General features: G+C 69.3%; 54 protein-coding genes and 2 pseudogenes (2 of these 56 running past the window's edge). 19 read left to right on the forward strand and 37 right to left on the reverse strand.

Going from position 1 to position 56572, the window contains the following annotated elements; genetic code table 11:
* The 3 genes from AB0D66_RS21935 to AB0D66_RS21945 all read right to left on the reverse strand — a co-directional run.
* Positions 1-1182: the 5' portion of a cytochrome P450 gene (locus tag AB0D66_RS21935; RefSeq protein WP_362305908.1), read on the reverse strand. Its footprint begins 51 nt before the window's first position; 1182 of the gene's 1233 nt are visible here — the first part of the coding sequence; it begins with the start codon at positions 1180-1182; the stop codon falls past the left edge of the window.
* 151 nt (positions 1183-1333) lie between these two features.
* Positions 1334-2086 carry a hypothetical protein gene (locus tag AB0D66_RS21940; RefSeq protein ID WP_362305911.1) on the reverse strand — a complete coding sequence of 251 codons (753 nt, stop codon included), beginning with the start codon at positions 2084-2086 and terminating at the stop codon, positions 1334-1336.
* The gene (locus tag AB0D66_RS21945) at positions 2083-3312 is read right to left on the reverse strand and encodes an ATP-binding protein (RefSeq protein ID WP_362305914.1); all 1230 of its coding nucleotides are present in this window, start codon (positions 3310-3312) and stop codon (positions 2083-2085) included. The genes AB0D66_RS21940 and AB0D66_RS21945 overlap by 4 nt, the downstream gene beginning before the upstream one ends.
* 777 nt (positions 3313-4089) lie before the next feature.
* On the opposite strand from AB0D66_RS21945, the gene AB0D66_RS21950 reads away from it, so the two are divergent.
* From AB0D66_RS21950 to AB0D66_RS21960, 3 genes and pseudogenes are all read left to right on the forward strand, one after another.
* Positions 4090-4569, forward strand: coding sequence for an ATP-binding protein (locus AB0D66_RS21950; RefSeq protein ID WP_362305917.1), 480 nt, complete (start codon positions 4090-4092; stop codon positions 4567-4569).
* A pseudogene (locus tag AB0D66_RS21955) lies at positions 4569-4877 on the forward strand (aldo/keto reductase); the annotation flags it as partial. The gene AB0D66_RS21950 and the pseudogene AB0D66_RS21955, both read left to right, overlap by 1 nt.
* 124 nt (positions 4878-5001) lie before the next feature.
* The gene (locus AB0D66_RS21960) at positions 5002-5637 is read left to right on the forward strand and encodes an aldo/keto reductase (protein WP_362305921.1); all 636 of its coding nucleotides are present in this window, start codon (positions 5002-5004) and stop codon (positions 5635-5637) included.
* Between the two features lie 98 nt (positions 5638-5735).
* Here the strand turns inward: AB0D66_RS21960 and AB0D66_RS21965 are convergent, their stop codons facing one another.
* Both AB0D66_RS21965 and AB0D66_RS21970 read right to left on the reverse strand, forming a co-directional pair.
* On the reverse strand, positions 5736-6464 hold the full coding sequence (locus tag AB0D66_RS21965; protein ID WP_362305925.1) for a 2'-5' RNA ligase family protein: 729 nt from the start codon (positions 6462-6464) through the stop codon (positions 5736-5738).
* A 14-nt stretch (positions 6465-6478) separates the two neighbouring features.
* The gene (locus AB0D66_RS21970) at positions 6479-7834 is read right to left on the reverse strand and encodes a hypothetical protein (protein ID WP_362305927.1); all 1356 of its coding nucleotides are present in this window, start codon (positions 7832-7834) and stop codon (positions 6479-6481) included.
* Positions 7835-8353: 519 nt separating this feature from the next.
* On the opposite strand from AB0D66_RS21970, the gene AB0D66_RS21975 reads away from it, so the two are divergent.
* Together AB0D66_RS21975 and AB0D66_RS21980 are read left to right on the forward strand one after the other, a co-directional pair.
* Positions 8354-9259, forward strand: coding sequence for a helix-turn-helix transcriptional regulator (locus AB0D66_RS21975; protein WP_362305931.1), 906 nt, complete (start codon positions 8354-8356; stop codon positions 9257-9259).
* Positions 9256-9492 (forward strand): DUF397 domain-containing protein, encoded by a 237-nt coding sequence (locus AB0D66_RS21980; protein ID WP_362305933.1) that lies wholly within the window; start codon positions 9256-9258, stop codon positions 9490-9492. Before AB0D66_RS21975 ends, AB0D66_RS21980 begins: the two co-directional genes overlap by 4 nt.
* 306 nt (positions 9493-9798) lie before the next feature.
* Here AB0D66_RS21980 and AB0D66_RS21985 read toward each other — a convergent pair whose 3' ends face one another.
* The 4 genes from AB0D66_RS21985 to AB0D66_RS22000 all read right to left on the reverse strand — a co-directional run bounded on the left by AB0D66_RS21985 (position 9799) and on the right by AB0D66_RS22000 (position 12306).
* Positions 9799-10140 carry a hypothetical protein gene (locus AB0D66_RS21985; RefSeq protein ID WP_362305936.1) on the reverse strand — a complete coding sequence of 114 codons (342 nt, stop codon included), beginning with the start codon at positions 10138-10140 and terminating at the stop codon, positions 9799-9801.
* 404 nt (positions 10141-10544) lie between these two features.
* On the reverse strand, positions 10545-11105 hold the full coding sequence (locus tag AB0D66_RS21990; RefSeq protein ID WP_362305939.1) for a hypothetical protein: 561 nt from the start codon (positions 11103-11105) through the stop codon (positions 10545-10547).
* Positions 11106-11143: 38 nt separating this feature from the next.
* The gene (locus AB0D66_RS21995; RefSeq protein ID WP_362305941.1) at positions 11144-12010 is read right to left on the reverse strand and encodes a hypothetical protein; all 867 of its coding nucleotides are present in this window, start codon (positions 12008-12010) and stop codon (positions 11144-11146) included.
* A 131-nt stretch (positions 12011-12141) separates the two neighbouring features.
* Entirely contained in the window at positions 12142-12306 is a 165-nt protein-coding gene (locus AB0D66_RS22000) for a hypothetical protein (RefSeq protein WP_362305944.1), read from the reverse strand.
* A gap of 1870 nt (positions 12307-14176) precedes the next feature.
* Between AB0D66_RS22000 and AB0D66_RS22005 the strand changes: the two genes are divergently transcribed.
* From AB0D66_RS22005 to AB0D66_RS22015, 3 genes are all read left to right on the forward strand, one after another.
* The gene (locus AB0D66_RS22005) at positions 14177-14548 is read left to right on the forward strand and encodes a hypothetical protein (RefSeq protein ID WP_362305946.1); all 372 of its coding nucleotides are present in this window, start codon (positions 14177-14179) and stop codon (positions 14546-14548) included.
* A 140-nt stretch (positions 14549-14688) separates the two neighbouring features.
* Complete coding sequence (locus AB0D66_RS22010) at positions 14689-15654, forward strand: hypothetical protein (RefSeq protein WP_362305949.1); 966 nt, start codon at positions 14689-14691, stop codon at positions 15652-15654.
* Positions 15655-15858: 204 nt separating this feature from the next.
* Complete coding sequence (locus AB0D66_RS22015; RefSeq protein ID WP_362305952.1) at positions 15859-16692, forward strand: hypothetical protein; 834 nt, start codon at positions 15859-15861, stop codon at positions 16690-16692.
* A 30-nt stretch (positions 16693-16722) separates the two neighbouring features.
* On the opposite strand, the gene AB0D66_RS22020 is transcribed toward AB0D66_RS22015, so the two are convergent.
* The 10 genes and pseudogenes from AB0D66_RS22020 to AB0D66_RS22065 all read right to left on the reverse strand — a co-directional run bounded on the left by AB0D66_RS22020 (position 16723) and on the right by AB0D66_RS22065 (position 27014).
* Positions 16723-17502 carry a hypothetical protein gene (locus AB0D66_RS22020; protein WP_362305955.1) on the reverse strand — a complete coding sequence of 260 codons (780 nt, stop codon included), beginning with the start codon at positions 17500-17502 and terminating at the stop codon, positions 16723-16725.
* A 169-nt stretch (positions 17503-17671) separates the two neighbouring features.
* Positions 17672-17794 (reverse strand): hypothetical protein, encoded by a 123-nt coding sequence (locus AB0D66_RS22025; protein ID WP_362305958.1) that lies wholly within the window; start codon positions 17792-17794, stop codon positions 17672-17674.
* Positions 17795-18073: 279 nt separating this feature from the next.
* A complete protein-coding gene (locus AB0D66_RS22030) occupies positions 18074-18274 on the reverse strand; it encodes a hypothetical protein (protein ID WP_362305961.1) in 201 nt (66 codons plus the stop codon).
* 60 nt (positions 18275-18334) lie between these two features.
* Positions 18335-18547, reverse strand: coding sequence for a hypothetical protein (locus tag AB0D66_RS22035; RefSeq protein ID WP_362305963.1), 213 nt, complete (start codon positions 18545-18547; stop codon positions 18335-18337).
* 555 nt (positions 18548-19102) lie between these two features.
* The gene (locus AB0D66_RS22040) at positions 19103-19270 is read right to left on the reverse strand and encodes a hypothetical protein (protein ID WP_362305966.1); all 168 of its coding nucleotides are present in this window, start codon (positions 19268-19270) and stop codon (positions 19103-19105) included.
* Positions 19271-20216: 946 nt separating this feature from the next.
* Positions 20217-23261, reverse strand: a pseudogene (locus AB0D66_RS22045) (Tn3 family transposase); the annotation flags it as partial.
* Between the two features lie 200 nt (positions 23262-23461).
* A complete protein-coding gene (locus AB0D66_RS22050; RefSeq protein ID WP_362305969.1) occupies positions 23462-23971 on the reverse strand; it encodes a hypothetical protein in 510 nt (169 codons plus the stop codon).
* Between the two features lie 43 nt (positions 23972-24014).
* Entirely contained in the window at positions 24015-25508 is a 1494-nt protein-coding gene (locus AB0D66_RS22055) for a hypothetical protein (RefSeq protein WP_362305972.1), read from the reverse strand.
* A gap of 103 nt (positions 25509-25611) precedes the next feature.
* Positions 25612-25941, reverse strand: coding sequence for a helix-turn-helix transcriptional regulator (locus AB0D66_RS22060; RefSeq protein WP_362305975.1), 330 nt, complete (start codon positions 25939-25941; stop codon positions 25612-25614).
* Positions 25938-27014 (reverse strand): site-specific integrase, encoded by a 1077-nt coding sequence (locus AB0D66_RS22065; protein ID WP_362305978.1) that lies wholly within the window; start codon positions 27012-27014, stop codon positions 25938-25940. The genes AB0D66_RS22060 and AB0D66_RS22065 overlap by 4 nt, the downstream gene beginning before the upstream one ends.
* 571 nt (positions 27015-27585) lie before the next feature.
* Between AB0D66_RS22065 and AB0D66_RS22070 the strand changes: the two genes are divergently transcribed.
* From AB0D66_RS22070 to AB0D66_RS22095, 6 genes are all read left to right on the forward strand, one after another.
* Positions 27586-28107: a hypothetical protein gene (locus AB0D66_RS22070; protein ID WP_362305981.1), complete on the forward strand. Its 522-nt coding sequence runs from the start codon at positions 27586-27588 to the stop codon at positions 28105-28107.
* 32 nt (positions 28108-28139) lie between these two features.
* Positions 28140-28835: a GNAT family N-acetyltransferase gene (locus AB0D66_RS22075; RefSeq protein ID WP_362305984.1), complete on the forward strand. Its 696-nt coding sequence runs from the start codon at positions 28140-28142 to the stop codon at positions 28833-28835.
* A gap of 54 nt (positions 28836-28889) precedes the next feature.
* A complete protein-coding gene (locus AB0D66_RS22080) occupies positions 28890-29057 on the forward strand; it encodes a hypothetical protein (RefSeq protein WP_362305987.1) in 168 nt (55 codons plus the stop codon).
* Positions 29058-29639: 582 nt separating this feature from the next.
* Positions 29640-32132 (forward strand): helix-turn-helix transcriptional regulator, encoded by a 2493-nt coding sequence (locus AB0D66_RS22085; RefSeq protein WP_362305989.1) that lies wholly within the window; start codon positions 29640-29642, stop codon positions 32130-32132.
* The gene (locus AB0D66_RS22090; protein WP_362305992.1) at positions 32129-32713 is read left to right on the forward strand and encodes a terminal protein TpgA1; all 585 of its coding nucleotides are present in this window, start codon (positions 32129-32131) and stop codon (positions 32711-32713) included. The genes AB0D66_RS22085 and AB0D66_RS22090 overlap by 4 nt, the downstream gene beginning before the upstream one ends.
* Positions 32714-32754: 41 nt before the next feature.
* Positions 32755-35115: a Helicase associated domain protein gene (locus tag AB0D66_RS22095; protein ID WP_362305995.1), complete on the forward strand. Its 2361-nt coding sequence runs from the start codon at positions 32755-32757 to the stop codon at positions 35113-35115.
* 424 nt (positions 35116-35539) lie between these two features.
* On the opposite strand, the gene AB0D66_RS22100 is transcribed toward AB0D66_RS22095, so the two are convergent.
* Together AB0D66_RS22100 and AB0D66_RS22105 are read right to left on the reverse strand one after the other, a co-directional pair.
* A complete protein-coding gene (locus AB0D66_RS22100) occupies positions 35540-36370 on the reverse strand; it encodes a sugar nucleotide-binding protein (protein WP_362305998.1) in 831 nt (276 codons plus the stop codon).
* A 20-nt stretch (positions 36371-36390) separates the two neighbouring features.
* On the reverse strand, positions 36391-37200 hold the full coding sequence (locus AB0D66_RS22105) for a class I SAM-dependent methyltransferase (RefSeq protein ID WP_362306001.1): 810 nt from the start codon (positions 37198-37200) through the stop codon (positions 36391-36393).
* A 261-nt stretch (positions 37201-37461) separates the two neighbouring features.
* Between AB0D66_RS22105 and AB0D66_RS22110 the strand changes: the two genes are divergently transcribed.
* The 3 genes from AB0D66_RS22110 (at position 37462) to AB0D66_RS22120 (ending at position 38899) form a co-directional block, all read left to right on the forward strand.
* On the forward strand, positions 37462-37818 hold the full coding sequence (locus AB0D66_RS22110) for a helix-turn-helix domain-containing protein (protein ID WP_362306004.1): 357 nt from the start codon (positions 37462-37464) through the stop codon (positions 37816-37818).
* Between the two features lie 106 nt (positions 37819-37924).
* Positions 37925-38380, forward strand: coding sequence for a hypothetical protein (locus AB0D66_RS22115; protein ID WP_362306007.1), 456 nt, complete (start codon positions 37925-37927; stop codon positions 38378-38380).
* A 342-nt stretch (positions 38381-38722) separates the two neighbouring features.
* Positions 38723-38899, forward strand: coding sequence for a hypothetical protein (locus AB0D66_RS22120; RefSeq protein ID WP_362306010.1), 177 nt, complete (start codon positions 38723-38725; stop codon positions 38897-38899).
* Between the two features lie 744 nt (positions 38900-39643).
* Here the strand turns inward: AB0D66_RS22120 and AB0D66_RS22125 are convergent.
* The 12 genes from AB0D66_RS22125 to AB0D66_RS22180 form a co-directional block, all read right to left on the reverse strand.
* The gene (locus AB0D66_RS22125) at positions 39644-43267 is read right to left on the reverse strand and encodes a LysM peptidoglycan-binding domain-containing protein (RefSeq protein ID WP_362306013.1); all 3624 of its coding nucleotides are present in this window, start codon (positions 43265-43267) and stop codon (positions 39644-39646) included.
* A 5-nt stretch (positions 43268-43272) separates the two neighbouring features.
* Positions 43273-43701 carry a pilus assembly protein TadG-related protein gene (locus tag AB0D66_RS22130; RefSeq protein ID WP_362306016.1) on the reverse strand — a complete coding sequence of 143 codons (429 nt, stop codon included), beginning with the start codon at positions 43699-43701 and terminating at the stop codon, positions 43273-43275.
* Positions 43702-43714: 13 nt separating this feature from the next.
* Positions 43715-44164 (reverse strand): TadE/TadG family type IV pilus assembly protein, encoded by a 450-nt coding sequence (locus AB0D66_RS22135; protein ID WP_362306020.1) that lies wholly within the window; start codon positions 44162-44164, stop codon positions 43715-43717.
* On the reverse strand, positions 44161-44508 hold the full coding sequence (locus AB0D66_RS22140; RefSeq protein WP_362306023.1) for a TadE/TadG family type IV pilus assembly protein: 348 nt from the start codon (positions 44506-44508) through the stop codon (positions 44161-44163). The genes AB0D66_RS22135 and AB0D66_RS22140 overlap by 4 nt, the downstream gene beginning before the upstream one ends.
* A 71-nt stretch (positions 44509-44579) precedes the next feature.
* Complete coding sequence (locus AB0D66_RS22145) at positions 44580-44777, reverse strand: hypothetical protein (protein WP_362306026.1); 198 nt, start codon at positions 44775-44777, stop codon at positions 44580-44582.
* A gap of 27 nt (positions 44778-44804) precedes the next feature.
* Entirely contained in the window at positions 44805-45704 is a 900-nt protein-coding gene (locus AB0D66_RS22150; RefSeq protein ID WP_362306029.1) for a type II secretion system F family protein, read from the reverse strand.
* A complete protein-coding gene (locus tag AB0D66_RS22155) occupies positions 45704-46636 on the reverse strand; it encodes a type II secretion system F family protein (protein ID WP_362306032.1) in 933 nt (310 codons plus the stop codon). The genes AB0D66_RS22150 and AB0D66_RS22155 overlap by 1 nt, the downstream gene beginning before the upstream one ends.
* Positions 46633-48201 (reverse strand): CpaF/VirB11 family protein, encoded by a 1569-nt coding sequence (locus AB0D66_RS22160; protein WP_362306035.1) that lies wholly within the window; start codon positions 48199-48201, stop codon positions 46633-46635. The genes AB0D66_RS22155 and AB0D66_RS22160 overlap by 4 nt, the downstream gene beginning before the upstream one ends.
* Positions 48198-49022, reverse strand: a complete 825-nt coding sequence (locus AB0D66_RS22165; RefSeq protein ID WP_362306038.1) for a hypothetical protein — start codon at positions 49020-49022, stop codon at positions 48198-48200. The genes AB0D66_RS22160 and AB0D66_RS22165 overlap by 4 nt, the downstream gene beginning before the upstream one ends.
* Complete coding sequence (locus AB0D66_RS22170) at positions 49022-49714, reverse strand: SAF domain-containing protein (RefSeq protein ID WP_362306041.1); 693 nt, start codon at positions 49712-49714, stop codon at positions 49022-49024. Before AB0D66_RS22170 ends, AB0D66_RS22165 begins: the two co-directional genes overlap by 1 nt.
* Before the next feature lie 19 nt (positions 49715-49733).
* Entirely contained in the window at positions 49734-50042 is a 309-nt protein-coding gene (locus AB0D66_RS22175; protein ID WP_362306044.1) for a hypothetical protein, read from the reverse strand.
* Positions 50043-50662: 620 nt separating this feature from the next.
* A complete protein-coding gene (locus AB0D66_RS22180) occupies positions 50663-51235 on the reverse strand; it encodes a hypothetical protein (protein WP_362306047.1) in 573 nt (190 codons plus the stop codon).
* A gap of 505 nt (positions 51236-51740) precedes the next feature.
* Between AB0D66_RS22180 and AB0D66_RS22185 the strand changes: the two genes are divergently transcribed.
* Together AB0D66_RS22185 and AB0D66_RS22190 are read left to right on the forward strand one after the other, a co-directional pair.
* A complete protein-coding gene (locus AB0D66_RS22185) occupies positions 51741-52253 on the forward strand; it encodes a hypothetical protein (protein ID WP_362306050.1) in 513 nt (170 codons plus the stop codon).
* 72 nt (positions 52254-52325) lie between these two features.
* A complete protein-coding gene (locus AB0D66_RS22190) occupies positions 52326-53054 on the forward strand; it encodes a hypothetical protein (RefSeq protein ID WP_362306053.1) in 729 nt (242 codons plus the stop codon).
* A gap of 514 nt (positions 53055-53568) precedes the next feature.
* On the opposite strand, the gene AB0D66_RS22195 is transcribed toward AB0D66_RS22190, so the two are convergent.
* The 4 genes from AB0D66_RS22195 to AB0D66_RS22210 form a co-directional block, all read right to left on the reverse strand.
* Positions 53569-53937: a hypothetical protein gene (locus AB0D66_RS22195; protein WP_362306056.1), complete on the reverse strand. Its 369-nt coding sequence runs from the start codon at positions 53935-53937 to the stop codon at positions 53569-53571.
* Positions 53934-54563: a hypothetical protein gene (locus tag AB0D66_RS22200; RefSeq protein WP_362306059.1), complete on the reverse strand. Its 630-nt coding sequence runs from the start codon at positions 54561-54563 to the stop codon at positions 53934-53936. Before AB0D66_RS22200 ends, AB0D66_RS22195 begins: the two co-directional genes overlap by 4 nt.
* A 127-nt stretch (positions 54564-54690) precedes the next feature.
* Positions 54691-55158: a hypothetical protein gene (locus tag AB0D66_RS22205; RefSeq protein ID WP_362306062.1), complete on the reverse strand. Its 468-nt coding sequence runs from the start codon at positions 55156-55158 to the stop codon at positions 54691-54693.
* An 834-nt stretch (positions 55159-55992) separates the two neighbouring features.
* Positions 55993-56572 carry the 3' portion of an N-6 DNA methylase gene (locus AB0D66_RS22210; protein ID WP_362306065.1) on the reverse strand. The gene runs 86 nt beyond the window's last position, so the window shows 580 of its 666 coding nt (coding positions 87-666); the start codon falls outside the window, past its right edge; its stop codon occupies positions 55993-55995.

The following is a 56572-nucleotide window of genomic DNA, read 5'->3' on the forward strand; positions in this document are numbered from 1 at the left end:
GCGCCGTCCGGCGGTGCTGACGCTGATGGGCGCTGCCGTGTGGCCGCGGAGGACGTGGGTCTGGGCGCGGACGGGGGCACTGGCGGGCGACAGCGTGGTGCAGCGCTCGGCGAGCGCTCGCAGTAGAGCGCGGGCCTGCATGAGGGCGAGGTGGCTGCCCGGGCATGCGTGCGGCCCGGCCCCGAGGGAGAGGTGCTTGTCGGCGCCGGCCCGCCGCAGGTTGTAATCGTCGGCCGCCAGACCCCACTTGCGGGGGTCGCGGCCGGCGGAGCCGAGCAGCAGCCACACCCCCTCGCCGGCCTCCAGCCGAATGCCGCCCAGGTCGACCGGCTCCGTAACGAGTCGGCCGAGCCCCTGTATCGGAGCGTCAAGCCGCACGGCCTCGTGGAAGGCCGCTTCGGCACGGGCCGGGTCTTCACGGAGCTGGAACCACTGCTCCGGGTCATGGGCGAGCTGGGTGATCGTCCCGGCGAGACCGAGGATCGTCGAGTCGATGCCGACCACTGCATATGCAGAGCCGAGCGGTACGGCCTCGTCCTCGTCGATCTTCCCGGCGTCGACGGCCTGGAAGATCGCTTCCGTCCAGGAGCCCCTTCGCACGCTGCCGCGGGTGACGTTCTCGTGGAGGAAAACCAGCATGGCCGCCCCCGCGGCGGGCAGTCCCGTAGGGCCGCAGGCGTTCTCCGGGCCGAAGGCGTCGAACGGCATCAGCCCGAGCCCGTCCAGCACGGGCACGCTGCTGCTCTCCGTCAGGCCCATCAGCTCCATCACCGTGCCGACGGCCATCGCCCGGGCCAGCTCCACCGCATCGAACCCCGCCCCGACCGTGTGCTCCGCAACTAGCCGCCGCGCCCGCTCCTGTATCTGTCTTTGCCGGCGGGCGACCGCTGTAGGGGCGAGCCGACGCGACAGGACTCGGCGCAGCCGCGCGTGCTGCTCGCCGTTGGACGCCAGGATCGTCCCGGCCAGCTCGGTGAGGGCCCTGCCGCCCTCGGCCCGGAACAGGTCGGAGGCGTCCAGGATGGAGCGGACCTCGTCGTAGCCGGGGACCGCCCACACGCCGTGGCGCTCCAGCCGGATGGCCGGCCCCATGAGGCGCATCGCCTCGTAGACCGGATACGGGTCCCCGAGGACGCGCTCATCCAGGAGGTCGAGCGAAGAAGTGGGCGCAGTCGCGTGCATCGGTATCTCCGGTGGTGTCGGTCGAGTGGCGTACCAGTGGGGGCGAGAGCGGCCTGCGTAACCGGATCCTCGGTCCGGTCCGCAGCGGCGCGCTTGCGGTCTCGGCATGGGCGCACGTTGGCTTCATGCGGGGTCGGTCCGTGCGGCGGTGTCAGGTCCGCCGTACGGACCGGCGGCTGTAGGTGGTGTGCGATGGCAGCGTGACCTGGTCGGCGCACAGCAGCCTTGCTCGGTGCCGGTACAGCCACGCTGTGATCGCTTCGATCGACTGCATCTGGTCATCTGGGCGGGTGTCGGCGGGCGCGAGGTCGGCGGTGGAGCGGACCACGAGCAGCTGCACCCGCCCTTCTTCGATGTCGCTGAGGAGCCGCGAGAAGCCGGGCCGCTGGTCGAGTGGCCATCCACGCGTGGCCACGTCGTGTTGGCGCACGGAGACGTGCCGGCAGTGCGGCCCGCTCACTGCTTCCAGCCGCTCGTGCTCGTCCCACAGCGATTGCTCCGTGTCCAGGTGGACATACGTCGCTGCCACGGTGTGCCGGGCCAGGAAATCCTGCGTGATCTGCACGGTGTTCTCCAGCGCCCTCACGAAGGCGGGTGCCGGGCGGGTGGGGTTGGCCGGGGTGATCTCCTCCTGCCACGCCCGCGCCTCGGCGACCGCGTGCCCCAGCTCCTGCGGGAGGGGCGCCGCTTCGAGGAAATACAGGACCGACTCCAGCTGTCGGCGAAGCTCCTCGACGCGCCAGACCCGGACATGCGCCTCACCGTCTGCTGCGCCGCCCGTGTGTTGTTGATGAGCTGGGCGGGCGGCCGTTCCTGCCCCGCACCCGGCGGGAGCGACTTGCCGCAGGGCGTCCGCGTGCCGCCCCCGGAACCTGCGCGTCTCCCGCCCGTGCGCCCCGCTCACTGCTGGCCCCAGCCGTGGTGCTCCACGAACCTTCCGCCGCCGTGATCAGTCCCAGCCGCGCCCTGAACAGCAGCGGTGCTGGGGACTTGGCCGTGACCGGCGGAGCGGACCGCCTGGCTGAACTTGGCCATCCGCTGCCCTGCGCCTGCCCTGGCCGCGTTGACGTCCGTCTCGTCCACCGTCGGGCTGTGGTGCAGTGGCTCGTCGAGGACTGGCGGCTGGACGAGGAGCTGCCCGGGGAGGTGGAGGATGGCACGGACACCGCGGCGGTGATGTGGGTCCAGCCACACCTGGAATCCGTGTTGGCGAGCGAGGGCGCCAACCGCGGGGAATCCCAGCCGCGTGCCTAGTGTGGCAAGCGGAAGCCGGTACTGCCCGGGCAACACCGCGGCCGCCCGCTCGTATCCGTCCGGGCTCAACATGGGGCCGATGCTGTCGACGATCAGGTTGAGGCCGCTCGGCGCTTCCATGAACCACACGGAGACGGGACTGCCAGGACTCGAATGTCGGGTGCCGTTCTCCATGAGCTCGGCCAGGGCGATGGCGATCGGCTCGGCCACCCGCCCCCGGACGAAGGTGTCTCGCCTGTTGGTGATCGCCACACGCTGGTAGTCCTGGACTCGAGACGTCGCGCCGCTCAGCACATCCATGAGGGGTAGGTCTGGACGCGGGCTGCTCACTTCATCGCCCAGCAGGACGCCGATGATGTGCATCCGCTGGGCCAGCAGGGTTGCCCCGTGGTCGACCGCGAAGGCATGCGCGAGAACCTCCTCGTCCGCGACCTGCGCGAGCAGCCGGACCGTCGCGCTCTGTTGTCGGGCCGCCAGCGCAAGCAACGGCTGCAGGAGCACTCGGACTTGAGCTTGCACTGACTTCTCGGTCCGGGTTTCGACATCACGAACGAAGCCAGAGGCCTGGCGTAATACCGCCTGCGAGGCCCTGCCGAACTGAGTGGAGGAAAGCTGCGGATGCAGGAGAGGCCCGGCCTGTGTCAGGTCGCCCGAGCCGGGGATCGCCATGAGGGCGGGCAGACGAACGGCGGTCAGGTGCGCGACCTCCTGATCGCGGAACTCGATCTCCTCCCCTAGGGCGGCGTTCTGCTCCCGGCTCTCCTCGAGCGTGGCGTTGGCCCGGATGGCGGCCCGCCGGAAGTACCAGGTGGCTGCGGAAGCAGCAGCCAAACCGGTCGGTGCCACAGCCAGCACCACGTCGTGCAGGACCGCCATGTCAGTTCCTCACGGACAAAGGAGTGGAAGTACGAAGGACGAGGCATCGAATCGCGCCCAGGCGGCAGGCAGGACCGGGAGTGATCACGAGACTGCTCCTGGGTGGATGGGCGTGGACCGACTACCGCGGAGTGCATCTGGGTTTCGCGGCAGCCGGGACGGCGCGGCGCATACCGGCGCGCTGCGTCTCGCTGACGGTTCCGGGACCGGTCGGCGGCGGCACCCGCACACGGTCCCCCAGAGATCGGAAGTCGCAACCCACGGGCGAGGCCCTACGACACACGGTGAAGGGGAGGGCCGTGTGACGTTGGGCTCGGGTCCAGGTGAAGCCGTGCGCAGGCCTGAGACGTCGAGCGTGGTGCGGCGGACCGGCGCGGGAGCCTGGAACGAGGGAAGCGAGGTGCCTGACATCTGTTTCTCTCTACGAGTGGACTGAACCATCGGACATAGCGCGTGCGCCGTGCCCAGGCCGGCGGCCGATAGAAGGGGCCGAGACGCTCGGCACCGACTGCTTCCACGGTGACGGTGATCCTTCGGCACCGATACGTCGAACAGCCGCCACTTAGTGGCCACTTCGGCAAACAGACACGTCGACGAGCTTGGGCTGTTCGCCGGTTCTGTCCGGATTCCCCTCTGCCCCGTGCGAGCTCCGGCTTTGGGAAGTGGCGAAGAAGTGGCACGGGCCCCGCGTATCGGTGCCACGCGCCTTCCGGCACCGTTACACCAGGGCCGACCGCGGCCCACGCCGCAGGGCGTCAGGAGTGCGAGGAGACGAGAGTGCCCCCGACAACCGCCGACCTGCTCCGTGACCAACGCCTCGGAGAGCTGGTCAACCACCGCGACATCAACCTCATTGGCTACGAAGCCCCGCAGCAGTTGGCCCGCTCCGAGGTACGCACGGCTCTGACGGGCCGAGCCAGCCAGGAACAGGTCGATGAGGCGATCCTGGTAGCAAATGAGCTCGTTGGTAATGCCATCGAGCACACCGCCGGCCCGCTCGCGCTGACCCTCGACATCTTCGAGAACGGCGCCGCGGTAGGTGTTGTGGACTGCGGCACGGACGTCGGCGCAGTGCCCGCTGCTCCGCCCACCCTGACCATCTGCCACACGGACGGACCAGTAGACCCCGAGACGCTGCCGTTGGGCGGTCGCGGCATGTTCCTCGTGACCCTCTACTCGAGCGCCCTCTCAGTGGAGAAGACCGCCGGCGGCAAGCTGGTCTTGGCGCTCTTCATCCTGTCCCGCGGTGACCGTTGATGCTGTCGCAGGCCCTGACGCCCAGGCATCTGAGCCGAGACGTGTTCGTCCACCCACTCGGCGTGAACTGCCATGTCACAAGACTCGATGCGGATGGACGCTCGTCTGGCTCGGACGAACAGAACCTGGCCGACGAGCGTTTCCTAGACGGACTGCGACGCGCCGTGGAGTGCGGCGCCACGCTCCTGGACACGGCCGATTCCTACGGCCAGGGCCACTCGGAGCGGCTGATCGGCCAGCTCCTGCGCGAATATCCCAACGCGTTGCTACACCTCAGCAGCAAGGTCGGCCGGCTGCGGGGCTCAGCGCCCCACCCCTACGCCGGCCGCCACATTCACCACCAGCTCCAGCAGACCCTGGAGAACTGCTACGCCCGAGGAGCTCGCGCTCTACTCCCTCGATTCGTTCGACTTCGGTCCCCACGACCGCTACTTGGGTACGGCCATCGAGCAGATGCATACGCTCCGCCAGATCGGCGCGATCAAGGCGATCGGAATGCGCGGACCGCACCCGCGCTACGGCGCGTCGCCAGCGGAGCAAGCGGCGCATGCCGAGCGCTTCCTGTACCTGTTCCGGTTGATCAACCCTGATGTGCTCTGGACCCCGTTCAACGCGCTCACCCCGGCCATCCAGCTTGAAGGGGAGAATCTGTTCTCCTTCACCGCGCGGCGCGGTGTCGGGTTGATCCTGGCGGCACCACTCGCCCACGGACTCCTGACGGGCAACCGCGCGAGGCCCGGGCAGCAGGACTGGTGTACGACCAGTGAGGCCTTCACGCCGCGGTCCCTGGAGGCGGTAGCCTCCGGACTCCAGGTCCTGCGCGAACACTTCGGCAGCGCGCCTGGGACCCTGACACGGCTGGCCCTCCGCTCAGCCCTCCAGCGTGCCGACCACTGCATCGTCGTCGCCGGCCTCACGGACGAACGGCAGGCAAACGAGAACTTCGGCTGCCTGGGAGATGCCCTCACCGACGCCGAACTCACACTGATCGGCGACGTCTACGCTCGGATTCGCGCAGGCTTCGAGGAAGCAAGCGCTCAGGGCGCGGCTCAGGGAGTTCGCGTATGAGACCAGGCCGAGCCTGGCAACCCTTTCATCGGCGCTGGAAACCCGGAACCGGCCCGTGGCCAGAGACCACGCAGTCGTGCTGCCCCGTCGAAATCGATCTACAGGGCGGCTGCCCCGGACACGCGGAGCGGAATCTGCTCCACGAGGTCCCACCGATAGGACGTGGCCTCACGTCGGAGCTCGACGAGATCCACCGAGGTGATGTCGAGCAGCACCGGAGACAGCACGCGTAGCCGTTCGACCCGCTCGATCACAGGTCCGGCTGGGCGTTCGCAATTGTTGTACTGAACACCCAAATGAGGTCGGAAGGCTGAAGTGGGCTTGCCGCCTGGCACACCAGCCTTGCTGCCGATCGCGCCAAGTGCGGCATGCAGCCCCACCAACTGACGCCAGGGCGAGAGCGTGAACCGCAAGGCGCCTCGTGATCCAGCGAGGGGATGTGCGGCCAGTTGGAAACTGTCGAACGCCAGATGTTCCGCCAGGCCGACGAGATGCTGAATCTGGGCCGGCGGGACCTGGGCTACGTCCCCAACCCTGTTCATGGTGACGTGCAGTCCATCCTCAGGCACTGCATCCATGCTCAGCTGCGCCAGCTCGTCCTGGCAGTGCCGAGCCCGGCTGATCAGGGCCGGGCAGCTGGAGAAGGTGAGCATCCAGTAGTACGCGCGCCGTCCGGCGGACCATCCCGGCCGGGACCAGTGATCGGCCATCCGGTCAACGGCAGCGAAGGCGTTCCAATCGTGTTCGACGATCCCCCGGGCGTCGTCAAGGTCCGGAGGAGGCGTAGGAGGGAACGCCCGCGGGTCGACATCCAGCTCGGGCGTCACAGATCTCCTTAGTGCTACGGTGCGGAAGTCAGGCGTGAACCGACGACGATCAGTTCGGCCTGCGGCCGCGATCGCCACGTACGCAGCTCCTCGGCATAGTCCCCTACGTCGGGCTCGTCATGCCAGCGAACAGCCTGTTCGTACAGTTCGTTCGCCCGCTGCCACACGGATTTGATGGGCGCGGTGGTTCCTGCCCGCAGGGCGTTGCGGCCGAGAGCCATGGCGTGTTCGACCTCGGGAGACTCCCGCTGGAGAAGCGCAGTCGCTACGTCCAGGCCCACCAGTGCGCGGCTCCATTCGGAGTCGGAGTGTGCGATCAGGTCGTCGATTTGGCTGGCGTACGTCAGGACCTCGGCCGTGTCACCGAGCGAGAGCCGGGCGGTGACGGCGTTCGCGAGGGAGCGGGCAACGGAGTAAGGCGCGAAGCTGATGCACGAGGTCAGGCCATCGGCGAGCGACGGCTGTCGCTCCGACAAGTGCATCGCTTGCCCGATGGCCAGTTCGGCGCCACGACGTTCTCCCAGTCGCGCGAGGGCCCTCGCGCGACCATTGACGAGTAGCCGGATTGCCTGGCCGCTCTCGGGATCCAGCGCGATTCCAGCGAGGGCTGCCTCGTCGGCCTCCGGGTACCGCTTCTGGTAGTAGAGACCGAGGGATCGAGTGCCGTGGACCCACATCTCCAAGTCGCTGTCACCGATCTCGCGAGCCAGGCTCCCGGCCTCCGTGCAATAGGCGTCTACGACCTCGAAGGCGGCGCCGGCGTTGACCGCCATGTAGGCAAGGAGTCCGGCCGCGCGGGCAGCCAGACCGAACAGCTCCGCTCGGACCCGGGGCGGCTGCCGACCGTCCAGGACGGTGTGCACGAGCTTCCTCAGGAGCCGTGTCTCACCCGAAAGTTGCTGAGGCCCGAGCATCTCGTAGCGGTCGACGATGCTCTCGATCGACGTGGCGACCATCAAGAGAAGCGGAGGCTCCGCATTCGTCCCCGTGAGTGTTCGAGCCTGGGTGACGATCTCTACGGGGTCGTCGAAGCCGAGTTGCTGAACAGTCGGCACGGACACCACAGTGGTCGGGGGAGCCATTCTCAGGGTGCGCGCGCCTACCGGCTCGAAGAGACGCTCGACCGACATGTGGAACATGTGGCGTAATACCAGGTAGAACTCCCGGCGCGGGGTCCCCTTGATCCCTTCGCCCTTGCGTCCAGTCCAACGGTCAAAGCTGCTTCGTGACACCTCGACGCGGGCAAGCTGAGGGTCGTTCTCCTTCTTTGCGGCGCGCTCGGCGGCCTTGGCGAAGTGGATGCAGAACTTCTCGTACGAGGACCAGCCGTTCTCCTGGAGCAGCAGTACGAACCGCGTGGTGCTGGCCATCGGTCATCCCCCTCGTAGTTGGTCGCGAACGCCGCCTCGCGCATCGAGAACATCTGGAGCCGTGCTGAACAGATCAGAGCAGGGGAGGCCAAGAAGACGCTCCAGCACTCGTGCGGCGTCTGGCCAGGGTTGCCCGTACCAGACTCCCGACATCCAGCGATCGAACGTGCGTCTGGCCACCGTGAGGCTGGCCAAATGAGAAGAGCCGGCCTCCTTGGCGAGCTCGAGCGCCGCCACCTCGAAGTGGGGGCAGAACACGCCCCAGCTGTCCCAACTGCGCTCCTCGAGGAGAACGCGGAACAATGTGGGGCGGGGCATCGTGGCAGCCCTCCTCGGACGAAGGTTGGACGAGCGGTGACCGGCGCAACCAGCGGCATACGCCACAAGAAGCGACGGAGCCCGTACGCTTCGTGACCCTGGCTAGGATGCTCTTCGCGGTGTGTTCGGCGCAACACAAGCGAGCAATTTGCTCGATAGTTTTGGTTGTCGGGATCGCGGCGAACCGTCACACTGACGACCATGTCGGACGCTAATGAGGCACCGTGGTCACTGACGCTCAGTGAAGTCGGGAAGCGCCTTGAGTCGCTGCGCGAGAACAGGGACCTGACGCAGGTCACAGTTGTGCGGCTGCTTGGTGAGCGGGGCATCAAGACGGACTCCAGCGCGCTGAGCCGGATCGAGAGCGGGAAGCGGCGCACGGTTCCACGCGAGCTGGTCGAGGCACTGATGGACTGCTATCAGGCCGATGTTCGATCCCGGGAGCAGATCCTCGATCTGCTGAGCGTCGATGCGACTCCGGCGGGCCGCCGACGCCGGCCCGCGCTGTGGCGGCGCCACGCGGCGCTCCTCGGGCCGATGAACTTTGAGGGCTACCTGGAGCAGGAGCCGCGCGCTTCGCTTCTCCGCAACTACGAGCCGGAACTTGTGCCGGGCCCTCTCCAAGGGGAGCGCTACGCCCTGCACGCAATCGCCCGGATGCGCCCCGAGCTCAAGCCGGCCGCGGTCCAGGGCCTCGTTGACGTCCGTATGGACAGGCAGAGGAAGATTGCTGACGGGGCACTCCGCGAGTTCCACGCGCTGATCGAGGAAGGCGCCCTGCGCCGTATCGTTGGCGATCAGAGCGTCATGCGCGACCAGTTGGAGCACCTGGTGCGCGCTGAAGAGGACCCTCAGAACTCCATCCGCATCCTTCCGACCAGCGTCGGCTGCCATCCGGGGCTGGCAGGCGCGTTCATGCTCATGAGCTTCCCTGAGGCCAATCGCGACGTCGTGTGGGTCGAGACCATGAATCGTTCGGTGTACTTCGAAGAGGAGGAGGACGTGGATCGCTACACCGAGGTTTTCATCGATCTGTGGGGACGGGCGCTCGATTCCGCCACCACGCGCGTCCGCCTCAAGGAAATGATCAAGGAGCTCTCACAGTGACAGCGCGCAAGCCGGACCCGTCCTCATTCGACCTGACGGCGATCGAATGGACGGTGTCCAAGTACAGCGGGGGCGGCGGAAACTGCGTTCGCGTCGGCGTCCAGGACGGCTGGGTTCTGGTCGGAGATTCCCAGAATCCCGACCGGCCGCCCCAGGTATTCAGCCCCGCTGAGGGCAAAGCGTGGCTGCTCGGCGCCAAGGACACTGATTTCGACTTCCTCCTCAACCTCTGACGCTGAGCCGAGGCAAGTGGAGGTCACTGAGCTGACCCTTGCGGACACCGACGCCGGCGTTTTGGCGCGGCTGATCCTCGCGGGGCGGTCGAGGGAATTTGACACCCCGCCGCCCACCGCGCGTCGCGGCTGCTGGCCCTTGCCCTGACGGTTGCGCCAAAGGCCGGGGGACTACTCCGCGAACGGTCAGTTCCGCGGCTCCACAGTGATCTCCTGTAGGGCAGTTGTCGGCCGTGCCGTAGCTCTGCTGGTGGGGCTGCTGCCCCTGGTCCGCGACCAGGGGCAGCAGCGGGCGGCTATCGCTTCTCAGTGGAAGACGGGCAGGCCCTCGCGCAGTGTGTGGGCGATGCGGCCCAGTCCGGCGGGGACGAGACCGAGGCCCACCGTGCTCTGGTCGCGTTGCGCGGTGGAGACGACCCGGGGCTGTTCACCGCGGCGGCGGCAGACGAGGAACTCCTCCTGGTTGATGTCCACGCAGTAGACGAAGCGGGACTCGATCCGGTCCGGGGCGAGGTGATTGACCCGCAGGCCCTGCGCGTTGGCCTGTTGTTCCGCCTCGGTCGGTTCCCGGTCTGCGGGTCGGCCCCAGCCTTCGGACATCATGGCGATCCCCGCGACGGGGGCGTCGGCGTACGGGCGCCGCTCCACTGCGGGCGGGACGGGGGGCAGGTTCTGGGCCAGGCGGGTGATCGCGTCGGCGGGTTCCCGCTCGGGGGCGAGCCATGTCCAGGCGGGGACCAGGCGTAGTTCGATCGCCCGGGGTGTCGAGGTCGATGAGGTGGATGGTGAACAGGCGGGCGGGCTTGTCCCATCCGCGTCGTTCTCCCTCGCGTTGTTCGATGGCGGCCAGTGCGGTGGCCATGGCGTCGGCCATCTTGTCCTCGCACAGGTTGAGGGGTGTGCCCGGCATGAGCACACGTCGCTTCTCCCACATCTCCATGAGGCGCTCTTTCGTTGGAGCCCGGGTTCGGGCGTTGGCGGCCCGTGCGCTGCGTAGGCGCGGCGCACGGGCCGGGGGCGGGATGGCCGACCGGCTACGGCCGGCGTGTGGTTCAGGGCTGGTCGCGGTACCAGGTGAGGAACTGCTGGGCGCGGGCCTGGTCGAGGTGGACGGTCAGTCCGCCGTGGTCGTCCCGGCTCTGGAGAACCCCGGCGGGCGGGCCTTCCGAGGTGTTGGAGCCGGGCCAGCTGGCGATCAGGGCGTACAGGATTGCGGTGGCCGGTCCTTCGGCGACGAACTTGAGGACGATCGTCAGGGCTTCGTCGTCGATGTCGAGGGAGACGAGGCACGAGGTTTCGGCGCGGAGCCGGTCGAGGAGGCTTCGCTGGTCGGGCACGGCGGCGCTGAAGGCGGCGGAGTTGGCCTGGGCCTGCGCGGTACGGGCGTAGAAGGTGTCGATCAGCTCCTGTGCGCTGGCGCGCAGACCTGTCTCGGTGATCTGGTCGAGTGCGGAGACGGTGCGTTCGCTGGTCCCGGGAGGCGTGCTGGAGTGGAATCCGATCTGGCGCTGGGTGTTGTCGGCGTCCAGGAGGGTCAGGATGGTCAGGTTGAGGATGGGGTGGAGGAGGATCGTCCACTGGTCGGGCAGCGGCTTGGGGTACGACGTGGCCATGGAGTGCTCCGGGGCGGTGTGCGAGTGGTGGAGGCTCTTCAGAGAGCGGCGTGCAGGACCTGGTGCAACGCGGTGCGGGTCGCGGCGCGCTGGTCGGCGGTGATGTGGTCGGCGAAGGCGAGGTGGAGGCGGACCACGGTGGTGCCGTCCTCCTGGCGGGCGACGGCTACGGGGTCAGGAACGAGGTGTGCGCCCGCCATGCCGACAGCCCAGCGGGCGAGGTCGGGGGCGGCGTCGAGCAGTTCCCGGATCGCGCGGTAGGCCGTACTGCTCTCGTCACCGAGGGACTGCCAGGTGCGGGGAGCTGCCGTGCCGACGGTGTGGGGGATCAGATGGTCGCCGATCCCTTCCCCGACGCCGGACTCCGCGTCCAGGCACAGGAGCAGCATCTGGTGGATGCTGGCGGCGGCGGTACGCAGATCCGCGGCGGAGTACGGTGCAGCAGGAGACGGCGGCTCCGTGGCGGCGGCCCGAAGCGCGGCCGGCAGAGCAGCAGGACCGGGATTGCCCGCGCCTTCGTCCTCACCTGCGGTCTCGACGGCGTAGGCTCGGGTGGCGCAGTTGTCACACCGGCCGTCCCTGCTGTCTCCGTCAGCGGTGGCCTTCTCGCAGTCTTCTGCTGAGCAGAACAACTCCTCATAGGTCTGCTGGGGGATGAACCGCATCTCGGCTGCGGCGCTGTCGAGGGTGAGGATGCCGTGTTCGCCGATTCGGGCAGAGGCGGTATAGCGCGGGGCTCGCCGGATGGCGTGCCAGACGTCGATTCCGTGAAGGACGCGGTGCTCGGCGGCTTCGGGCCGGATCCAGACCGCGCGGTCGCGGACCTGGATGACGTACTCGGACTGGAAGTCGATCGCGGCCCGAAGGTCGGCGGCAGTCACGGGGGTGACGGCGGTGTTGGGCATGGCGAGGCAGCTCTCTGAAGATCGGCGGGCCGGGCGGGTGGTGTGGGCGCCACCGGGGCGCGTGGGACCGCGCGCCCCGGTGGCGGGTCAGATCCGGTCGATGCGGTCGCCGTCAGCGGTGAGCGTGAGCATCAGCCGCTGGTGGCGTGCTGGGCGTCCCAGGCGACGCCCAGCTGGCGCAGCTGCGGGTGCGGGTTCCAGTGGGTGACGGTCCCGGTGGCTCCGGTGGGGAGCGGGTCGTGCTCATCGGTGCACTGGCGAACTCGGATCCGGTCTCCCGGGGTGAACTCGGGCATCACGTCGACTCCTACGTGAAGGGCTGGTTCTGGTGGTCGCGGAGCAGGCCACCGACCATGGCGGTGAGGTTGGGCGCCGTACTCAGCGGTGCTCGGTCTCGCCCTGGTTGTCGACTTCGACAAGCAGCAGACGGGGATGGTCGGCTTCGTGCTCGATGTGCACGTAGGGCACCAGGTGCTGGCCGCTGCACCAGGACGCTGACTCCGTGGACCCGCAGCTCGTAGGTGTCGCTGGGCATGCTGCTCTTGGGGTCCGGGTCGGCATCGGTGACGGTGAGCAGGGCTTGTCGCAGCGTGCGCTCCGCACTCGGGCGGCGGCCCGGCATGGTCGCGGTGAATACGCCGAGTCCTGTTATGGAGATGGTGGGCCGCCAAGGCGAGGTCCGCCACGTTGTGGGGCTGGTAGAGAAAGGCGCTGCTGAGGGCCAGGGCTGCGCCGGGCAGTCCGTAGAGGGCGCTCCAGCGCCACCACCTGGAGGATTCCGGCCGGACTGCGGGCGCGGGGCGGGGCGAGAGTTTGAGCACGGGGGTCTCCAGGGTGGGCAGGCCGGAAAGTCCGGTGGGCGGGGGATGATGCGGTGTGGGGTCGGCCTCGCGCTTTCGCCGCTCAGGCATATTCCGAAAGTATACAGAGTCATGGAATTAAGCAAGTGTTTTCTGTTCTGCGGGTGAGTTCGCCATGGGCGGCCGGTCTGCCGCGCGGACCCGCTCTGGCGTGAGCTGGGCGGCTGGCCCCGGCCCAGCCGGTCGCAGGCTCCCGGCCACCCCTTGTCCGCCGGCCGTGGGGGTGGAGTGCCCAGCGAATCCCGCGGACCCTCTCGGGATCGGGGTGGCGAGGCTGCGGTAGCGCCACGTGTCGAGTGTGCCGCCTTCGCGGTGGTCTCGTCGGCGATGCAGGCGGGCGGCGATGATCCGGCTGATGGGCCGCCGGCTTCCTCGCGGGCGCTGGGGAGTTCGGGGAGGGGGTGGGGTCGCCTGCGGTCGGCTTCGGGCTCGCCTTGCCGTGGCGCGCCCTGCGCGAGCTGGGCCGGCCACGCCGCTGAAGCTGCGCCGGGGATGGGGTGGCCGCGCTCATGCCCAGTCGTCCGTTCCGTTGTGGTGGTCGTCCACGTCGCCCGGTGGCGCAAAGGAACGCGGCCCATTGCCTAAATCTATGAATCTGATTATTGTCGGAGTGTGGCCCGGGGGAGTGCCCGCCCGCCCCCACCCTCATGGGGCGCAGCACGCCCACACACCCGCCCTCGACGTCCGAGGCACCCACAAACCCTCGGCCGGGAACACGCCCCGGCGTCGGCCCATCTAGTCAGGAGCAATGGACATGACGGTAACTGGATCTTTCGCCCGACGGCTACGGCCAGCGGGCGGACGGCCGAAGGAATGGAGTTCGCGCCCACCTGGCTGTGCCGGGGTGGGCATTGCAACAGCGGGTGAGGGACCGGGCGGGGAGGGTGTACTACGACGGGGTCTCACAGATTCCCGGTGGACAGCCGGTCCAAGAGTTCCCGGACGCGGATGGCTCGGCATTGCTGCTGGTCTGGCGGCGACGGAAGTCGGAGCCAGTCCCGGAAGCAACGGATACACCGGACGAACTGTGGCGACTCTCGGACGCGGGCCGGGTGGGAGCGCGAACCATTGACGGGTCCCCTTTGAGAACGGCCATTTCCTGCTCGGGCCTACCCCTGGCGAGCACCCACCGACGTGCTTCCTGAACCTCCCCACTCCGTTGGGACCGGTGCGACTGAGGCACGGAGGAGGGCTGGTCGCTACCAAGAATTCCCTCAACATGGCGCGTCACCGTGCGCCCACCACCCCTCAACTCCCCATGCCGGACCCGACTACAGGCGGGTCCGGCAGCCTCGGAAGGAACACGATGTCTCGCACTCTCTCCGTCACGGAGTACCGGACGCTGCTGCACGATGCGCTGTCCGCGATCCTGGACACCGACGCCCTCACCATGCCCGCCGCGCTGATGTACACCCCCAGCGCCCACCGCCCGGCCCTGTACGCGGACAGCTGTGTCGTACGCGGAGGCCCGGGCGAGGGGAAGACGTTCTGGGTCCGTGCCCTGACCGATCCTCGGATGCGGGCGGTCGCCGCACGCGAGTACCTCATGCCGAGGCTGGAGCGGACCGAGGCGGTTGTTGGCTACGGCGTCCAGCCGGAAACGGCGCAGCCGACCGCCGGGGAGCTGCGCGCCTTCACGGCGTTGAGCCGAGCGCCCTGTGGAGCGCCGTCGCCCTGACCGCCCTCGGTGTCCCGGACCTCGTCAGCCGGGCTACCTGGACCGAGCGTGTCGACTGGCTGATCCGCAACCCCGGCGCGACCGCACGGTCACTCGCCGAGTTCGAAGCCGCCGCGCGCACCGACGACACCACCCGGCTCGTGCTCTTCGACGCGCTGGACCATCTCCACCCCGACCGCGGCCGGGCCGAGCACCTCGCCTCCGGCGTGCTCAACCTCGCCGTCACGCTGTCGCGGCAGACCACGCGGCTGCGACGCGCGAAGGTGTTCGTCCACCCGGACATGCTGGACGGAGCCCTCTCCGGCGTCCCCCGCGCCGATCGCGGCACCCTGAACGTCCACGCCGCCGACCTCTCCTGGGGCAGGGCCGACTACCTCGGCCGCCGGGAGCGCAGCGACCTGTACGGGCTGTTCTTCCAGCTTCTCGGAAACCGCGACAGCGCCGAGGCCGCAGCTTTCCGCGCGGCCTGGCCGACCTGGGAGCGGACCGAAGACGGACGCTTCCTCGCGCCCGCCGAACTGCGCCACGACCCGGCGGTCCAGGAAGGGGCGTTCACCGCTCTCGCGGGCCGGTTCATGGGCGTCAACGCCCGCAACGGCTACACCTACACCTACCTCTCTTGCTACCTCCAGGACGCCCGCGGGACCGTCACTCCGCGCCCGTTCCTCGCGGCCTTGGCCAGCGCCCTCCTTCACACCGAGGGCAGCCACCCGGACCACGACCGCCCGCTGCACCACGAAGGCCTCCGGCACGGCGCGCACTGGGGGGCGCGGCCCGAGGAACTCGACCGGGCGATGCCGTGGGTCCGCCTCACCCTGGAACCGCTGGCAGGCATGCAGCTCCCCATCGAGGAGGACGACGTCCTCGCCCTGTGGGAGAAGGCCGGGCTGACCGCCCGCCTCCTGGAGGCTGCACGGGCGGCCGAGAACGACGCCCGCGCCTTGCGGACCGGGCCGCGCGCCATTTCCAGTCACCCGCAGTTGGTGGAGGAGATGATCAGCGCCGGGGTGATGAGCCGTCGCACCGGCGGACAGCTCGACTCGTACCGGCTCGCCCACCGCATGGGTCGCCGTGGTGGAGTCAGGCGAGCCGCCCCGGCCGTGTAGCCCGTCCCGATACTCCCGCAGCCCAGGTGCGACCGGCCTCCCGCCGTTGCACGGGGGCTGAGCCGTATCCCGGCCCGGCCGCGCTCCAACCAGGGGGCCCGGGGCACCGGCCGGGAGGCCAACCTCCTGCGCAAGGTACGCCCCAAGCCTTCACCCGCCGTTGGTGGGTGTCTCGCCGGCTCTGGACGCATGTAGGCTGACTGGATGGGGGACACGATGAGCTGGCTGGTTCGGATGGCCGGGATGGCTGGACTTGCCGCGCTGCTCGGAGCAGTTTTCGTCGCCTGGGCACGCCGGGAATTTGGCCGTGCGATCACTCTGCTGGTCTTCGCCTTCGCTGGCTCGGTCGCCATGTACGCGGGCCCGGACCTGGCGGCGGCCATTGCGGGTGACCCGGCCCGGTCCGAGGGCGGCACCGTTGGTGAGGGTGATGCCAGCGGGTTCCCGTTCTGGGTCCTTTGGGCGGTACTCGGTGTGGCTGCCACGGCCGGCGTCGTTGGCACGGTAGCTGGATTCCTGGTCCGTCGGCGCCGCCGCAGGGCGGACAGCCGTGGACGGGCTGCCGCCGACCTTGCTCGGCGCCATGCCCTTGAGACCGATCACGACAAAGTCCGCGAGGCGTACGGGGAGTACGCCTCCGATGTGCTCGAATTCCTGGACCGGCCGGCCCTCGCCAATGTCACCGACTCCCGCACCGTCGCGTTTCTGCACGCGATGGACGCCGCGGCGGACGCCCGACGCGGTGTTGACCTCGATGCCTACCGGCAGGCCGTCAGTTCTTTGAAAACCGCGTGGCAGGCCGCCGACGAACACGCCCGCAAGTCGGGCACCCGCCACTTGCCCGAGGCGGAGCGGGCTGCCATCGCCAAGGCCCGCGCGCTCCTCGAACTCGCGCTGGACGGCCGCGGCGGCGACTACGAACGGCAGGCCGCTTACGCCAAGGCGCGCGCCCTGCTCGACGGAGTGGTGACCATCCCCCGGCAGGCCGTCGCGCACCTCGAAGCACGCCACCGTCTCACCCTCCCCGCGAAGCGGTGAAGAGCGCCGGACACCAGGATCCCGCGCGCATTATCGGCCCGCTCTCCTCATACCCGGCGTGGTGGTGCGCTGGCGTCTCCATGGCCAGCCTCGTCGGCGAATCGGCCGCACCCTGAACAGTCCGGCCGGCAGACCGCCCGGCACGCCGCCGCGGAGAGACGACCGGTGGCGTAAGCGGAGCCCGGCCGCGCCTGATGGCCCGGCGGGGGCGGTCACATCACACTGATCAGCACCGGGTGGCCTGAGGGAAGACGCCCCGTGGCCGTCGATCCCGAAGGGGACGCCGGGGCAGGTGCGCAGGGCGCGCACGCCGGTGGACGCCATCTCGAGCGCAGCCGTCGGGTCGCCGGCGCTGTCAACGAGCAGCTGGACGTACACGCGCTGGGAGTCGTCACGCACCTCGAGTCCGCTCAGGTCCACCGGCAGGGCGGCAAGAGTGCTGGCCCACGGCAGGAGACCGCGCAGGAGGGCAGCGGTGTCCGGCGTGGAGGTGGTCCGGTCGGCCGGGGCGCGGTTGCCCATCGTGGGGTGGGTGCTGGCGACGAGCAGGAAACCTCCGGGCAGGTCGGCGGTCAGGGTGTAGGTGTAGGAGTCGGCGCGGAGGGCGGAGAAGACCGGGGCGGCGCCGGTCGCGGCCGCGAGGCGGTCCACGCTGGTGCGCTGATCGGCCATGGTGACGCCCTCGGCGAAGGTGCCCTGGGCGTCTCGACCAGCGAGCGTGAGCTGCAGGGGCTCCAGGGGGCCGGCGCTGTCCAGGACGGGCGGCGACTCCGCGCAGCAGATCGGGAAGGGCAGGGCGCATGCCGTCATTGTTCCCGCACCGATAAGAGTGCCGCTACACGATCGAGAAGGCCCGTACCGGGATCCGGCCGTACAGGCGCGGCCGGATCCCGCCGGCGAAGCCAGGCAGATGGGCAAGGTCGAGGTGGGCGCGGCACGCGAGGGCTGCCCGGCCAGGGACTCGCCTGCAGGTGACCGGCTATCGGCGGGCGTCCTGGACTGTGTGTTCGGGGACGCCGAGGTAGCGGGCGAGGGAGGCCGGGGTGTGGGCCGTGAACGTGCGGGTGCTGCGGTACAGCGAGATGTCGTCCGGGCCGGTCATCTCGAATCCGTCGGCGGACAGGTCGATGCCGACGGCGCCGGCGTCGATCGCCGCGAGCAGGGCGGCAGCGAGTACCTGCTCACCGGTCCGGTCGGTGGCCTCGGCCTGGCTCTGCCACGGTGCGGGCTGAACGTCATCGGTTGTCTCCCAGGTCGATGTAGGGCAGGTAGGCGTATCGGTCGTCTGTGTCCAGGTCGCGGAGCTCTTCGGGAAGGGAACCGAAGACGACTCCGGCTTCCGCCAGCTCCTGGACGATGTGAAAGAGCGCGATCCCGCTCGTCAGATGATGATGATGACGTCGTCGAACGTCCGTAGTGTGCTCCCGTCAGCGGAGATGGCGCGCCTGAGGACGACTGAGTCGTCGTCGGTGAGGTCCAGAACGATGTGCGCGGCTTCGGGGAACAGCCGACGCAGCAGCGCGGTGAACGCGATCTCCGCAGCGGCCGACTCCTCGTTCAGCCGTTCATGTGCGGCGGGCATCCGGGCGTATGCGGATACCTGCTGGCCGACGATGCCGTCGGTGATGTCGGACTGGTCCGGTTATTCGTCGCCTTCGCCTTCCTGCACTATCAGGATGCGGGCTCGCTCGGCCAGTTCGCGTTGCCGATCGGAGAGGTCGGCCCGGTTGCCGTACAGGGCATCGACGGCGGTGCGCACCAGGCCCTCCACCTCGATCGGGGTGAAGCAGGCGCTGATCCCGACGAGTTCGACGCAGTCGGGGGTGTGGGATTGGAAGGCAGGGGGATGGGACATTTCTGGCTCCGGTTGCGGTTTGGCTGTGGTTCGCTGGCGGAGGGCCCCAGGTATCCTGGACGGTCAGAAGCGCTGGCGCGCGTCCTTAGGACTTGCTGATGGAGTCCAGCGCCAGGTGAGCAGGGAGCCGGTCATGGCGGTGTGGTCCATCCGCCGCCAGTGGGTGGTCATAGCAGTACTCCAGGGGGGATTGGTGGTTCGGGTCACAGGCGGGTGTAGGCGGCGAGGACGATGCCGAGGACACCGTCTGCGTTGGCGTCGGGGTCGGTGACCTCGTTGTCGTCGAAGAAGGCGGCGGGCAGCAGCGCTCCGTCGGCCTGATATTGGTAGCCCTCACGTTCGGTGTCGAGTGCGAAGTCGAAGGTGAAGTTCCACGTGCCGTGCTCGTGGACCGGGGCGGTGGCGAGGTCGATGCCCTCGCCGGGCCGTCTCCCAGCTCGTCCAGTCGGATGTGAAGGCGGGCCGGGCGAGTCGGGCGATCAGCAGGCGGGCTCTCGTCAGGGAGTGGAGCTGGGTTAGGCGGGTCGCCGGGGTGGGCGGCGTGCCGTCGGTGGTCTAGTAGACGTCGTACATCGGGTGTTCGGGGTACCGGTGGGAGCCGTGGACGACGAAGGTGCGCCCGTGGTCGGTGATCTGCCAGCGCAGTCGCTCGGCGGGGGCGCCGGTCGGTTCCGTGAGCTGGACGGCATTCTGTTCCTGGTCCCAGGCAAGCGGGATCGGCAAGAAGGTGTCCTTCACATGGTGAGGAGCGGGCGGCCGTCGGGCGCCCTTGACGAGGCCGTACGACCGGCACCGGCGGTACAGCCGTATCGGCTGGCTCTCTGGGGCCGGCAAGAGGAGGCAGGCACCCCACAGCCGCTCGATTCCTTAAATCTAGGACGGCCTCGGGGAATCGGTACAGCGGTTATCGGTGAGAACGATCTTGTTCAGGGTGTGAGGGTGCTGACCCTGTTCTCGTACTCGCGGCGGGCCTTGCGCTGGGCCGGGACCGCGGGGAGGCCCTGACCGCCGTCGAGCGGCTGGCAGCGGGCGAGGAGCCCTCGGTGCACGGCGGAGACGGCGTTGACGCGCAGGGTGTAGCCCTGGCCGCGCCGTACGGTCGTCCCCTGGTCGAGCGCGGCACGCTCGGCGGGCTCCAGCTCGGTGGTGCGGAGGTAGTCGGCGACCTTGCCCGGCATGTCGAGGGTGACCGGCAGCTCCGGGGCGGGCACGTCCTCCTCGCTGGCGGTGTGGTCGGGCAGGAGGTCGGCGACGGCCGTGCGGATGGCGCCGCGGCTGCCCCGGTGCTCGCGGGCGAGGGCGGCGATGGAGCGCCCTTCCAGGTACGCGGTGCGTACGTCGTCGGTCTTCGCGGCCGCCACGGCGGGGCGGCGCCCGCCTTGCTGCCCTTGGCCTCGGCGGCGCGCAGTCCGTCGTAGGTCAGCTCGCGCTGGAGTTCGCCGGCGGCGGCGAGGGTCTGGACCATGAACTTCACGGTGGACAACAGCTCGCCGGTGCGCGGGTGGCGGGCGGTCAGGTCCATCGCGGAGAACGCGCCGTCGTGGATGCGCAGTGCGAGACGGTCACGGTGGAGGACGTCGAGCACGTCGAGGATGTGCTGGTTGCCTCGCACGAGGCGGAACATCTCGGAGATGTGCACCGTGTCGCCCGGCCGCGCGTACGTGACTGAGGCGGTGAAGCTGTAGCGGCCGAGCAGGTTGAGGTTGCGGTGCTTGAGCGGAGACAGGAGGGCGATGTCCTCGTCCCACAGTTCGTGGCCCTCGGCGCGGAGCTGAGTGACGGCGGCGTCGATGTACTTCGTGGTCCAGAGCACGATGGCGTTGAGGACCAAGCCGAGCGCGCCGAGCTGGTCCTCCATGCCGTCGCGGTACGCCTGGTGGATGGTGCCGCGCTTGCCGTGGCACACGTCCCTCGCCAGCTTGTGGCGGGACTCCTGCACGGTGAGCTGCCGGTTCATCTGCTGCCGGTAGGTGTCGTCCACCGGATCGACCACCCGCAGCAGGTGCTCGGTCTTCGCGATCCGCCCGTACTCCGCGAACGCCGCCCCCAGCGGCGTCGGGCGCCCGTCGCGGCCGAACACCCGCAGCAGGTCGTAGGCGCGGACCTGGTTGGTGACCAGGGAGCCAGCGACCTTCAGCATGTCGGGCCAGTGCGTGATCACCTTGTTCAGGTTGACCCGGTTGCGGGCCAGGTCCTCCACCGCGCCGTAGTGCCCGGTCTGGACGCCGGGCAGGGTGGCCCGCCAGAACCGCTGGTCGTCCAGGTCGCGGAACCGCGGGCTGAAGTTGTAGCCGAGGATCTTGAACAGGCCGAACACCATGTCGGAGTACGAGGCGTTGTCGGTCGCCACCATCTCCGGCTTCACCCCGCCGTCGAGGTTCAGCAGGGCGTCCAGGATGTGCAGGGAGTCGCGCGGGGTGCCGGGCACGACCATCTGCCCGATGCCCGCGACCTGGTCGTTTACGGCGTTGAGCCAGGTGATGCCGCGCTTGAAGCCGAAGTACTTCGGCGAGGGGGCGGCGTTGATGGTGCGCACCGGTACCTGGAAGCGCAGCCCGTCCACGGAGGCGAGCAGCCCGTCGCCCCAGTAGCGCACGATCGGGATGCCGGTCTGGGCGGCGATGAGCCGCGCGTTTGCCGCGGCGATGGTGTCGGCGCGCAGGTAGTACTGGTCGACGTGCACGAGCCGGGCCCGGGTCAGGGCCTCGTAGCCGGGGTTCACCACCGGGGTCAGGCCGATGTTGCACGCCTCGGACACCAGCAGCGCGACCACCGAGGTGGGCAGGTCCTTGATCCGGGTGGTGCCGTCGCCGAGGTGTACGAAGGCGTCGAGGAACCCGGTCCAGGCGTTCACTTCGAACAGCAGGTCCGGCAGGTCGATCTTCGGGAGCGTCTGCTCGACCCGCTTGCGCAGCCAGGTCAGGGACTTCGGTTCGCCGAGAGCACCGAGCTTGTCGACGTTCAGCTTCACCCGCCCGTCGTCCTGCACTTCGATGGACACCTTCGCCGCCGGCCCCGCCTCCTCCAGACGTTCGGCGAGCTGCTTCCACCCGGCGTCCAGGCCCCGCACCAGCTCCGCCAGGTGCTCGGTGACGGGCATATCCAGGCTCAGGGCCGCCAGGACGTCCTCCTTGACCGCGTCCCAGTCGGGCCCGTCCAGCAGGCGGGCGCGCGGATTGGACCAGCGGTGCGAGGGCGCGGCGAAGACGTCGCGGTTGTTCAGGGCCCGGTACAGCTGTTCCAGCACGCACACCACGTAGGCGTCCCGGTCCACCGCGCCCTGGGGCAGATCCGGGTTGGCGTACACCGCCTTGCGCCACGCGGGCGGCACGAGCTTGTCCTCCACCTCGCGCGGCAGCAGCGGCTTGACGCCCACCTTCCGCCTGGCCAGCGCCGGCCGACCGCGCACCCCGGCCAGGACCCGCTTCCCGGCACTCGCCGCGTCCAGAGCCTTCGACTCGCCCAGCAACGCGAGGAACGGACGGACCGTGGCGTACCGGTTCGTGAGCGCGGCCCGCATGGCGACCTCGGCCGAGTTCTCGTCCTCGGGCACCAGCGAGACCACGGTGGCCGCCGCGGTCATCACGGCGGCGCGCGGGGCGACTTCCTCTACGGCCGCCCAGAGCGTGGCCAGGTCCAGGTCCGTCTCCTACTCCTCGACCAGCTCCAGTTCCTCGAACAGCACCTTCGCCGCCCGCGCGAGCACCCGTGACGTTTTCTCCAACTGCGGCAGCGTGGACAGCCGCTCCTTCTCCGTCTTGCGCTTCGCCGTGTTCTGCAGCCGGGTAGCCATGAGGACTTGGAACAGGTCCAGGGCCTCGTCGATCGCCTTCGCTTCCAGGTGCCGCATCACCGCGGTGAGCATCGCCGTGCGCTTGGGCTCCGCCGCCCGCTCGAGCAGCGGCGCCTTCGAGCCCAGCGCGTACCGGGCCAGCGCCGCCATCCGGTTCGGCGGGATCTGCGACAGCCTCAGCCGCCCGAGCCGGTACGCGCCGATCTCGTCCACCCGCTCCAGCGCGCGGGCGAACGCCGTGCCCGTCGTCCGCGTCGGCGGCCGGCGCAGCCGCTCCAGCTCCGAGAACCGCGAGCCCTCCGGCGTCTTCAGCGTCGCCACCAGGTCCCCGGGCAGCGCCGGGTCCGCGCGGCGGGCGGCGCCCGCGACCGTGGCGTGCAGGCGCTTCTCCGCGACCTGCCGCGCCTCCGACACCTGCCGGGCCAGCACCGACACCCCGGGCAGCAGGACCCGGTGACGGCGCAGCCAGCCCACCGCGTGGTCGAACAGCGCCTTCGGACCCTCGGCGTGCGTCCACGCCCGCCCGTGCAGGAACGTACGGAACCGCCGGCCCCACTCGGCGTCCTCGTAGGGGTGGTAGCCGTAGGCATCCCGGATCTCCCACGCGTGGTCGTACAGCGTCTGGCGCCGCTCCGTGTACCGCTTGACCACGGACGGGTCCTCGATGCCGAGCTGCACGGCCAGGTGCTCGACCACCGGCCAAGGCGCCGCGAGCGGGTCCTCTAGGAACAGCCCGACGTACCGCACCGTGCACATCTGGAGCGCGAACCCGAGCCGATGATGCTCCGTGCGCCGCAGGGCGATCAGGTCCCGGTCCACGTCGTCCAGGAAGAAGAACCGCTCCAGCTCGGGCCTCGTCGGCTCCTCAGCGAACGTCCCGTACGCCTCGGCCTGCTCATCGCTCAGAAATTCCACCGGCACGAGCCGGACCGTAGCCAGCCCCGGACCGGGCCCGGAGGCGTTCCACCGAACCCCAGCGGCGAAGTGGATCACTGTGCTAGACGTCCACGATCGTTCTCACCGATAACCGCTGTACGGATGTTCCCCGAGGCCGTAGAGGCCCGCGGGTTCAGGAAAACCGAAGTCTGTTCAGCGGGAACTCGCGGGTCGGTCCGTGTGCATCAGCTGGGCGAATCCGTGGGTTCGGCGGGAACCGTGGGGTGGGCTGCGAGGCGGCGGGCTTCGGCGGTGACCTCGGCATCGACCTGGTCCACGGTTCTGTCGCCGTATTCGAGGATGTCGTACTCGTCGTCGAGTTCAGCGAGGCGCTCGGTCAGGGGCAGCTCATGTCCGTGGCGCTGGTGAATCCGGAAGGTGAACTCCCGAGGCGTGAGCTCTCCGGCGAGCATGCGGCGTGCGAGGGCTCGGGCGGCGGCCTCTTGGCCGGCTTCGCTGGCGACCGGATAGAAGGTGAGGCCGAGTTCGTCGAGTGCTTCGGGAAGCAGGTGGTGGACGTCGTAGTCCGCCTCGGCGCGCGTGCAGGCGGCGAGGATGCGGAGGCCGGGGGTGTCGAGTCCCGCGACGAGCGCATCACAGGCGGCATTCACGACATCGCTCGCGCGGATTTCGCCCATGCTCCAGAGGGCGGCATGGTCTTGGAGAGCGATTGCTGCTGCTTCGGTGGACGTCACTCATCCATGATTCCCTTCATGATGCTTTCCGGTCGAGCAGATTTCATTGAAGGTGCTGTTCAGCGGCCTGTTCCAGCAGGGTTCGTGCGGAGTCCGCGTAGCGCATTGCAGTCTTCTCGTCGAGCCCGAAAACTTCCGCGAGATGGAGTGGGTCAGGCCCGTGGGTCAGGGCCTCTTCGAGCTGCCGGTCAACGCGAAGCCGCTCCAGGGTGGCGTCCTGCCCTCGTAGCGGAGCACTGATCCAGTGGTTGCTGGCCCGGCCGGTCGTATTGGCGGTCTGGTTGTTGATCAGCAGGTGGAGGTTCGCGGTGCTCGGCCACCGGCGGCGCCGGTGATCCAGCCAGCCCATCAGGAGCTTCAGGGTGAGGTCGTCGAGAGGCCGGGCCCGTCCGGCGATGGTCAGCCGGCGGTTGCCGAGATCGACATCGTCGAGCATGAGGGCGGCGATCTGGGCGACCCGGGCGGCGTGGACGGCTGCGAGGGCGAGGACGAGCCGCGCCGCCGGGGTCATCGCAGCCGCGACGGAGTGCTCGACCTGATCGGGGAGGAGCGGTTGCAGCACGGCGTACTCGTTCTGCCCGACCTTGATCCGGCTGGTGGGGTTCCGGAAGATCAGCCCCTGCCGTTTGGCCCAGGTGAACAGGGACCGCAGGGCGACGAGCTGGTCACGCCTCTGGTGCCCGTGCAGCCTCTTGACGTGGGCGAGGACGTCATCGCGGGTCACCTCCCGTAGGTGGTCGTAGCGGTTCGACCACTTCAGCAGGGCTGGCCGGACGTGGTTGAGGGAGAGCCAGACCGTGCCCTCCTTGCGCGGGAGGCTGCGAGGGCCGCCGTCGCGCAGGGCTCGGGTCCAGCGCTCGGCTTCCGAACCAATGCCGGGTGCGAGCCCTTCCAGGCGTCCGACGAGCCAGCGCTCGAAGGATGGCTCGCTGTCGTCCTCGAAGATCCCCATCTCCTCCAGGACTGTGACGATGTGGCCGACGGGCAGGTCCAGGGTCCGCAGCGGGGAGAAGATCTCCGTGTGCCGGATGACGTCGCCCTCGACGTGACCGGTGAGGACGACGGCCAGGCCGCGGTTGACCGCGAAGCGGATGTTGCGTCCCCAGCCGCGTGCCTCGGCGAACCGGTGGGCGAGGTACTTCGCCCAGGCAAGCCACGGGCTGGCCAGGTCGGCGTCGGCCGGGTCGAGCCGATCGAAGCGCCGGGGGATCTGCTCGAACAGCGGCGGCTGCCGCCAGCCGGGGTCGGGATGCCAGGTCGGCGCGGGAGGCGGTTTGCGCGGGGGGCCACGCCGTCCTCCCTTCCGCCGGGCTGGAGGCGTTGGCCTTCTGCGGTAGTGCATCCCCACGAAGAACAGCTGCTGGTGCCGGACGGCGGCAAGCCGCTCCCGCACGTCTTGCCCTTCTGCCGCCTGGCCGTCGGCTGTCTTCGCGCCGAGGCGGGCCTGGCACCAGCACAAACGACAGTAGTCCCACTTCAACGGCTGGACGCGACGGCAGCCGGCGCATTCCGCCGCGTCGTGCCCGCGGCCGAACATGTAGCAGGTGTGGCAGAGCCGTCCGCGGAAGTCGCCCCAGGCCAGGCAACCAGGGCAGGAGCTGGTCGGCTTGACGTAGCCCTTCGGGAAGCGTGCCACGGGCTCACTCCGGGGGCAGCGACCGGCCGTCCCGGCGCTTGGGGATCACCTTCGGCGCGGCGGTCCCCGAGCCGACAGCGACCCGGACCGTCTCCTCCTGGCCGGGGCGGTGTACCTTCTCCGGCTCGGGGATCAGGAGGTCGCCAATCTCGCAGCCGAGGACGACGCAGATGACGTCCAGGTCCTCCATCTTGAGGGAGACCGGCTGGCCGGACCATAGCCCGGACATCTTCCCGGCCGAGATGACCAGGCCGTGCTCGGCCAGGCTCCGCTGGAGCTCGGAGGCTTTCCAGATCCCCTTGTTCGCGGCGGTCAGCCGCAGGTTCCACTTCATCGCAGAAGCCCTTCCAGCCGCTTCGCGGCCCGCTGCTGCCCGGCCACCCAGGCGTCCTCGACCCGAGTCTGCTGGACATGGACGTATCGCATGGTCGTAGCGATCCAGGAATGTCCGAGGACTTCCTGGATCGCGATCAGGTCGAGTCCGCCGAGGTAGAGCTCGGACGCACAGAAATGCCGCAGGACGTGCGGGGTGAGCTTGTCGCCCCAGCCAGGCAGATGTGCTGTGGCCGCGGCCTTGAGACCGCCGCGCAGGGCATCGTCGCCGACCCGGCCCGAGGAGCCGTCGGAGCATCTGCGCTCGGAGGGGAACAGCGGGGCGCCGGGTCGGGTGTGGTCGTCGTCGAACTGGCCCCAGACGTCCTCGATGAACCATCGCAACGTGCGGTCGGCGCCGTTGATCAAGGGGACCATCCGCTCGCGCGGACCCGAGCCCCGGGCGCCCTTGCCGTGGCGGACGTGGAGCTTGCCGAAGCGGCCCAGGTCCCACTTGATGTCCGCCAGATCGAGCTTGCACGCTTCGCTGACCCGCAGCCCGACCTGGGACATCAGCTTGGAAGCGGTGTAGTTTCGGGCAGTCGGGGCGAACTTCCGGCAGGTCGCCAGCTCGCCGCCCCAGCTGGCGAACAGCGTCTTGACCTCCGGCCCGGACGGCGGAATCCGCAATGCCGCGTCCTTCGCGCCGCGCGGCCGGTTCATCTCGTCAATCGGGCACTCGATCACCCGACCGGTCATCCGGTGGATCTCGACCTTGTGCCGCAGCTCCAGGAACAGGAAGTACGTGGTCAGCGCCTGAGAGCGCCCCAGCCGGGTGCCGCTCGGCGAGGCCCGCAGCACCTTCCCGAAGTACGCGTCGGCGTCGGGCGGCTCCATCTCCCACAGCGGCCGGCCGAACCAGGACCGCATCTGCTCCAGGTGCCCGACGTCTCCGCGGATCGTGCCGTCCGCCAGCCCCGCCGAGGCCCGCGCCAGCACGAACCCCGCCAGCACGTCGGTCTCGAACTGCTCCAGTTCCTCCGCCGTGGCCGGCGGCCGGACATCGCGCAGATCCCGTACGACAGCCAGCGTCAACCCGAGCCTCCTCACCTTCAGCACGATCGTGAACCGATCGGACACGGTGAGAACGCTTCAGGAATCCCGAAGTTACGTCAGCCCGCGAACTGCTGCGGGAGAGAGGACGAACCGCCTGGCCACGCAGTTGAGGACTCGTGAGGGCTCAGAGCAACCCACGGGATGTCGCACAGAGTTTGGCCAATGTCGAGTCAAGTGGGTTCGACGCCCATTTTTGATTTCTTAAGTCTATGAATCTATGTAGTCTGTGGATGTCGCCAAGGGCACGGCGGTCATCACCGCCGCCCGCTGGCCGGCATCCGACGGCACGCCGGTCCCCTTGGACCGCGCCGCCCCTTTCCCCTTGTTGGGAGCTTGAAGACGTGAAGCGAAGCCTACGCCGTCACATAGAGGCCACCATCAACGAGTCCTGGAACCCCCGCCACGAGAACAGCCGCGGTCAGGTCGCGGTCGTCCTGTCGTTCCCCGAGCCGCATTCCCCGACGCTCCGCAGTGGAGCCCCGGGATCGACTTCACCGCGACGGCAGACGAGTACGCATGGCGCCGGGACAACTCCGACGGCACCTCGACCGTGGTCGTCGCGGGGGTCGGCCCCAAAGAACGGCCCGCCGCCGACGGTGGCCCGTGGACCGAACCGGAGATCTGGACGGCGACCGCACCGAGTGGCGGCACCTTCATGGACAGCGGCGCCATGTGGGACAAGCCCCACCGCGTCACCTGGCTGCTCGACGAGCCCGAAGCGGTCATCCACCGCGAGCCGTATGCGGGCCACCCCTCCGCAGCGGTCCATGACTACTGGGAAGCGTTCGAGGCGAAATGGGGCTTCGTCCCGCGCCGGATGCACCGGGGCGCCTACCCGTACACCGACCACCGCCGGTGGGCCGTACTGCACACCGAACCGGCATGGAAGGACAGGCCCGGCGAAGTGGAGTTGCTGGAGACGGCGGTCTTCCTCGCCCGAACCTTCGGGGCCAAGGCCAGGGCGTACGGCTACGACCCGCAGCGCCGCACCACCCGCGACCCGATGGGCACCTCCTACGACCACACGCTTGAAAGCGTGCTCCGCCGTGTAAACCCCTTCACCCGCCGCTGACCGTCGCCCGCCACTTCCGGGAGTCCTCCACCATGTCCTCTTCCCTTCCCACCCTCGGGTCCGTACCGGACACCGCCCCGTTCACGATCCGCGTCGCGGGCCACGCCGACACCACCGCCTATATGAACCTGATCGCTCACGCCGACCCCCACGACCCCGACCCCTTCGGCCTCGCGCGGGACATCCTGGCCCGGCACCCCGGACGGCCGCTCTCCCACCACCGGGACCTGTGCCTGCTCGCCGAGGACAGCACCGGCACCGCCGTGGGCGCGCTGCTCGGCGGTGTTCCCAGATGGGTCCTCGAACACCCCGGCATCGACACCCTGGCCCTGACCGACCGGATGATCTCGCACCTGGGCATGATCCACGCCGTGGCCGTCCACCCCGACCAACGTCGCCGGGGCATCGGCCGGGCCCTGATCCAGCGTGCCGAAGAGCGGTTCACACAGGCGGGGTACGGCGTGATGACCCTCAACCATGCCCCGGAGTTGGACGGCTACTACCGCAGTTTGGGGTACACCGTGGACGACGCGCTCCTCGTACACCTGCCTCCCCAGCGACTCATCGGCATGACCGCCGACGACACCCGTATGTCGGCCAAGCCGCTGCGCCCGTCGGTCCGTCTCGCCGAAGTCCCCGGCGCACCCCACCGGGTCATCACCAGCCTCCTGCCCGGAGCCTCACTCCCGCCCAGCGCCACCTTCGACGGGACCCGCCTCCAGTACTGACCCAGCCGGGCCCGGCCGACGGCGGCCGGGCCCGGGAATCGAAACGAGGCCCCCGTGCCCCACCTGCACATCGCCGAGCGCTGCCTCCACAGCGACACCAAGCGCAACCTGTGCGACCACAAAGTCGCCTGGAACAAGTACCGGGTGCGCGGCGTACCGAGCGAGCCCTCGTTCTGCGAGACCGCCCGCCGCATCCAGGCCCAGGAGGCCACAGGCGGCTAACCGGTTCACACCTCCAGCGCCGCACTCCGCCGGCCGACACCGGCCCCGCTGCCCGTACGTAGTCGCCTCCACCACCACGACCTGAACACAGAACGAGGAACTCCCCATGCCCCGCTTTCGCTTCCAGCACCACAGCAGCCCCGAGACGTACGACGAAGCCCTGTTCTGCGCCTGGACGGCCTTGTGCGCCCGTCACGGCATCCCCGCTGAGCCCCGCTACCCGACCGGCGACGCGGAGCTGGATGCCTGGAGCGCCGTCCATGAGTACCGCGAACGCCCGCTCACGCAGATGACCCGGATCTCACTTCCGGCGCCGCTGGACGGCTGCGTCCCGGCCGGTACCGCTGGATCGCCCGGAAGTACTGGAGGAAGAATCCGATGCGGTTGTGGTGGATCGAGCACGTCTGGGACGAGGTCCGTGCCGAGTGGCAGGGCCGCTGGTCCTGAGCCCTGCCGCACGGGGATGGCCGTCTCCGCAGGGCGCCCGCCGGCCTGATGACGATCATCCCCGTGTGCATGGAGAGCCAGGCATCACAAGTTGGGATTGCGTTAGAATCGTGTGTGTTTCAGTAGGAGGGTGGCATGACCGAGCTCGGCAGCACCGAGGGCGACGCGCTGGCTCTGGCGTTGAGCCTGGGGCCCGTCCCGCCCATTCCGCCCCCGGCGGAGCGCGCCGAGCTGCGGGAAGCCTGGGGCTGGACCAAGCGGCAGCTCGCTGACTACCTGGGCGTCAAACGGGAGACGATCTGGGCGTGGGAGAAGCCCAACGCTCCCACTCCCCGAGGCGCCAAGGGGCAGGCGTACGCCCGTCTGCTGGACCGTATGCGCCGCCAGCTCGAGGCCACCGGAGCGGCCACCACGGCACATGAGGTCCCCGCGACCGAGGCGCTGCCGGTGAACAGCAGGGGCGCGGAGCCCGCCGCCCCGGCCGGGCCAGCCCCGGGGCCGGCCGCGGCCGTGCTTTTTGAGGCCCAGCCGCTTCCGATGGAACTTCCTGACGACGTGGTGGAGATGGAGGTTCCCGCACCGGACCCCGTCCCGGCCGTCCCCACCGGGCCGGTCCCGTTCGACGACCCCGACACGGTCCGGGACCTCCCGGACGGGAGTACCCGCAACTGCGTGCGCTGCGGCCAGCCCACCACCATCCTGGTGAGCGGCGAGCCGCGACACCTCCACACCGCCGCGACGGCCGCGATCGCTCCGCCGTGCTGGGCCACTGCCCAGCCGGCGGTCCCGGCTGCCGGGTCGGGGGCAGGCCCCGTCCGGCCGGACGTCACAGAACCCGCCCCCCTGCTCGCCGCCCCTACGCCCGCCGGGCCCCCTGCGCGCCCCGCGGCCCAGCCGGTCCCGGTCACCTTCCGCCGGGCCCGTCCCCGCCCGGCCGACGCGGCGTTCCCCGACGGACCGCTCGCGGTCCTGGAGGCCACCGACGGGCACCTGGTCGCGCACCTGGTCGACGGACGCGTGGTGAACTGCCCGGCCAGGTCCATCCCGGCCCTGGCCACCTGGACGCTCGACAAGACCCACCTCGGCAGCCCGAAGCTGCACCACCACGGATTCGACGGCGACCCCCTGATCGTGCTGACCGCAGGCGCGGCCGAGTACCTGGGACTCCCGTCCGCCCTCGAAGACCGCGCCGACCTGCGCCTCGACGCCAAGCACAAAGTGGTCAAGCAGATCACCAAGGCCGGCTGGGAGCTGCCCTACCGGGGCTTCGGACCGTGGCCGCGTGTCTTCCAGAGGGTCGAGCACGGGCGCCGATCGGTCCAGCTCGCCGTCCTGCCCTGGGACGCGCTGGAGAAGCGGGTGTGGGGCGACACCGTTGAGCAGCCCGCCCCCGAGGTCGCCCGGCGGCTCGGCCTGTACGCCGAGCGTGTCATCACCCCCCGCGGCACCACGGGCGTCAACAGCCACGAGCTGATGGCGTCGGTCCGCCCCAAGACCCGCGCGGAGAAGGACGAGGAGACCGGCACCTGGCGCTCCGCGCCCGTCGCCGGCTCGCTGCAGGGCCCGGTCGATCCCGCTCCGCCGGAGGCACTGGACGAACACCCCCTGGTCCACGAGCTGTTCCCCGACGGGCGGCCCCAATCGGAGGTCCTCAACGAGGAGGCGTGCCAGTGGGTACGCCCCTACGAGCTGATCACTCCCGAGGAGCGCGCCCAGCCCATGGTGGTGGGCCTGGACCTGATCACCGCGTTCCTGGCCGCCGCGAACAACGTGCGTGTCGGCCTTGGGCCTGCCGAGTTCGTCGAGCACCCGCGGTTCGACAAGCGCACCGACACCCCCGGCTCGTGGTGGGTCGACCTGTCCCACATTGAGGTCGACGAGCGCATGCCCAACCCGTTCACGCCCAGCGGGCAACGGCCGACCGGACCGGCCTGGTACGCGACCCCGACGCTCTCCTACGCCGTGGAGCTCGGCGCGACCGTCCAGCCGACGAAGGCCTGGCTCCGGCCGGACAACGGCCTGTACCTGACCCCCTGGTACGCGCGGCTGCGCGACGCCTACCTGGCCACGATGGCCGACCTCGGCGTGCACATCCCCACTAAGGGAGAAGAACTCGACGAGCGCGCTTTCCTGAAGGAGATGGCCCGGCACAAGCAGGGCGATCCCGGCGCCGTCGCGCTGCTGGCGGCTATCAAGGCCACGGCCAAGTCGGGTATCGGCAAGCTCCAGGAGCGGCCGCAGGGCGACTCGTACGTCGACGGGGAGCCCTGGCCGGCGCTGAAGAGGGCGCTGTGGCGTCCCGACATCCGCGCGGCAGTCCTGTCCCGTGCACGCGTCAACATGCACCGCAAGCTGATGCGGACGGCCGAGCTCACGGGCCTCTACCCGCTGGCGATCCTGACCGACTGCGTTACGTACGCCTCCCCTGGGCCCTCGCCGCTCGACATCCTGCCGCACACCGCCGACGGGAAGCCCGCCAAGGGAGCCTTCGCCCTCGGCGTGAGGCCCGGCTCGGTCAAGCACCAAGGCACAGAGTCCATGGCCTGGGCCCTCGAGCAGCTCGAGCAGGGCATCAACATCGCCAACTACATCGGCGGCGGGAACTCCGCCATCGACGACGGAGAGTGACGTACAGCATGGGCAAGATCGAGGATTCGCTCGACGCCGCGTTCGCCAACGCCGTCTCCAAGCCGATGCCCAAGTCGATCGGCGCGCGAGTCCGGTTCCTGCTGTCCAAGGAGAAGACCGACAACCCGGCCGAGGCCGCCCGGCTCCTCGCCGAGAAGCTCGGCTGCCACCAGCGCACCGTCGAGCGCTACCGCGACGACCAAGTGAAGAAGCCCAAGCCGGACATGGCGGGGAAGATCGAGGATCTGACCCGCCAGCTGTGGCAGCCCAAGGTCCGTGCCGACCGCGCGAAGAAGGCGGCCACGATCACCGGAATCCGGGTCGCCCTACGCGGCCGATTCGGGTTCACCGCAGCCCCGGGCACGACCAACGACCCGCGCCAGCGCCGGATCACCCGCACCCTGCCCCCCGAGTACGCCCAGGCACTGTTCAACGCCCGCCAGGCCGGCGCGAGCGAGGACGATCTCGGACAGATCCTCGCCGACGGCCTGGCCGAGGTGTACTTCACCGACGGCGGCACCCGCGCCCCCGGGCTGGCCGTCACCCTCGACGACCTGGACTACCTCACCGTCCAGTACTGACCTCCACGCCCCCCGCTCCCTTCAGAAAGGCACACCCCGCCGTGACCGCCACCGCTGCCACACCGCGCCGGCTGCGCCTGCGCTCGCACCAGGCACGCGCCGTGCACTGCGCGACGACAGCGCTGCGCCACGGCACCCGCACCACCGTCGTCGCCGCCTGCGGCACCGGCAAGACAGTCATCGCGGCCCGCGTCGCCCAGCAGGTCGTGCGCCGCGGCCACCAGCTCGTGCTGCTGCCCACGCTCGAACTCCTCGCCCAGACCATCACCGAATGGCGGGAGGCCGGACACACCGGCCCGGTCATGGCCATGTGCCACCGGCGCCCCGTCGTCCCCGGAGAACACGTCCCCTCCAGCACCCGTCCCGGCTACCTGGCCGCCTGGATCAACGACAACCCCGACGGCACCGTCTTCGCCCTCTACCAGTCTCTCAACAAGATCCACAAAGCCCACCGGGAGCACAACCTCGCCCCCTGGGCGCTGATCAGCGTGGACGAAGCCCACCGCACCAGCGGCTTCATCGGGAAGCAATGGGCTGCCGTCCACGACGACGAACAGATCCCCGCCGGCCGCCGCGCGTACTACACCGCCACTCCACGGATCTGGTCCGCCGGAGACGGCGAGGACCCCGCCCTCGTCGCGTCCATGGCGGTTACCCAGCTATACGGCGAGACCTCGTTCCGCCTCCCGCTGGCCGAGGCCATCGACACGCAGCTCCTGGCCGACTACCGCGTCGTCGTCCTGGAAGTCCACGAGAGCGAACTGCGCACCCGCCTGGGCCTGCCCGACAAGGCCGCCGAGGCCGAGCTGCGCGCCGCAGCCCTCCAGGTCGCCGTGCTGCGCGCCATGACACAGCTCGACCTGCGCCGAGTCGTCACCTTCCACCACCGCGTGGCCGACGCCCACGACTTCGCCGACACCTTCCAGGCCACCGCCCGGCACCTGGCCTCGCTCGACACCCCCGAGGCCGTTTTCCCGGACCCGGAGCAGCTGTGGGCCCGCGGGATCGACGGCACCCAGTCCAGCGATCTGCGCCGTTCCCTGCTGAACACCTTCGACGGCCAGCCCGAGGACGGCAGTACGCCGGCCGAGCGGACCGTGATCGCCAACGCACGCCTTCTGGGCGAGGGGGTGAACATTCCTTCGATCGACTGCGTCGTCTTCGCCGACACCAAGGACAGCGTCGTCGACACGGTGCAGGCCATCGGCCGAGCACTGCGGCAGCAGCCCGGCGCCGGGAAGAAGGCGACCATCCTGGTCCTGCTGTTCATCGCCCCGCACCAGGACGCGAACGACCTCCTGGACTCGCCCGTCTACAAGCCGCTGTGGAAGGTCCTCCAGGCCCTGAAGGCGCACGACGACCGGCTCGCCGATCGCCTAGCCGTTCCGCAGACCGCCACCGAGCGCACCGATTGCGACGACGAGGACGATCAGCCGGAACCGGAGCAGGACCAACGGCTCCTGATGGACCGGGCCTTCCCCGACGACACCCTCGCACTCGCACTGCGCCTGCGGGTCCTGCACCCGCGCGACGCCGCCTGGCAACGCGGGATGGCCTCCGCCGAGCAGTACTTCGCAGCCCACGGCCACCTCGACGTCCCCCAGCTGTTCGACGACGAGACCGGCCTCGCGCTCGGCCGGTGGATCAACTACGCCCGCCAGATGTACGCCAGCCACCGCCTGAGCCCGAAGAGAATCAAGGAACTCAACGCGATCGGCATGATCTGGGACCTGCGCAAGCAGGCCGCCGAGCGGGGCCTGGCCCACGCCCGTCTCTACGTGCAAGAACACGGACACCTTGCCGTACCCGCAGACGAGATGATCGGCGAGTACGCGTTCGGCCGCTGGCTGGTCAACTGCCGGCGCAACGCCCGGCAGCGCGCGGCCAAGGGCCTGCCACCCGATGCCGTTGAGACACAGCTGGCTGAGTTGTATGAATGGTGGAACCCGGTCTGGCCGGTCACCTGGCAGCGCGAGTACATCACTGCCCGCCGCTACAGCGAGGCCAGCATCAACCTCGACGACGTCCCGCGCGACTTCGTCACCGACGAGAACGAGCCCCTCGGGGAGTGGATCTACCGGCAGAGCATCGCCTTCGACGAACTCCACCCCGACCAGGTCCGCCTGCTGAGGGAGATCAGCATCACCCCGATTCAGCCGGCGCCGACCGGCCGGGAACTGCGCCAGCAGCGCCAGCTCGACCACGGCCTGGCGGCCGTCGCCGCCTTCCGGGCCCAGCACGGCGACGACGCACCCGTCCGCCAGCGGGACACGGTCATGGTCGCGGGCGAGGAGGTGAAGGTGGGCCAGTTCATCAACAACTTGCGCAAACGCCTGGACCGGCTCAGCCCCGAGCAGATGCAGCAGGCCACCGCTGCAGGGCTGGCACCGGCCAGCACCTGACCGAGGCCAGGTACGGGCCGGCCGGGCTTCCGCGTCAGCTTTCGGCGGGCGGCCGCAGCTGGCGCAGAACTTCGTCCTGCTCGGCGGCGGTCAGGCCCAAAGACGGGTCGTACATCCCCAGCGGCGGCACGTCGACGATGACCGGCTCGTACGCGAAGGGATCCCGCGCGGGTGCGGGCCAAGGACCGGACAGTGAAGGCTGGAGGGAGGTACGCGACTACACCGTACCAACCAGGTCGGGCAGCAAGGCCGGAGCGGCCTGAACCGGAGTGGTGCGCCTGGCGGCCGGGGCGGCACCGTTGAACCGTCACGGACCGCCGGCCAGCCTGAACAGCGGGACCAGAGCTCCGTCCATTTCGCAGGGTGCGGGGGCAAGGAGGAGGGCGAGGTCGAGCTCCGGGCCGCCGCCGCTTACCGCCGGCGTTTAGGCCGCCGAGGTGAGGAACTGGCGGCCGCCACGCAGCGTGGTGCGCAGTTTGCGCTGGGTTGCGCGGCTGTCGAGGCGGGCGTCGAGGGCCCCGGGGAGCGTGCTGTCGGCCCGTAGGCCTGTGGGCAGTTGCGATTCGTCGAGTCCATCGCGCCTGGCGATGAGTACGCCGAGTTCGTGACGGCTCAGGGCCTGGCCTCCGCCGAGGTGGTGGATGCCGGTTGCATCTCCCAACGCCAGTTCCAGGAGAGCTGCGGCCAAATCGCTCACATGGACTGGGCACCGGATGTCGTCCGTGAACAGGACACCGACGCGGGTACCGGCGGCTAGTTCGTGGACAGCGCGCTCGTGTTCGGACTGCCCGTCGCCGATGATCAGGGAGGTGCGTGCGACGACGGTGTCTGGATGTACGAGAAGGACCCCGGTCTCTGCCGCCGCTTTCGCTGCACCGTACGGGGTGATGGGATCGGGAAGGCAGGACTCGTCGTAGGGGACGTGGGAAGCGCCGGAGAACACGGCGTCGCTGGAGACATGGATCAGGCGACTCCCGGACTTCGCCGCGGCGATCGCCAGGCGGAGAGGTCCCTCGGCCGTGATCTTCCAGTCCGCCTTGCCGCTGGATGCGTTGACGACGACACGAGGGCTGACCTCGGCCACGACCGCTTCCACATCTCCGGGATCCCGTAGATCGAGGGCGTGCCAGGCGACCGCCCGGGTGCGCCCCGGCCTGGTCGCGTAGGTCGCGGCTGTCGTGTGTCCGGCCGCTACGGCTTGCCGAACCAGCTCGGCGCCTAAGAATCCGGACCCACCCACGATCAGAATCGTCATGGGGCGACACCCTAGACCGGTCAGGTTCGGGTGATGGCAAGAACGTGGGCAGAGGCGTCGGTGAGCGCAGGGTGTGGTTCCGCGAGGCGCGCCGCAGCGAGCGCGGCGTCGTACATCGCTGTGCCCAAGAGGTTGGTGTCGGTGTACTTCTCGATGGCCTTGACCGCGACCCAGCCGGGTCCTTCGATTCCGTAGAGCGTGGGGTCGGTGAGTCCGGCCTCCGTCACCTCGGCGCGGAGCTCGGTGGAGGTCTGGAAGTAGGCGACGGTAAAGCCGCGCTGTCCGGCGTAGCGGCCCTGGTCGAGGTTGTCGCGTACACCGTCCTGGATGGCGGGCTCGGTGATGCCGGTGGTGGCGATGTAGTCCAGGAGGGGCGAGTAGCGGGAGATTGCGGCGGCGGCGATGAGACCGCCGGGCCGGGCCACGCGGGCCGCCTCGGTCAGCGCGGACAGCCGGTCAGTCTTGTCGTGGAGGTGGTAGAGAGGGCCGAGGAGCAGCACGACGTCGTACGTGCTGGCTGCGGCGGTGAGGTGGCGGGCATCGCCCAGCTCGGCCGTCACGCCGTCAAGGGCGGCGGCCTGGCTGACGTGCTTGGGCACGGGGTCCACAAGGTGCACGGTGTAGCCGTCCTCGGCGAGCCACCGGGCGTGGGTTCCTGGCCCTCCGCCGACATCAAGCACGCGAGCCGGCGCAGGCGGGAGGTGGCGGCGTAACTCGCGCGTGCGCGCCAGCTCCAGGGTGCCAGTGGCGGTGGAGTTCAGTCGTGAGGCTTCGTCGGACCGGGTGTAGAAGTCGGTGATCTCCGGGCGTACGCCGGGGGTGCTCGTCATGGGGGACTCCACGTCGTGAGGGACTGGTGGTGTCCGGCAAAGTAGGGGACGTGACGAAGTGATCACCGTGAATTTCCGAGGCCGGCGAAAGCGCCGGAGGGGCCCAACGGCGGGCAGAGAGCCCGTTGTTGGGCGGGCGCCCTCCCAGAAGCCGTGTGCTCAGCCTCGTGGGAGGGCGATCTCAGACCCCCACGGCAACAGGCTAGATTGTGCTGAATGCAATCTAGTTGCGTTCAGCGCAATTTTTGATAGGCTCGGGCCATGCCGAAGAGCACATTGGAGACAATGCGCGAATCCGTTGACGCCCTGCTCGCCCTCACCGGGCTGCAGCGGCAGCAGCTCGCGCGGGCGATCGATCTGCCGAAGTACGCCGTGAGTCGGCGCCAGTCGGGGGGTTCGCCGTGGAGTTTCGACGAAGCAGACGCGATCGCCCGCACCTTTGGCATCTCCACCCTCAGCCTCCTGGCCGGTCCCAAGGAAGCCTGCGACGCTTACGCCAGCCATCGGGGGCGCACCATTCTGGAGCTCGTATCGACCCGTAGGAAGCCCACCGCCGCCACCGAAGCCGCCCAGGTCACTACACCGGCAGCACCTGTCCCACCAGCGCCTGGCGGCTGAAGCCGGGAATGACGCAGACGTCAAGCAAGTCACGGAGCCGTCCCGCTGCGTCCGGCACAGCCTTAGCGATCAACCCGACCTTCCCCCTGTTCGAACGGAGCTTTTCGTGCCCCTCGTCACCGGCGTTGACCTTCCCGACTTCATGACAGCCGCCGCCGTCCACCACGGCACTCTCCCGTGTCCCGAAGACGGGCCCATCGAGCGCGAGTTGGTCGCCCGCGCCCTGGCCATCCTCACCGGCAACAGCGTGCCGCTCGCCGCCTTTACCGCCCTCGGGCAATGTCTCACCGAAGGCGCCCGCGTCGGCGCACAGACCCTCACCCGCCCCGACCGCGTGAACGTGATTTTGGATCTGACGGTCTCGCACATCGACGGGGCGCTCAACCCGCGCAACCACCCCGGGTATCCCGCGCTGCGTGCCGCCCGTGTCGCAGAGGCCGACCGCTGGGCGAACCTCTTCCGCGCCGAGGGGTGGCAGGTGACCCCCGTCCACCACCTCGCCCCGGAGCGCCTCGGCTTCGTCCTCACCCCGCCCGCGACCGCCAGTACCGCCGCTCCCTAACCCAGCGCCATCTGCCCCTGTTCAAACCCGCGTACGTCGCTCGGCACCCCCGGGCGCTGCGCGCTGAATGGTCGGCGCACTGACACTGTCGCCCCTCAGGCTGTCGGCAGTTCCGGGCTGGTCGGCGGGGAGAATGCGCGAATGATCTACGCGAATCACCGCGCCAAGGCGCGCCTGCGCTGGGGGCGTTGCCCGGCCAGGAGGGTCCGGGTCCATTCGGCCGCTGGCCCTTGCCCGGCGAGATGGACGAGACCGACAGCGACACTGATGCCGGCAGCCCCGGCGAGGCGGCCGTCACCGCCGTGGCCCCGTCTCCCAGGGACGGGAGCGGGCGGTGAGGCTATGGCGCAGGCCGAGCTGAGAACCCAGACCCTTGTGTATCCGTCCTGCATAGCGGGACCGGCCCACGGTCAGGACGGCACCATCGCCGCGGCAGGGGATCACCTCACGGTGACGTGGCACCGCCTGTCCTGCCCGCATTACGCGGCCGACCGCGATCTGGCGGGGGAAAAGGACTGAAGCCGTCTCCTGCCCGCCTGAGCGCCGAGGCGCAGGGGTGCGGATGGGCGGGCTGCCCCAGTGCAGGCTGCCGTCGGTCTAGTTACGGTCGGCGGACCGGAGGTGATTGCAGGGCGGCCGGCCCGGCGCGCAGTGTCGCGCGGGCCGTGACCTGCGGTGGGGTCCGTTAGGGGATGGCATGACGGCAGTGCCAGGCACCCCGGCCGGCGCCGGGCCGGGCGATCCTGCCGGACGGGCCGGTCTTGGTTGGGCCACGGCCGGTCCGGCGGGCATCGACTCCCGCACCCGAGAGACGATCGAGTTCATCGTGCAGGCGGTTCGTGACGGCGACGACGCAGCCATCCACGTCTTGCTGGCCTACCTGGCAGCCGGCACGGACACTCTGCTTTATCTGCGCCAGTGGCTCTGTCCACCGCCACGCTGCAGCCGCGCAAGGACGGATAGCGGGCTATCACCGTTGCGCTGCCCAGCAAGAGCACGCATTCGAGTAGTGAGCGCGGCTGTGTACCGACCGCACGCGCTGCCAGGGAACCGCCCCCACGAAGCCCCCCAACAGGAGCTCCCTCACGGGGTCTTCGAGCAAAGAACCTGGACGGTACGAAGCGCCCACCTCGTCCAAGGCCGAAAGATCGGAAGGTCCCCACAACTGATGGCTACACACCGTAGCTATTGCTCATAATCGCCCGGTCTGCTCGGACAGTGCTCATGATCAGCCGACACTGCTCACGCAACTGCAGATCCTGATCAGGCTGACGCGATGCGGTTCGCGTCCATCAGTGCGTTGATCAAGGAAACCGTCTCGGGCGCGGAATCGTACCCACTTTCGACCGCGATGCGTGACAGCTGATGGGCTGTGCGTTCCAGTCCCTGGCGGTCGCCGGTCTCGCCGTAGATGGTGAACAGGTCGCGGTAGAGCAGCTCGCTCATCTGGTCGCAGGTCAAGCCGCGGGAAGCGGCCGCGAGTGCGGCACGGTAGTCGCGCGCGGCCAGACGCCGGGTGGCGAGCTCGTGCGCGACGTCCACAGTCGCCGAGATCATCTCCTGGATGTCGTACTCGGCCCAGGCGAACTTGGACTGATCGATGTCGCTGAAGGGCCGACCACGTACCAACGCCAGGGCACAGGCCAGGGCCGTGTCCGCGTCGGTGCCGGTCCGGTGCATTCCGTCCTGGTAGTACTCCTGGAACCGCTGCCAGTCCGTGCTGACATCGTCGTTGAAGGTGTACACGCCCTCGCTGATCGGCGGCAGGTAGGCGCCCTGCGGGTCGTCGGCCGCCAGCAGGGGGTCGCGGCCGAGCCATGCCCTGAGCTTGGAGATGTTGGTGTTGCGGGTGTCGGCGCGCACGCGCTGGCCGGGCCAGATGGCCTCGTCGAGCTCGTGGCGGGACTTGCCCGGGTGCAGGGCCAGCCATGCGGCGATCTCGGTGAGTCCGTTGCGCCGGTTGCTCTCGACCTTGCCGAGCGTGCTGATCACGTCTACGGGGCCCAGGACGCGGATCTGCGGGGCGGACGGAGGCTCGGGTGCGGTGTTCAGGGCGGCCAGGACACTGGAGGTGACCGCGGTGACCCGGGCGGCCGCACGTACCTGAGCTGTGGCCTCGGGGGCGGCCTCCGTGGTCACCTGCCGGCCGAGCGCGGCGGGAGACAGCCCGGACTCCGCCTCATCGGGCTGTCCGGCGGCTGTGTCGTCCGGATCTGTCGCCCCGCCCTGCTCACCCGGCTCAACCGTCACCTCAGCAGGCGGCAGATCCTCCCGTTCGGCGAGGACCTCTTGGAGCGTCTCGTCGAAGAGGCCCTTGGACAGCGGTTGTACGCCCGACTCGGCCTCGTAGACATCGGGCTCCTCCCCGGCAGCGTCCTCCGCATGGCTGCTGGTCCCTGCCCCGGCAACGGACGGGGCCAAGGGGAACAAGCTGGGTATTGCGGCGGCGAGAGAGGAGCTGAGAGGACTCACCGAGACCTGCATCACCGAAGCTGCCAGTGCCGAGTCCGACTGCTGCTCGCCGCCACCCGCGGGGACGTCTGCCTCGGAGGCCGCGCCTTGCTCGGCGTCCTGAGCCAGCGCCGAGTCGCCCTGCACGGCGAGTGGGCTCGGGCGGTTCGGAGCGCCGGCGCCCTCGGGCGAGTGCGTCCAGGCCGGCGCGGGTACATCGTCGGTACGGTCGGCCGTGGCCAGCAGCTCGATCAGCGGGAGGTACGCCTCTGCTTCCAGGCGCTGCAAGGTGACCGCGAGGTCTAGGCCCGGAAGCTGTACCGGACCGCCGGGCGTCGCGGGGAGCGTCCATGCTCCGGGGACCGTCAGCCGGTCAACGGCTCCGGTGACCAGAGCGGTGGCGGTCCTGGGGCGGGAGGCGAACAAGTCGTTCAGATCGTCGGCTTCCTCGAGCGCGGGTTCAAGCGGCGAGATCACGCCCTTGGGAACCCAGGTGTCGCCGCCGCCGTCGGCCAGGCGGGCGTCGTCGAGGCTGTCGAAGTCGCCTGCGGCCAACGCACCCCGCTGCATTGCATCGTGCGCGCGCAGCTCGGGCAGCGCCCGTGCCATGTCCTCTTGGTGCTCGACCCGGATGGGGAAGACGTCGGGGAGTTCCGCGCCGAGGCCGGCCAGGACCACCGTGGTGTCGTCCGACAGCGCGGAGGAGGCCAGCTCGACGGCCATGCCGAGCATGACGGCGCGGACGTCCGCCGCGGTGCCGCTCAGGCGCAGCGCCCCGATGGACTCCAGGTTGACCAGGACCGGTTCACCTTCTTCGGTCTCTCCGAGGCTGACCAGCGCCGGGTAGGGGGGCGTGATGTCCCGGGCCTTGTCGTCATCCAGGAGCTGGGTGGGGCGCGTCGGGCACCACCAGCGCTCCGGGTTCTCGTCCATCTCACTGAACGGAGCGACCTGCGGGGTCGGGGCCGCCAGGTGCACCTCCAGCCCGCGGGCGGTGATCCGGATGGCATCCAGCTGGGGGAGCGGCTGGCCGGTCTTGACGCAGTTCGCCGCGAGGGTGCGCAGGGCGCGGTCTACCAGCTGGATGCCCGACATGTCGGAGGCGACCCTCAGATCGCTTTCGAACTGGGCGGCCTGGCCCGCGGGAATGGGGATGCGGCGGCGCGGGCGGCGCCGCCGCTGCTGGAGCGCGCGGCGCCCGGCGATGACGGAGAGGACCCCGGCGGCCAGAATGCTGCCGGCCGCGGCGACGGTGCGCAGCGTGTCCTGGTCTCCGGCGTCGGAGGCAGGCGCCTGCGCGGTGGGGACGGCGGTCGGTGCCTGCTCGGCCGGCGCGGGTGCCTGGGTGGTGGGTGCCGCCGGGGTCTGCGCCGAGCTCGGCTGCTGCGGGGCCGGTGTGACCGGCGACGGTGCGGTCTGCTCCGGTCCCTGGGTGGGCGTCGGGGCCGGAGGTGTCGCCTTCTCGGGAGCGGGAGCGGCCCGGTCGGGCGCCGTCGGTTCGGTGGCCGGGGTATCTGCCTCGTGCGGGCTGGTGGTGGGTACCTTCAGCTGCCATCCGGGGTGGATGTCGTCGGGGTCGGTGAAGGTCCGGCCGTCTGCCTGCTTGTCGCCCAGGTTCATCTCAGCGATCTCCGGATAGTCGTCGGCGTCACCGACGACGTCCTTGGCGATGGAAGACAGCGTCTCGCCCGGCTTGACGGTGTGGGTGCTGGTCTGTGCTGAAGTGCTGCCCGCATTCTGGGCCTTGAGCCCGCTCCCCGCCGAATCCGCCGGCACGGCGTCGGAGGGCATCCGCAGAATCCAGCCAGGCTGCAGGTTGGTGGTGTCCGGGGTGATCAAGGTGCCATCCGCCTGGGGGACATCCTTGTTGACGTCGATGATGCGGTGCCACTCGATCCCGCCGCCGAGCTGCTTCTCGGCGATGTCCCACAGGGTGTCGCCGGCCACGACGCGGTGCACGGGCCCGTCGTAGGCGCTGGTGGTCGATGCGGTCGCAGTCTGCGTGGCCGTGGAGGTCTGAGGGACGGCCGAGGCGACCGCGGCTACGGGCGCGGCGCTCGCGGGTGAGGCGAACGCGGTGCCCGTGGGCAGGAGAATGAGGATGCCGCCGACGAGGGCACCGGCGAGTTGCTGGGAGCCGCCGAGGAGCCGGATGCGCGGCGCGCTGCGGTGCCGCAGGGCCGCCCCGGTCTCCAGGAGCACGGAGATGACGAAGGTTATGTACCCGTACCAGCCGATCAGGGTGATCGCCCCGAGGAACAGGGCCCCGCTGTCAGGGCTGGTCAGGGCCGTTCCGATTTCGTCCAGGCTCGGCAGGTGGTCAGGCAGGACTCCGACGGTGAGCAGCGCGTACGGCACGCCGGCCAGGAGAACAGCGAGAGCGACGAGCGCGAGGAGCGCGCGCAGGATCGTGGCGGTGGTGCTTCTCTTGTTCATCGCTGCTACCCCCGGTAGACCAGGCTCGCGCGGCCCTGGCCGGTGACGGACCAGCTGCCGCTTCCAAGGAAGACGGGCTGGTAGTGCTCGGTGACGGTGACCTCCAGCGAGCCCCCGCCCTCGCTGACGCTGACCGATCCGCTGACCCCCGCGTTGCTCAGGTACGAACGCGCGGCGGCAACAGCGGCATTGCGGTCCACACTCACCCCGCCGCCGGAGATGACCTTCCCGGCGTCGACAGCCTGCCCGCCGGCCCTGGCCGCCTCATGCGCCACGCCCTCAGCGTGGGTTCGGGCACGCAGCTTGCCGCCACCGTCGACCACGAGTGCGGCGACGGCCAACAAGGCCACGATGGTGACGAGGACGAACAGGCTCATCGAGCCGCGGTCACTCGACAGGGCGCGGCGTACGCGTTCGGCGAGGGCGGGATTCATGCGTTCTTCCTGGTCAGCCGCGCTGGCGGTACGAATCGATTGACGACGTGAACGAACTGGTCATGGTCTTGGATCCAGGCAGCCCAGGCAACGCGATATCGGACAGATTTACGACGCAGGTCACCGTCGCGGTGGTGGACGCGGGTTCACCGATGCGTGCTGCGAATCCGCCCGTGGTGATGGACACCGACGTGCTCGTGCACTGCAGCCCCTGCTGGCTCAGCACACTGCGGGCCGTCTCCTGGCCAGCGCTGCTCGCCGACCCGCCATTGCGTTCCAGGGACGCGGCCCTTGCGGCGTTGCGCGCGGCGGAGTCGACCGCGTTGTGGGAAGAGGTGACGCGGCCGAAGGCCACGACAAGTAGCAGCACCATGATCAGCACGGGGAAGAGCACCATCGCCTCGAGCGACAGCGCCCCGCGATCGCACGAGGTGTCCCGCAGCCGGTGCACGAGGGTCTTCATCGTGCCACCGTGACGCGCTCGGCCGCGGCATCCGCGTGCTGGTCGATCTTGAGGCGGAGTCCGGGAACCATGGTGTCGACGTAGCCGGTCACCCGGATCCGCACGGTCGCCCCCTTGCTGCCGCTCACGGACGTACCGGAGATGCTGCCGCCCGCCCTGGACAGGAAGTCCCGGGCTTCCGCGGTGCCGGTGCCGATCGAAGCACCGCGGACCCGCGAGGACTCGACACCCAGCTGCGCCGCCGACATCGCGACGTTGCGGGCATGCCACCACAGCCCGACGTGCACGACGAGGAGGATGATCAGCAGTACGACAGGGAAGACGATGAGCATTTCAAGGCTCATCCCTCCGCGGTCCCGCGCGTCGCGCTCGGCGAGCGCGCGGGACCAGCGTCGGACTGCCCTGCGGGGCCAGGTCACTTGATCTCTTTCGCCTTCTCGTTGACCTTGGTGAGGATCACGCCGGCGGCTATGGCCGCGACGACGACGAGACCGGCGACGATCACCATCGTCTCGATGGAGATCGCTCCACGGTCTTCGCGGACCTGCCGCAGCTTCTCCAGGCGGGCCCCGAAGTAGACCTTGAAGAAGTCCCACTGGGTGTCTTTGTGCATGACGGATTTCCTTTTCGTGTAGGGGAGTTAGCTGGCCATGATCCGCGAGAGCGCGGGATAGCCGATGTAGACGGTCATGATCAGGACGAGCATCGCCACGGGCATGACCATCTTTTCGCTGGCCGTGTTGGCCTGCGCCTTTGCCGCGGTGACGAGTGCTCCGGACAGGGAGCGCGCCTGGGCGCCGAGGGTGTCCCCTACGGCCGCGCCCTCCTCACCGGCGATGGCGATGATGTCGGCGGGAGCGCCGAGCTCGGGGACGTCGAGTTCGACCGAGAGCCGCTTGAGGCCCTCCCAGGGGCTGATGCCCTCGAGCTCGGCGCGGGTGATCGTGTCCCGAATCCTTGCGAACACCCAGCCGTCGCCCACCTCTGCCGCCTTCTTCAGCGCCTGGGTGGGTGCCGCGTCCGCCGCTCGCTCCAGCTGGACCAGGCGCAAGTACGCCTTGATGGCGTGGCGGAAGTCCTCGCGCGCCTCGGTGGCCTGCTGCTTGAGCTGCAGGTCCGGGAGCAGCCAGAACACCACGGCCAGGGCGAGGCCGGCGATCGAGGGAATCGCGAAGGGGATCGGGAAGCCGGCGATGCTGGCCAGGCTCACGCCCAGGACGGGCAGGAGCAGTCCGTAGAGCGCGAGACCGATTTTGCGGCCCAGGTGGGCTGCTGGTGAACGGCCGACGAGTTCCAGCTGCTGGCGGGGCAGACGGAGCGTGCCCTCGCCGGCGGCCCGCAGCAGAGCGGCCCCGGCCTTCTCCATCAGCGAGTCGGGGTTGCCGGTGTGGCGGTTGCGTTCGAGGTTCTCCAGGCGGCTGGCGTCCATGCGAGTCAGGACGTCTTTGAGGTCGGGCCGGCCGGGCATGATGCCGCGGGCGGCGATCACCAGGCCGAGGCCGGCGATGGCGCCGCCGACCACGGCGTACGGGGAGAGCATCACGAGGACTCCTCCAGGCTGAGGCCGCCGCCAGAGCGGTCGGCAGCGGAGAGGAACCGGGGCGCGGGCTCGATGACGGCCATCTTCCGCATCCAGATCTTCACCAGGACGAAGCCGACGCCGACGCCGACAAGGACGACCTGACCCATGACGGTGTTGTACGGCTCAACGTATCCGCCCGAGAGCATCGTCATTGCGAAGATGCTGAGGCAGAAAATGGTCACCCACCTGTCGTTGGTACGGGGCTTCTGCCGGTCGGCCTCCACCTCGCGGCGCATGAGCACCTCGTGGCTGAGGGCTTCGGCGAGTTCCCGCATGGCGCGGCTCAGGCCGGCGCCGCGGTCCTCGACGTGGAGGATGAGCAGGGCGACGACCTCGTCGACGGTGGCGTCATTGAGGTCATCGGCGAAGGCACGGTAGGCGTCCAGGGGAAGCCAGCCTGCCGTCAGGCGCGACACCAGCAGGGTGACGTCATCCTTGATCGACTTGGGGACCGTTTCCAGGCTGCGCTGGACGGACGCCTCCAGGCTGACACCGACAGTGTGGATGTCCGACATGCGCCGCACCCACTCCTCGACCCCCTCCAGCTTCGCGATCTGGCCCTTGCCGGATCCGCTCGTGTTGAGCAGCCAGGGCAGGCCGACGACGACACCGACGGTGATCAAGCCGCCCATCGGCCAGCCCGTGAACAGCCACACGCCCAGGCCGACGAGGACGGCCGCGCCCAGACGGGAACTGCCCTGCGCCCACCAGGCGGACTTGGACCGGGGGTCCCTGCCGAAGAAGGCGCGGAGCTTCTGCTCGGTACGGCTGCGGCGCCGCACCGTCGTGGAAGAAGCCCACCCAATGCCGCCGGCGACGGCGAGCGCGAGCCCACCAGTGGCGGCGAGGCCGGCGAGAGCGGCCAGCAGGGACTGCAAGTTGAGCGTCATAGCGGCATCACCGTGTTCAGCGGTGCGCCCCAGGTACCCCAGCGGTTGTGCAGGATCCTGCGGTCAAGGCCGGCGCGGACCATGTCTTCCAGACGACCCGGGGAAATGTTGCCGTGCGGAACCGCGCGGGCCTCCCGTCGACCGTCCTCGTCACGGGGAGCGAAAACCATCTGGTGGCTGGGGCGTCCGCCCTCACCGATGCCGGTGATCTCCATGACGTGGCTGACAAATCTGTGCTTTCGCCCGCTCTTTCCGTCCGGGCCGACGACCTCGGTCTCGTCGACCAGCCGGACGTACACGACGAGGTTGATGGCCTGCGCGATGAGCCGGTAGGCCAGGGCCTCGGTCATGCCGATGCCGGCCTCCAGGCAGAGGGTGGCCAGACGTTCGATGGACAGCTGCGGGCTGCGGGCGTGCAGCGTCGCCATGCTGCCGCCTTCACCTTCGTTCATGCTGTGAAGCATCGGCACGACTTCCTTGGAGCGGACCTCGCCGACCAGGACGCGGCGCAGCGACATACGCAGCAGCTGCGGGAACAGGTCAGACAGCGTCAGCTCGCCCTGGAGTTTACCGTCGGGGCCGCGCTCGCCGTTGGACTCGCGTCCCTCGTAGGCGACGACCTCCGGCCCTTCGGGGTCCTCGTGGAGGTAGAGCTCGTACTCGCTTTCCAGCGTGCCGACGCGCTCGGTGCGGGGGATCTCCCGGGCCATGGCGCGCAGCAGTGACGTTTTACCGACGCCCTGGGACCCGACGACGACGATGTTCTGGCGGGCCTTGACGGCGGCGCGCAGGAAATGGGCGAGGGTGGTGTCCATGGTGCCCCAGCGCACGAGGTCCTCGAGGCTCTGTCCGCGCGTGCGGTGGCGGCGGATGACGACCTGCGGGCTGGGCGTGACCCAGGCGGAGGCCGCCAGGCGGGAGCCGTCGGCCATCCTCATGTTCAGGTTCGGGGTGGCCGGGGTCAGCGCCCTCTCGCCCTGACCCTGCATGCGGCTGATGTGGTTGATCAGCGCGATGAGGTCTTTGTCGCTGGCCGCGACGGGATCCCACTTCCGGGAGGGGCGGTCGGCGTAGTCGACCCGCACCTGGCTCCCGTTGATGATGATGTTCTCGACATTGGGGTCGTCCAGCAGAGGCTGCAGCCGGCCCGCCCTGAACAGCTCGTCGAACACAGCCTTCTTGAGCTGAGCCTCCTGGGCAGAGGACAGCGGGGTGGCCGTGGCGGCGTACTTCGTCGCCCACTGGGAGACGACCTCGTTGATGATCGACTGACCGCGCTGACGCCGGTCCTGGTCGCTCATCCCGGCCTCGGCCGCTGCGGCCTCGCCGATCCGGACACTGGCCCGCCCGCGCAGCTCAGTGATCACCTCGTGCCCGACGGGCAGGGTGCCGGGCGTGGATCCGTCGGCGGCCGACGCCGAGGGCACCGGAAGGCCGGTGGCCGTGACGGCCTGACTGGGCACGGCCGTGAGTTTCGGCGCCGGCGCGGGTGTCTTGTTCAGCGCCTGGACGAACAGGTGCTCAAGGTTGGGAATCCCCGGGGACTCCGGGCGGGTGTCGGTCATGAGGCCCTCCCCGCCACCGCGGGCATTGCGACCGGCCGCAGCTGGATCCTGCGCCGGGTCACGAGTTCGTTGATGGGGCCGTCGAGCGCCGTCCGGGCCGAGCGCATCAGCGCCTTCGGTGTCCGCTTGAAGTTGCCGTGGGTAAGGACATCGGCGGTGTCGGGGTCCCAGGCGAGCATGCCGATGACCGGAGTCTGCAGCTCCTGCTGCACGTTGCTGGAGGAGAAGGACCCCTCCTCGATGAGGAGCAGGCCGAGGGCGTCGGCCCCGGTGCCGTTGTGGGACAACTCCTCGCGCAAGATCCGCACGGCAGGCGCGGCGGACGTGATCGACGCCTGCGTGGTGCGAACGACGAGCAGGACGGCGTCGGCCCGGCGAAGCAGCGGCGTCGGGTAGGCGGTCGTGCTCAGCCGGGTCTCGGACTCGGGCACGATCCGTCCGGCGTCGATGATCACGTCGTAGCCGGACTGGTCCATGACGCCCAGAAGCGTGGCGATCTGGTCCCAGGTCCGCGCCAGTGACGGAGCCTGCGAGGGGTCGGTCAGGCCCGGCAGCAGCATCCGGTTGCCGGTGAGGTCCCGGTCCAGGCTGACGAAGTGCTGGGCGAACTCACGGGCCAGCGTGTCCTGCCGGTCGGCGGCCGCCAGCCGGTGCATGCCGACGGCTGCGCTTCCCTCACCGCTCAGGTAACCGGTGCGGATGGTTCCACCAGCCGGATCGGCCTCGACGAGCAGCGACGGCCGAGGAGAGGCCAGGGCGAGAGCGAGCGCAGAGCAAGTGACGCCGCTCGACTTCCCCGAGACCAGCGCGATGACGGCCATCAGTTCTTCGCCTTCAAGACTATGGCCACGCTGCCCCGCGCCGCCCAGGTTGCCAGCGGCGCGCTGTCGGTTCCGGCAACGGCCACATCTACGACCTGCGCACCGTTCGCGTCCGGCGCGGAGACACCCACGACCACGGCGTTGATGCTGTCGGGCGTCGCCTTCTGCCCGTTCTTCGTCGGGTCCGCGTTCTCCTGCGGGGTGTTGACCACGATGACGGCATCGCCGGTGCGCAGCGCGCGGGCAGGCAACTGCCCGGGCTTGGCGAGGATGCCTACCGTGTCCCGGCCCTTGGCCACGTTGACGCCTTCGCTGACCGACGCGTCGGTGACCAGCGTGCCCTTGGCCAGGTCGAATGCGGCGGCCTTGCCGACGATGTCCTTGCTGCGGGTGACGGGCACGGGCCTTAGTGCCGGGTCGGGCGCGACTTCGGCGGCTATCAGGTCGGAGGCATTGACGACCTCTCCGGCCTTGACGTCATGTGCCACCGCGATGACCGCGACGCGGTTGCCCGCCTCGTTCACCTGCCAGACGGCTACCAGGGCGCCGACCGCGGCGAGCGCGAGGCCGGCTCCGACCACGACGGGGCGTCGTCGCCGGCGGGGCGCTTCCTGTGTGATCGGCAGAGGGCCAGCCGGTGCTTCCGGCCGCTCGGGCCCTGCTGATTTCCTGGATGTGGTCATCGTCGCCATCGTCTGCGTGGTCCTCGTGCTAGTTGACGACCTGCAGCTCGCCGATGCGAACCGTGGTCGAAGAGGTGCGGGTGGTGTCCGGGATCGAGCCGGTCTCGCCGGAATTGGCGACCCAGTCCACGACCCATGTGCTCGTGGCCGTGATCGTGTGGTTGCCGACCTTGGTGTACCGGTGGCCGCAGTCGGGGGAGTCGGCCTTTCCGAGGCTCTGCTGGTAGGGCGTTCCCGGCTTGGTGCAGGTGATGGTCGTGCCGCCGCCCATCGACCAGTTGATGCGTGTCACCTTCGCGGTCACCGTGACCGACAAGCCGCCGGCAGCAGCAGTCATGGACTGTGGACCCCATGTCTGCGGAGACTGCTCGGTCCACAACCAAACGGGCATACCCACAAGGCCTTCTGCCCCGGATGGGGGAGCAGATCCGATCTTCGCGCCGTCCAGACGCATCCTGTTGTACGCCTGCTGAGCGAGCTGCGCCGCAGAGGGACCGGTGCCCACAGGGTTCGTGGCACTCCACGCCGCGAAGCCTCCGTTGCGGCCGTTGGGCAGGGCGCCGTTCGTCGAGCCGAGGCACGCGTAGTAGTAGATGGCGCCATCCGTGTGCCCCTGCCACACAGGGTCACTCTTCGGGGGCTGGGGCTGCAGCGGGCCGATGTAGCACATTGTCCGCTCGTCGAGCGTTCCGATGCCATCTATGTGGCACGGCCACTTGTCGTGGCTTGTCGCTCCGGTTGCACAGGTCTGCCCGCTAGTGCCACCACCGCCACCACCACCCCCACCACCACCACCACCAGGCTTGCCCGGCCCTCCGGGTACGGTGACTCCGCCGCAAACCCACCCGTTGCAGTGGTCGACGCCCGGGCCGTTCGCCCAGGCTTGTGGGGCAGGCTGTAGCGTTATGGCGAGGCTGGCGAGAAGGCTGATGAGCACCGCCGCCAGGGCTCGCGTCCTCAGCACGCGCGGTCCTGCTGATCGACGGTGACGATCTTCCACTCGTCGCCGACGGTGCGGGCCTCGAACCGGGTGACGAACCGCTTCAGCCTCTCGGCAGGTAGAGGAAGCTCGGTGCCGGTCTTAGGGTCCACGACCTTCCAGTTGGTGACATCGACACAGTCGGTGATGGAGGCCTTCCGTGGGGTTTCCTCGAGGCTTACGGCCGTCACTTCGGGGTTGAGGGAAGGCTCGCCCTTCATGACGCTGCCGTTGACCTTCATGGTCGCGACATCGCTGAGTGCCCGTGCATAGGCCTGATCAAAGGCGTACTTCTCGAGTCCGGTGTCGCGGACGTCAGCCTTCGCGAAGGCTTTGACTTGCGCATCCCAGTAGCCGCGGTATGCCGCTGCCACCTCCGCCTTCGCCGCGGCCTGCGGGTCTGTACTTGCGGACGGCGAAGCGGAAATCGGCGGCGCCGGCTTCTTCTCGGCCGACCCGCTGGTGCAGCCGGCCAGTACGGCAACCGCGGCGGAACCAGCGACGAGTGCAAGGCCGACGCGGCCTATCTCAGAATGCGTCGAGGTTGCCATTGGCATATCCCCCAGAGGTGAGTCGTGGTCAGAACGGTGTGCGGTGGCCGCGTAGTGGCGCAGTGCCCCTGGGCTTGAAGGTGCAGGGTGCCGGTGGGTCTTGGAGGTTAGGGCGGATTCGGAGCGCCGTCACCCGGATTTATGCGGCTCGAGAGGATGCGCCGGCGGGCAGGGGCCGAGCTTGTAGACGGCTGATGTCCTACGGCAGGACACGCCGAAGCAACCCTCGGCACGACAGCTGCCTGGGTTCAGATAGGCGGTACTTCGTCCTCACGGTCGCCCCCCCCGGGTCCGCGGTGCACCCGGCTGGTCAGGGTGCACCAAATACCACCTACTGCCACTGAAGTGGCCGAAGGCTGACGATATGATCATCTACAGGACCCGGCGCAACTGTCAACTAAAGTGTGATGCGACGTGAGGTTGGGGCATCCGCGAGGACGACGGTCGTGAAGGTTTCGGCAAGCTGTGGCATACAGCTATCGATCAGTGATATTGGTCGGTACCAATGTTGACCCTTGCCGCCAAGCTCGGCTTCCTCTTGCGCCGCCGGCCGGGGCCTGACGGAGAGCCGCCCTCGAACCGAACTCTGTCTGCCGAGTTCCGAGCCCTCCCCGGCCATACACGCGGTGGGTCGGTCCAGCAGCTCGCCAATCTTCGAGCGGGCGACGACGACAACCCCACGACCAACACCTTGACGGCCCTGGCCACGATCCTTGGCGCACCCAGCGCGTTTCTACTCCCGGGCTGGGACGACGTCGCTGTGCTGTCGGTCATAGAGTGCAACCCAACGGCCCGTGACGTGGTCAGACATCTCGAAGGTCTTCCTCAAGGAGACCTCGAAGCGCTTCTGGGCGACCTCCGCAAGCGCCGGATGGAGCTCGGTCTCGAACCCGAAGTCCCCGTGACAGAGATCCCAACCGAAATCGACACCGGCGACGTCACCCGTCGCTACCGACGGCGCCGGAGCATGAAGGAGGCAGCGAAGTACGCCGCCGACTCTTTGGAAGGTGGTCTGTAGTACCCCGTGAACAGCACAAGCAGTGGCACGCCCCTCGACGGCCTCATATTCGGCACGTGCGCCATCCTGGGTGTGGTTGTCACCGCAGCCTGCATGTACCGCGCCCGCAAGTCACCAACCGTCGCCAACCGGTGCATCAGCTACGCATTCGGCATCTGCACGGTCGGAGTCGCCTTCGCCGTCCCTGCCATCGCCTCCTGGGCGGAGCAGCTGACGGGAGTCGACAGCATAGCCAAACTGATCGCCCACATCTGCGCCGTCCTCTGGTGCGCCAGCCTCCAGCTGACCATGGTCGACATCGCCTACGACCCTGAGTACCTCAAGACGGCGATCTACCAGCGTGCGAGCGTGGCCTCCGTCGTTCTCCTGGTGATGATCCCGCTCTGGCTCAAGGCCAACGCTGCCGGAGTCGAGTTCACGACGGCGCACGCCGCGAACGTCCCGGTCCGTGTCTACCTGCTCGTCTACCTCGGCTATGTGTTCGTGACCTGCTGCGAGCTTGCGTTCATGTGCGGCAAGAGCGCCACTCTGAATTGGCCCGAACGGCCCTGGTCCACCGTCGGCTACGGTTCCTCCGCAGCTGCAGCCGTGGCCGGCATCGGCTATACCGCGTCCAAGGGCGGATACCTGCTCGCCCACACCGTCGGATCGCCGTGGTCGCTCAGGCTCGAGGAGAAGCTCTCGCCCGCACTCTCCGGCGTCGCGATCGTCTTCCTCTTCCTCGGTCTCACCCTTCCCGTCTTCGGAGTCCTCTTGCGCAAGGCCCGCCGACGACTGGCCCGAACCGAATCGCCTTCCTGACCCCTCGGGCGAAGACTGATCGCTCGCCAGCCCCCTCATTCCCGGGCATGCACCCGCCCACCGAGCACGCTCCCTCACGGCCGTCGTTGCCCCCTGGCAACGGCGGCCGTCGGCGAGATTAGGACGCGGTCATGCCCACCGGCTACACCGCGGGCAGGGCAACGAGGGTCCTGCGGGCAGGGTCGAGATCGGGCACCGGGAAGGCGCCCGGTACCCGAAGCCTGACGGATCGACGTCCACCGTACGAACAAAGGACAGCTGTTCCCCGCGCGGCGCCGGCGCTGTCTCGGCGTCCGTACTCGCCCATAGGCAGGCCACGCTCGCGCTTGACGCCCTGGTCCGGATGCAGACCGGATCCTCATCGGGCAGCCTTTTGAGTTTGCTGGATCACCAGTTCCGATCTCGCGCTGTGCGGAACCTGCGTGTCATCCGGGGCCTCCTGGGGCTCCGCGCAACGGCCCCCCACCGACGGCACCTCCGTGAGTGCCGGCGATGGCGCCGGGGTGCTCATCCTTCAGCCGACGGTGCCGCTGAAGGTGGTCCGGGAACCGTCCCGGTCCACCGCTTCGATAGTCACCGGTCCGGGGACGGCCGTGGCGGGGATGCGGAACCGGACCGTGACGGTAGCCGACCGGGACGGAGCGATGGGCGCATCGGAGAAGTTGAGTCCAGGCGTCAGGGCCGCGACGTCTGTGAGGGCTGCGCCGGCCATCACTCGCACGGTCACGCCAAGGCCGGCGCGGGGGTCAGGTTCCTTGTTGGTGACGGTGAGCTCGGTAGACGCTTCGCGCTTGCCGTCCTTGGCTTCGCCGAGGGTGATCGGCGAGATGCGTACCTGTTCCTGGGACCAGGACCCCAGCGGGATCGTGGCTGCGGCGGTCACCGTCTGGGCTTGGGCGCGGCCTGGTTGTCCGGTGCGGCCAGCTTGCCCGGGAGGCTGCCCTCGAAGAAGAGGTTGTCAGCCTGGGCCAGCCCCTCCTGGGTTGCCTCGGCGGTGACAGTAACGCGCTGGCCAAGAGCCTGCGGAGGTACGCCTACGCCGATCTCCGCAGTGAAAGTGCCGCCGGGTGTCTGCCTCACGGCATCGTCCCGGGCGGGCAGCCCGGTGAGGGACCCGCCCTTGACCGGGACTGCCTCCCGTCCGAATGCGCCGTACCGGACGGTCAGCGTCGTCTGGGGGAGCCGGGCGACGTGGGCGGCCTTGTTAGTGAACCTGGCCGTCGTCTTGAGGACACTCCAGCCCGCGGGCACTCCGGCGTACGTGGCGTCGCCCGCCGGTGCCTCCTCAAACGGGGTTACCGACAGGCCCCACCCCTGCGCTGCAACGGGGGAAGCCTGGCCCAGAGCAATCACCCCGCTGGGAAGACCAGCGTGCGGGGTGTCGGCCGACGACGCCGCCGATGCCGGTGCGTGCTCGGCACTGATCGACTTGTCCTGGGAACAGCCAACCAGCAGCCAGGCCAGTGCTCCCACTGCGATGGTGGTCGTAAGTCCCCCTGTGCTGCGCATGGCTGTCCCCTCGATCGGCGGGTGCGGAGGTTCGCACCCCTATCGGGATCATGCCAAAACGGGTCGTCGACGCAGGACGCGGTCACTTCGTCGGGCTCACGCCCTCGAGCTCGGCTGAGCTGGAGTCTCAGCCGGGCTGATCAATCGACTCGTACGGGGTCCACCACCACAGGCGGCGCAGGGAGTACCGGCCGTCGGCGCCCGGCTCGACGACCTCACGCCCCGGCCTCCCGTAGCGCGCGTCCGCACTGAGCATGCCCCGGTATCGGGCCGTCCAGGTGATGACCAACCAGTCCGCTTTCCACTCGGCGGTCAGTCCGTCGTCCGCGCCCCACGTGTTTACGTCCGCGGCGATCCGCTCGGCCGTCTGACGGGAGACACTGATCGAGTCCCACGGACCCCACCAGCGGGAGCGGGTGACGCGAAGTGCTTCGTAGGGGCCGTAGCCGGAACCGCCGATAGCGAACAACTCAACTTTATCGGGGAGTTCGAGCGGCGGGAACTGCGCGGTGATGGCGGCGCGAACAACGCTGACCACCGCGTTCATAAGGTAGATCGCGCACTCCTCGTAGTCGTCTGCGGGGCTCAGGCACACGTACCGGTGCGCTTCCTCCAGGTCCTCGCACGTCTCGCAGCCCTCGCAAGCGCAGGCGTGGGGCGGTTGGGGGACGGCGATGTATGGGGAGGCAAGGTGGTCCGCCCGGCGTGTGCCGTGACCGGCGGGGAACTCGCGACGACCAGGTCACCGGCCCGTACCTGGTGCGCCCGCACTACGGTGATGTGAACGGTGGTGATGCCTTCGGGCAGCGGGTGGAACGTCTCCGCAGGAGTGCTGGCCGGGCGGTCGGTCATGACGAACTGGTCAGCGCTGCCGGCCAGGGTGAAGGTGCTCAGTGGCATGGGATGAAATCATAGAATTAAGCAATGCGGGTTGGTTTCTCTTCTGCCTGGGACGCGCGACGTGGCCAGCGGCAGAAGGGGCGTTAAGCGCAACGAAGTACCAGTCGATGCCGTAGCGAAGGAGCGGCAGTTCTGACTTCCGTGTACGTCGTGTCGCGCCGGCTGTTCACCCTCGGCGCGCTCCTGACGGAGCATCCTCGCCGGGGAACGGGCGGCAGCCCGCCCATGCGCAGGGGGGTCGGCGCGGAGGAGGCATCGAGGGACGCCGAGAACGAGTCGACGGTGTGCGGCGCAGCGGGTGCGCACGGCGGCGCGGCGGGTGCCGGGCGAGGGAGTGCCTTGGCCGCTGCGGGGCCGGCCGGACCTAATCCGCACCACAGGGAGTCGGAGTCGCTGCCTTCGAGGGCCGCCGTGATGCCGGCGCACTGGCAAAAAGCCGCCAGGAGTCGGTGGGTACGGAGCCAGTTTCGAGCTCGACGGCGCCCGATTGCGAGACGGATCGCCGGGATCGCCGGACGCCAACGACCGGTCAAGCACCGTACTTCTCAGCGCGCCTGTCGACGATCTCCTTCACCCGGCGGACTGCCTCGATCGTCGCGATCTTCTTGAGGATCGTGTCGCGCTCGGCCCGGAGCTCGGTTCGGGTACTCGCGACTCGCTCCGCCACCTGAGGATCGCGCACGATGTCACCGCAAGCGATGACGACCCGGCGCCCGAGCCCCCACACGATGCTGTTGGCCGCTGCCGCTGCGGCGGCCAACGGGTCGATCTCGACCAGCCACCACTCGTAGTCCGCTGGATCCCCGCCCTGCGCGCGAACATGCTGCGCGGTGGCTCGGAACACTCCGCCGGTGCCGCCGGTCGGTTCCAGGATGATCTCACCGGGCGGGGGCAGACTCCCGCCCGAGGCCAGGTTCCCGACCAACTCGCACATGTGCGGCGGTGTGTGGTACTCGCCCAGGCGCCTACGGGCGCCGGGTGAGCGCAGCTCCATCAGCACCCACGAGAGCACATCGACGTGGCTGCGCTCCTCCGGATCGCTACTCCCCGTCATGTCCAAGATGCCCTCGCGTAGGCAGGCATCCGCCACGAGTCGAACCGAGCGGGCG

It is taken from the genome of Streptomyces sp. NPDC048270 (genome assembly GCF_040652335.1).
Taxonomy (GTDB): domain Bacteria; phylum Actinomycetota; class Actinomycetes; order Streptomycetales; family Streptomycetaceae; genus Streptomyces.

Bases quoted from the DNA above. Each gene is read 5' to 3' on its own strand.
- AB0D66_RS22135 (WP_362306020.1), bottom strand. From the start codon at position 44,164: ATGAAGACCCTCGTGCACCGGCTGCGGGACACCTCGTGCGATCGCGGG.
- AB0D66_RS22030 (WP_362305961.1), bottom strand. From the start codon at position 18,274: ATGCCCGCCGCACATGAACGGCTGAACGAGGAGTCGGCCGCTGCGGAG.
- AB0D66_RS22130 (WP_362306016.1), bottom strand. From the start codon at position 43,701: ATGAATCCCGCCCTCGCCGAACGCGTACGCCGCGCCCTGTCGAGTGAC.
- AB0D66_RS22200 (WP_362306059.1), bottom strand. From the start codon at position 54,563: ATGCGCAGCACAGGGGGACTTACGACCACCATCGCAGTGGGAGCACTG.
- AB0D66_RS22075 (WP_362305984.1), top strand. From the start codon at position 28,140: ATGTCCTCTTCCCTTCCCACCCTCGGGTCCGTACCGGACACCGCCCCG.
- AB0D66_RS22170 (WP_362306041.1), bottom strand. From the start codon at position 49,714: ATGGCGACGATGACCACATCCAGGAAATCAGCAGGGCCCGAGCGGCCG.
- AB0D66_RS22110 (WP_362306004.1), top strand. From the start codon at position 37,462: ATGCCGAAGAGCACATTGGAGACAATGCGCGAATCCGTTGACGCCCTG.
- AB0D66_RS22020 (WP_362305955.1), bottom strand. From the start codon at position 17,502: ATGACGGCATGCGCCCTGCCCTTCCCGATCTGCTGCGCGGAGTCGCCG.
- AB0D66_RS21945 (WP_362305914.1), bottom strand. From the start codon at position 3,312: ATGGCGGTCCTGCACGACGTGGTGCTGGCTGTGGCACCGACCGGTTTG.
- AB0D66_RS22160 (WP_362306035.1), bottom strand. From the start codon at position 48,201: ATGACCGACACCCGCCCGGAGTCCCCGGGGATTCCCAACCTTGAGCAC.
- AB0D66_RS22150 (WP_362306029.1), bottom strand. From the start codon at position 45,704: ATGCTCTCCCCGTACGCCGTGGTCGGCGGCGCCATCGCCGGCCTCGGC.
- AB0D66_RS22180 (WP_362306047.1), bottom strand. From the start codon at position 51,235: ATGGCAACCTCGACGCATTCTGAGATAGGCCGCGTCGGCCTTGCACTC.
- AB0D66_RS22175 (WP_362306044.1), bottom strand. From the start codon at position 50,042: ATGACTGCTGCTGCCGGCGGCTTGTCGGTCACGGTGACCGCGAAGGTG.
- AB0D66_RS22120 (WP_362306010.1), top strand. From the start codon at position 38,723: ATGGCGCAGGCCGAGCTGAGAACCCAGACCCTTGTGTATCCGTCCTGC.
- AB0D66_RS22100 (WP_362305998.1), bottom strand. From the start codon at position 36,370: ATGACGATTCTGATCGTGGGTGGGTCCGGATTCTTAGGCGCCGAGCTG.
- AB0D66_RS22035 (WP_362305963.1), bottom strand. From the start codon at position 18,547: ATGTCCCATCCCCCTGCCTTCCAATCCCACACCCCCGACTGCGTCGAA.
- AB0D66_RS22165 (WP_362306038.1), bottom strand. From the start codon at position 49,022: ATGGCCGTCATCGCGCTGGTCTCGGGGAAGTCGAGCGGCGTCACTTGC.
- AB0D66_RS22055 (WP_362305972.1), bottom strand. From the start codon at position 25,508: ATGTTCGGCCGCGGGCACGACGCGGCGGAATGCGCCGGCTGCCGTCGC.
- AB0D66_RS22155 (WP_362306032.1), bottom strand. From the start codon at position 46,636: ATGACGCTCAACTTGCAGTCCCTGCTGGCCGCTCTCGCCGGCCTCGCC.
- AB0D66_RS22015 (WP_362305952.1), top strand. From the start codon at position 15,859: ATGGGGGACACGATGAGCTGGCTGGTTCGGATGGCCGGGATGGCTGGA.
- AB0D66_RS22025 (WP_362305958.1), bottom strand. From the start codon at position 17,794: ATGACCGGCCCGGACGACATCTCGCTGTACCGCAGCACCCGCACGTTC.
- AB0D66_RS22005 (WP_362305946.1), top strand. From the start codon at position 14,177: ATGTCTCGCACTCTCTCCGTCACGGAGTACCGGACGCTGCTGCACGAT.
- AB0D66_RS22145 (WP_362306026.1), bottom strand. From the start codon at position 44,777: ATGCACAAAGACACCCAGTGGGACTTCTTCAAGGTCTACTTCGGGGCC.
- AB0D66_RS22000 (WP_362305944.1), bottom strand. From the start codon at position 12,306: ATGCCCGAGTTCACCCCGGGAGACCGGATCCGAGTTCGCCAGTGCACC.
- AB0D66_RS21970 (WP_362305927.1), bottom strand. From the start codon at position 7,834: ATGGCCAGCACCACGCGGTTCGTACTGCTGCTCCAGGAGAACGGCTGG.
- AB0D66_RS22125 (WP_362306013.1), bottom strand. From the start codon at position 43,267: ATGAACAAGAGAAGCACCACCGCCACGATCCTGCGCGCGCTCCTCGCG.
- AB0D66_RS22185 (WP_362306050.1), top strand. From the start codon at position 51,741: ATGTTGACCCTTGCCGCCAAGCTCGGCTTCCTCTTGCGCCGCCGGCCG.
- AB0D66_RS22105 (WP_362306001.1), bottom strand. From the start codon at position 37,200: ATGACGAGCACCCCCGGCGTACGCCCGGAGATCACCGACTTCTACACC.
- AB0D66_RS21995 (WP_362305941.1), bottom strand. From the start codon at position 12,010: ATGCCCAACACCGCCGTCACCCCCGTGACTGCCGCCGACCTTCGGGCC.
- AB0D66_RS22085 (WP_362305989.1), top strand. From the start codon at position 29,640: ATGACCGAGCTCGGCAGCACCGAGGGCGACGCGCTGGCTCTGGCGTTG.
- AB0D66_RS22060 (WP_362305975.1), bottom strand. From the start codon at position 25,941: ATGAAGTGGAACCTGCGGCTGACCGCCGCGAACAAGGGGATCTGGAAA.
- AB0D66_RS22140 (WP_362306023.1), bottom strand. From the start codon at position 44,508: ATGAGCCTTGAAATGCTCATCGTCTTCCCTGTCGTACTGCTGATCATC.
- AB0D66_RS21975 (WP_362305931.1), top strand. From the start codon at position 8,354: ATGTCGGACGCTAATGAGGCACCGTGGTCACTGACGCTCAGTGAAGTC.
- AB0D66_RS21990 (WP_362305939.1), bottom strand. From the start codon at position 11,105: ATGGCCACGTCGTACCCCAAGCCGCTGCCCGACCAGTGGACGATCCTC.